This is a genomic window from Streptomyces sp. NPDC048337 (assembly GCF_043201175.1).
GTDB lineage: Bacteria > Actinomycetota > Actinomycetes > Streptomycetales > Streptomycetaceae > Streptomyces.
In genome coordinates, this window is record NZ_JBICYR010000004.1 from 316263 (window position 1) to 370199 (window position 53937).

The 53937-nt window shown below is 70.4% G+C and carries 59 protein-coding genes, 1 tRNA gene, 3 pseudogenes and 1 riboswitch (1 of these 64 cut by a window edge); of the genes and pseudogenes, 32 read left to right on the forward strand and 31 right to left on the reverse strand.

The window, feature by feature from the left end; translation table 11 throughout:
* Positions 1–218: 218 nt before the first annotated feature.
* Entirely contained in the window at positions 219–1211 is a 993-nt protein-coding gene (locus ACGFYU_RS09460; RefSeq protein ID WP_393826681.1) for a hypothetical protein, read from the reverse strand.
* 262 nt (positions 1212–1473) lie between these two features.
* Here ACGFYU_RS09460 and ACGFYU_RS09465 point away from each other — a divergent pair, with 262 nt between their 5' ends.
* Complete coding sequence (locus ACGFYU_RS09465) at positions 1474–2388, forward strand: Yip1 family protein (protein WP_393826682.1); 915 nt, start codon at positions 1474–1476, stop codon at positions 2386–2388.
* Positions 2389–2474: 86 nt separating this feature from the next.
* On the opposite strand, the gene ACGFYU_RS09470 is transcribed toward ACGFYU_RS09465, so the two are convergent.
* Together ACGFYU_RS09470 and dcd are read right to left on the reverse strand one after the other, a co-directional pair.
* A complete protein-coding gene (locus tag ACGFYU_RS09470) occupies positions 2475–2975 on the reverse strand; it encodes a phosphoribosyltransferase (RefSeq protein WP_326588922.1) in 501 nt (166 codons plus the stop codon).
* Positions 2972–3559, reverse strand: a complete 588-nt coding sequence (gene dcd / locus ACGFYU_RS09475; protein WP_030009868.1) for a dCTP deaminase — start codon at positions 3557–3559, stop codon at positions 2972–2974. The genes ACGFYU_RS09470 and dcd overlap by 4 nt, the downstream gene beginning before the upstream one ends.
* A gap of 467 nt (positions 3560–4026) precedes the next feature.
* Here dcd and ACGFYU_RS09480 point away from each other — a divergent pair.
* Positions 4027–4097 (forward strand) — tRNA-Gly (locus tag ACGFYU_RS09480).
* Between the two features lie 334 nt (positions 4098–4431).
* Here ACGFYU_RS09480 and ACGFYU_RS09485 read toward each other — a convergent pair.
* Positions 4432–4937 (reverse strand): annotated as a pseudogene (locus tag ACGFYU_RS09485) (DUF5994 family protein).
* Between the two features lie 314 nt (positions 4938–5251).
* Here ACGFYU_RS09485 and ACGFYU_RS09490 point away from each other — a divergent pair.
* The 3 genes from ACGFYU_RS09490 (at position 5252) to ACGFYU_RS09500 (ending at position 6495) form a co-directional block, all read left to right on the forward strand.
* On the forward strand, positions 5252–5809 hold the full coding sequence (locus ACGFYU_RS09490) for a DUF5994 family protein (RefSeq protein ID WP_393826683.1): 558 nt from the start codon (positions 5252–5254) through the stop codon (positions 5807–5809).
* A gap of 5 nt (positions 5810–5814) precedes the next feature.
* Entirely contained in the window at positions 5815–6045 is a 231-nt protein-coding gene (locus tag ACGFYU_RS09495; RefSeq protein WP_393826684.1) for a hypothetical protein, read from the forward strand.
* Positions 6046–6222: 177 nt separating this feature from the next.
* Positions 6223–6495: a hypothetical protein gene (locus ACGFYU_RS09500; RefSeq protein ID WP_393826685.1), complete on the forward strand. Its 273-nt coding sequence runs from the start codon at positions 6223–6225 to the stop codon at positions 6493–6495.
* A 69-nt stretch (positions 6496–6564) separates the two neighbouring features.
* Here ACGFYU_RS09500 and ACGFYU_RS09505 read toward each other — a convergent pair whose 3' ends face one another.
* Both ACGFYU_RS09505 and ACGFYU_RS09510 read right to left on the reverse strand, forming a co-directional pair.
* Positions 6565–7056 (reverse strand): SixA phosphatase family protein, encoded by a 492-nt coding sequence (locus ACGFYU_RS09505; protein ID WP_393826686.1) that lies wholly within the window; start codon positions 7054–7056, stop codon positions 6565–6567.
* A complete protein-coding gene (locus tag ACGFYU_RS09510) occupies positions 7053–7883 on the reverse strand; it encodes a hypothetical protein (protein WP_393826687.1) in 831 nt (276 codons plus the stop codon). Before ACGFYU_RS09510 ends, ACGFYU_RS09505 begins: the two co-directional genes overlap by 4 nt.
* Before the next feature lie 303 nt (positions 7884–8186).
* Here ACGFYU_RS09510 and ACGFYU_RS09515 point away from each other — a divergent pair, with 303 nt between their 5' ends.
* The 6 genes from ACGFYU_RS09515 to ACGFYU_RS09540 all read left to right on the forward strand — a co-directional run bounded on the left by ACGFYU_RS09515 (position 8187) and on the right by ACGFYU_RS09540 (position 13379).
* A complete protein-coding gene (locus tag ACGFYU_RS09515) occupies positions 8187–8543 on the forward strand; it encodes a PRC-barrel domain-containing protein (RefSeq protein ID WP_393826688.1) in 357 nt (118 codons plus the stop codon).
* Positions 8544–8580: 37 nt separating this feature from the next.
* Positions 8581–8751: a hypothetical protein gene (locus tag ACGFYU_RS09520; protein WP_393826689.1), complete on the forward strand. Its 171-nt coding sequence runs from the start codon at positions 8581–8583 to the stop codon at positions 8749–8751.
* A gap of 502 nt (positions 8752–9253) precedes the next feature.
* Positions 9254–9745: a hypothetical protein gene (locus tag ACGFYU_RS09525; RefSeq protein WP_393826690.1), complete on the forward strand. Its 492-nt coding sequence runs from the start codon at positions 9254–9256 to the stop codon at positions 9743–9745.
* 111 nt (positions 9746–9856) lie between these two features.
* Positions 9857–10786, forward strand: coding sequence for a hypothetical protein (locus ACGFYU_RS09530; RefSeq protein ID WP_393826691.1), 930 nt, complete (start codon positions 9857–9859; stop codon positions 10784–10786).
* Positions 10783–12297 (forward strand): hypothetical protein, encoded by a 1515-nt coding sequence (locus ACGFYU_RS09535; RefSeq protein WP_393826692.1) that lies wholly within the window; start codon positions 10783–10785, stop codon positions 12295–12297. The genes ACGFYU_RS09530 and ACGFYU_RS09535 overlap by 4 nt, the downstream gene beginning before the upstream one ends.
* A gap of 176 nt (positions 12298–12473) precedes the next feature.
* On the forward strand, positions 12474–13379 hold the full coding sequence (locus tag ACGFYU_RS09540) for a DUF6454 family protein (RefSeq protein WP_393826693.1): 906 nt from the start codon (positions 12474–12476) through the stop codon (positions 13377–13379).
* A 40-nt stretch (positions 13380–13419) separates the two neighbouring features.
* Here the strand turns inward: ACGFYU_RS09540 and ACGFYU_RS09545 are convergent, their stop codons facing one another.
* On the reverse strand, positions 13420–13962 hold the full coding sequence (locus tag ACGFYU_RS09545; RefSeq protein ID WP_393826694.1) for a class I SAM-dependent methyltransferase: 543 nt from the start codon (positions 13960–13962) through the stop codon (positions 13420–13422).
* A 368-nt stretch (positions 13963–14330) separates the two neighbouring features.
* On the opposite strand from ACGFYU_RS09545, the gene ACGFYU_RS09550 reads away from it, so the two are divergent.
* Complete coding sequence (locus ACGFYU_RS09550; RefSeq protein ID WP_393826695.1) at positions 14331–15152, forward strand: hypothetical protein; 822 nt, start codon at positions 14331–14333, stop codon at positions 15150–15152.
* A gap of 310 nt (positions 15153–15462) precedes the next feature.
* Here ACGFYU_RS09550 and ACGFYU_RS09555 read toward each other — a convergent pair whose 3' ends face one another.
* Entirely contained in the window at positions 15463–16014 is a 552-nt protein-coding gene (locus ACGFYU_RS09555) for a LysR family transcriptional regulator substrate-binding protein (protein WP_393826696.1), read from the reverse strand.
* On the opposite strand from ACGFYU_RS09555, the gene ACGFYU_RS09560 reads away from it, so the two are divergent.
* The 3 genes from ACGFYU_RS09560 to ACGFYU_RS09570 all read left to right on the forward strand — a co-directional run bounded on the left by ACGFYU_RS09560 (position 15953) and on the right by ACGFYU_RS09570 (position 20113).
* Entirely contained in the window at positions 15953–16873 is a 921-nt protein-coding gene (locus ACGFYU_RS09560; protein WP_393826697.1) for a hypothetical protein, read from the forward strand. The two genes, ACGFYU_RS09555 and ACGFYU_RS09560, sit on opposite strands and share 62 nt — an antisense overlap.
* An 84-nt stretch (positions 16874–16957) precedes the next feature.
* A complete protein-coding gene (locus ACGFYU_RS09565; protein ID WP_393826698.1) occupies positions 16958–18526 on the forward strand; it encodes an alpha/beta fold hydrolase in 1569 nt (522 codons plus the stop codon).
* Between the two features lie 75 nt (positions 18527–18601).
* Positions 18602–20113: an alpha/beta fold hydrolase gene (locus ACGFYU_RS09570; protein ID WP_393826699.1), complete on the forward strand. Its 1512-nt coding sequence runs from the start codon at positions 18602–18604 to the stop codon at positions 20111–20113.
* 6 nt (positions 20114–20119) lie between these two features.
* Here ACGFYU_RS09570 and ACGFYU_RS09575 read toward each other — a convergent pair.
* Positions 20120–20320, reverse strand: a pseudogene (locus ACGFYU_RS09575) (slipin family protein); the annotation flags it as partial.
* Between the two features lie 565 nt (positions 20321–20885).
* Positions 20886–21314: a hypothetical protein gene (locus ACGFYU_RS09580; RefSeq protein WP_365922883.1), complete on the reverse strand. Its 429-nt coding sequence runs from the start codon at positions 21312–21314 to the stop codon at positions 20886–20888.
* Between the two features lie 235 nt (positions 21315–21549).
* A riboswitch (cobalamin riboswitch) is annotated at positions 21550–21735 on the forward strand.
* A gap of 249 nt (positions 21736–21984) precedes the next feature.
* On the opposite strand from ACGFYU_RS09580, the gene ACGFYU_RS09585 reads away from it, so the two are divergent.
* The 9 genes from ACGFYU_RS09585 to ACGFYU_RS09625 all read left to right on the forward strand — a co-directional run bounded on the left by ACGFYU_RS09585 (position 21985) and on the right by ACGFYU_RS09625 (position 29928).
* On the forward strand, positions 21985–23202 hold the full coding sequence (locus ACGFYU_RS09585; protein ID WP_393826700.1) for an ABC transporter substrate-binding protein: 1218 nt from the start codon (positions 21985–21987) through the stop codon (positions 23200–23202).
* Entirely contained in the window at positions 23199–24311 is a 1113-nt protein-coding gene (locus tag ACGFYU_RS09590) for an iron ABC transporter permease (protein ID WP_365922879.1), read from the forward strand. The genes ACGFYU_RS09585 and ACGFYU_RS09590 overlap by 4 nt, the downstream gene beginning before the upstream one ends.
* Positions 24308–25378, forward strand: coding sequence for an ABC transporter ATP-binding protein (locus ACGFYU_RS09595; RefSeq protein WP_393819234.1), 1071 nt, complete (start codon positions 24308–24310; stop codon positions 25376–25378). Before ACGFYU_RS09590 ends, ACGFYU_RS09595 begins: the two co-directional genes overlap by 4 nt.
* A complete protein-coding gene (locus ACGFYU_RS09600; RefSeq protein WP_393819235.1) occupies positions 25372–26091 on the forward strand; it encodes a (2Fe-2S)-binding protein in 720 nt (239 codons plus the stop codon). The genes ACGFYU_RS09595 and ACGFYU_RS09600 overlap by 7 nt, the downstream gene beginning before the upstream one ends.
* Positions 26088–26648, forward strand: a complete 561-nt coding sequence (locus tag ACGFYU_RS09605; RefSeq protein ID WP_393826701.1) for a hypothetical protein — start codon at positions 26088–26090, stop codon at positions 26646–26648. The genes ACGFYU_RS09600 and ACGFYU_RS09605 overlap by 4 nt, the downstream gene beginning before the upstream one ends.
* A gap of 566 nt (positions 26649–27214) precedes the next feature.
* Positions 27215–28744 (forward strand): serine/threonine protein kinase, encoded by a 1530-nt coding sequence (locus ACGFYU_RS09610; protein WP_393826702.1) that lies wholly within the window; start codon positions 27215–27217, stop codon positions 28742–28744.
* A gap of 278 nt (positions 28745–29022) precedes the next feature.
* Positions 29023–29217: a type II toxin-antitoxin system Phd/YefM family antitoxin gene (locus ACGFYU_RS09615; protein WP_393826703.1), complete on the forward strand. Its 195-nt coding sequence runs from the start codon at positions 29023–29025 to the stop codon at positions 29215–29217.
* A gap of 25 nt (positions 29218–29242) precedes the next feature.
* The gene (locus ACGFYU_RS09620) at positions 29243–29608 is read left to right on the forward strand and encodes a DUF6247 family protein (RefSeq protein WP_393645041.1); all 366 of its coding nucleotides are present in this window, start codon (positions 29243–29245) and stop codon (positions 29606–29608) included.
* Positions 29605–29928 carry a hypothetical protein gene (locus ACGFYU_RS09625; protein WP_393826704.1) on the forward strand — a complete coding sequence of 108 codons (324 nt, stop codon included), beginning with the start codon at positions 29605–29607 and terminating at the stop codon, positions 29926–29928. Before ACGFYU_RS09620 ends, ACGFYU_RS09625 begins: the two co-directional genes overlap by 4 nt.
* 274 nt (positions 29929–30202) lie before the next feature.
* Here the strand turns inward: ACGFYU_RS09625 and ACGFYU_RS09630 are convergent, their stop codons facing one another.
* The 8 genes from ACGFYU_RS09630 to ACGFYU_RS09665 form a co-directional block, all read right to left on the reverse strand.
* Positions 30203–30481, reverse strand: a complete 279-nt coding sequence (locus tag ACGFYU_RS09630; RefSeq protein WP_393826705.1) for a hypothetical protein — start codon at positions 30479–30481, stop codon at positions 30203–30205.
* On the reverse strand, positions 30478–30846 hold the full coding sequence (locus ACGFYU_RS09635) for a hypothetical protein (protein ID WP_393826706.1): 369 nt from the start codon (positions 30844–30846) through the stop codon (positions 30478–30480). The genes ACGFYU_RS09630 and ACGFYU_RS09635 overlap by 4 nt, the downstream gene beginning before the upstream one ends.
* A complete protein-coding gene (locus ACGFYU_RS09640) occupies positions 30843–31109 on the reverse strand; it encodes a hypothetical protein (RefSeq protein WP_393826707.1) in 267 nt (88 codons plus the stop codon). The genes ACGFYU_RS09635 and ACGFYU_RS09640 overlap by 4 nt, the downstream gene beginning before the upstream one ends.
* Positions 31110–31497: 388 nt before the next feature.
* Positions 31498–32019, reverse strand: a complete 522-nt coding sequence (locus ACGFYU_RS09645; protein WP_393826708.1) for a GNAT family N-acetyltransferase — start codon at positions 32017–32019, stop codon at positions 31498–31500.
* Positions 32020–32121: 102 nt separating this feature from the next.
* Entirely contained in the window at positions 32122–32541 is a 420-nt protein-coding gene (locus ACGFYU_RS09650; protein WP_393826709.1) for an RNHCP domain-containing protein, read from the reverse strand.
* 26 nt (positions 32542–32567) lie between these two features.
* A complete protein-coding gene (locus tag ACGFYU_RS09655; RefSeq protein WP_393826710.1) occupies positions 32568–32936 on the reverse strand; it encodes an RNHCP domain-containing protein in 369 nt (122 codons plus the stop codon).
* 594 nt (positions 32937–33530) lie between these two features.
* Positions 33531–34169, reverse strand: a complete 639-nt coding sequence (locus tag ACGFYU_RS09660; protein ID WP_393826711.1) for a response regulator — start codon at positions 34167–34169, stop codon at positions 33531–33533.
* Complete coding sequence (locus tag ACGFYU_RS09665) at positions 34166–35365, reverse strand: sensor histidine kinase (RefSeq protein WP_393826712.1); 1200 nt, start codon at positions 35363–35365, stop codon at positions 34166–34168. The genes ACGFYU_RS09660 and ACGFYU_RS09665 overlap by 4 nt, the downstream gene beginning before the upstream one ends.
* A gap of 120 nt (positions 35366–35485) precedes the next feature.
* Here ACGFYU_RS09665 and ACGFYU_RS09670 point away from each other — a divergent pair, with 120 nt between their 5' ends.
* Positions 35486–36067, forward strand: coding sequence for an RICIN domain-containing protein (locus ACGFYU_RS09670; protein WP_393826713.1), 582 nt, complete (start codon positions 35486–35488; stop codon positions 36065–36067).
* A 186-nt stretch (positions 36068–36253) separates the two neighbouring features.
* Here ACGFYU_RS09670 and ACGFYU_RS09675 read toward each other — a convergent pair.
* A pseudogene (locus tag ACGFYU_RS09675) lies at positions 36254–36490 on the reverse strand (dienelactone hydrolase family protein); the annotation flags it as partial.
* Between the two features lie 81 nt (positions 36491–36571).
* On the opposite strand from ACGFYU_RS09675, the gene sigJ reads away from it, so the two are divergent.
* Positions 36572–37516 carry an RNA polymerase sigma factor SigJ gene (gene sigJ, locus ACGFYU_RS09680; RefSeq protein ID WP_393826787.1) on the forward strand — a complete coding sequence of 315 codons (945 nt, stop codon included), beginning with the start codon at positions 36572–36574 and terminating at the stop codon, positions 37514–37516.
* Between the two features lie 112 nt (positions 37517–37628).
* Positions 37629–38831 (forward strand): NAD(P)/FAD-dependent oxidoreductase, encoded by a 1203-nt coding sequence (locus ACGFYU_RS09685; protein WP_393826714.1) that lies wholly within the window; start codon positions 37629–37631, stop codon positions 38829–38831.
* 9 nt (positions 38832–38840) lie between these two features.
* On the opposite strand, the gene ACGFYU_RS09690 is transcribed toward ACGFYU_RS09685, so the two are convergent.
* From ACGFYU_RS09690 to ACGFYU_RS09725, 8 genes are all read right to left on the reverse strand, one after another.
* Positions 38841–39665 carry an alpha/beta fold hydrolase gene (locus ACGFYU_RS09690; RefSeq protein ID WP_393826715.1) on the reverse strand — a complete coding sequence of 275 codons (825 nt, stop codon included), beginning with the start codon at positions 39663–39665 and terminating at the stop codon, positions 38841–38843.
* A gap of 177 nt (positions 39666–39842) precedes the next feature.
* Complete coding sequence (locus tag ACGFYU_RS09695; protein ID WP_393826716.1) at positions 39843–41102, reverse strand: ATP-grasp domain-containing protein; 1260 nt, start codon at positions 41100–41102, stop codon at positions 39843–39845.
* Positions 41095–42327: an MFS transporter gene (locus tag ACGFYU_RS09700; protein ID WP_393826717.1), complete on the reverse strand. Its 1233-nt coding sequence runs from the start codon at positions 42325–42327 to the stop codon at positions 41095–41097. The genes ACGFYU_RS09695 and ACGFYU_RS09700 overlap by 8 nt, the downstream gene beginning before the upstream one ends.
* Entirely contained in the window at positions 42320–42898 is a 579-nt protein-coding gene (locus ACGFYU_RS09705; protein WP_393826718.1) for an RBBP9/YdeN family alpha/beta hydrolase, read from the reverse strand. The genes ACGFYU_RS09700 and ACGFYU_RS09705 overlap by 8 nt, the downstream gene beginning before the upstream one ends.
* A 4-nt stretch (positions 42899–42902) precedes the next feature.
* Complete coding sequence (locus ACGFYU_RS09710; protein ID WP_393826719.1) at positions 42903–43700, reverse strand: arylamine N-acetyltransferase; 798 nt, start codon at positions 43698–43700, stop codon at positions 42903–42905.
* A 61-nt stretch (positions 43701–43761) separates the two neighbouring features.
* Complete coding sequence (locus ACGFYU_RS09715; protein ID WP_393826720.1) at positions 43762–44709, reverse strand: 2Fe-2S iron-sulfur cluster-binding protein; 948 nt, start codon at positions 44707–44709, stop codon at positions 43762–43764.
* Positions 44706–45707 (reverse strand): diiron oxygenase, encoded by a 1002-nt coding sequence (locus ACGFYU_RS09720; protein WP_393826721.1) that lies wholly within the window; start codon positions 45705–45707, stop codon positions 44706–44708. Before ACGFYU_RS09720 ends, ACGFYU_RS09715 begins: the two co-directional genes overlap by 4 nt.
* A 226-nt stretch (positions 45708–45933) precedes the next feature.
* A complete protein-coding gene (locus ACGFYU_RS09725) occupies positions 45934–46536 on the reverse strand; it encodes a hypothetical protein (protein ID WP_393826722.1) in 603 nt (200 codons plus the stop codon).
* Positions 46537–46975: 439 nt separating this feature from the next.
* On the opposite strand from ACGFYU_RS09725, the gene ACGFYU_RS09730 reads away from it, so the two are divergent.
* Positions 46976–48349 carry a beta-ketoacyl-[acyl-carrier-protein] synthase family protein gene (locus ACGFYU_RS09730; RefSeq protein WP_393826723.1) on the forward strand — a complete coding sequence of 458 codons (1374 nt, stop codon included), beginning with the start codon at positions 46976–46978 and terminating at the stop codon, positions 48347–48349.
* A complete protein-coding gene (locus ACGFYU_RS09735; protein WP_393826724.1) occupies positions 48346–48771 on the forward strand; it encodes a MazG nucleotide pyrophosphohydrolase domain-containing protein in 426 nt (141 codons plus the stop codon). Before ACGFYU_RS09730 ends, ACGFYU_RS09735 begins: the two co-directional genes overlap by 4 nt.
* Here ACGFYU_RS09735 and ACGFYU_RS09740 read toward each other — a convergent pair.
* The 4 genes from ACGFYU_RS09740 to ACGFYU_RS09755 form a co-directional block, all read right to left on the reverse strand.
* Complete coding sequence (locus ACGFYU_RS09740) at positions 48683–49216, reverse strand: hypothetical protein (protein ID WP_393826725.1); 534 nt, start codon at positions 49214–49216, stop codon at positions 48683–48685. The two genes, ACGFYU_RS09735 and ACGFYU_RS09740, sit on opposite strands and share 89 nt — an antisense overlap.
* Complete coding sequence (locus tag ACGFYU_RS09745; protein ID WP_393826726.1) at positions 49213–49737, reverse strand: RNA polymerase sigma factor; 525 nt, start codon at positions 49735–49737, stop codon at positions 49213–49215. Before ACGFYU_RS09745 ends, ACGFYU_RS09740 begins: the two co-directional genes overlap by 4 nt.
* Positions 49734–51068, reverse strand: a complete 1335-nt coding sequence (locus ACGFYU_RS09750; RefSeq protein ID WP_393826727.1) for an alpha/beta fold hydrolase — start codon at positions 51066–51068, stop codon at positions 49734–49736. Before ACGFYU_RS09750 ends, ACGFYU_RS09745 begins: the two co-directional genes overlap by 4 nt.
* Positions 51069–51138: 70 nt before the next feature.
* On the reverse strand, positions 51139–51870 hold the full coding sequence (locus ACGFYU_RS09755; RefSeq protein ID WP_393826728.1) for a carbonic anhydrase: 732 nt from the start codon (positions 51868–51870) through the stop codon (positions 51139–51141).
* 178 nt (positions 51871–52048) lie between these two features.
* Here ACGFYU_RS09755 and ACGFYU_RS09760 point away from each other — a divergent pair, with 178 nt between their 5' ends.
* The 3 genes from ACGFYU_RS09760 to ACGFYU_RS09770 all read left to right on the forward strand — a co-directional run.
* Entirely contained in the window at positions 52049–52252 is a 204-nt protein-coding gene (locus tag ACGFYU_RS09760; protein ID WP_030030412.1) for a cold-shock protein, read from the forward strand.
* Positions 52253–52338: 86 nt separating this feature from the next.
* Positions 52339–52698, forward strand: a complete 360-nt coding sequence (locus ACGFYU_RS09765) for a hypothetical protein (RefSeq protein ID WP_393826729.1) — start codon at positions 52339–52341, stop codon at positions 52696–52698.
* A 30-nt stretch (positions 52699–52728) separates the two neighbouring features.
* Positions 52729–53937: the beginning of a BTAD domain-containing putative transcriptional regulator gene (locus ACGFYU_RS09770; protein ID WP_393826730.1), read on the forward strand. 2013 nt of this gene lie beyond the right edge of the window; only the first 1209 of its 3222 coding nucleotides appear in the window; it begins with the start codon at positions 52729–52731; its stop codon lies off the right edge, out of view.

Consider the following 53937-nt stretch of genomic DNA (forward strand, 5'->3'; position numbering starts at 1 on the left):
GCCGCCGCTGAGGCGGAGACCGAAGCAGCGCCGGAGGCGGACGCCGAAACGGCCGACCAGGCCAAGGCCGAGGCGCAGGCCGAGACGGCCGACGACGCCAAGGCGGCGCCGGAGGCCGAGGCCGGCGAGGCTGGGGCCGAGGACGCCAAGTAGTCCGTGCTACGCCGGAACGGCCGGTCCCCCACTCGGGGGACCGGCCGTTCCGGCGTTCACGGCCGTCAGGCCTGGTTACGCCGCAGCACGGCGAAGCCCAGCCCGGCGGCGCCCACCGCGGCCATACCGCCGCCCGCGGCGAGCAGCACCGGGGTGTCGCCCTGCGGCGGGGTCACCCCCTCCGCACCGGCCTTCACGCCGCCCTTCGGAACGACCCGGTCCGCGACCGGCTTCTTCGGCTCCGGCTTGGTGGCCACCTTGTACTCCTCGATCAGCCTGCCCGCGAAGTCGTACGTCCAGCTGTTCCCGCCGGCCTTGCCGTCGATGACGACGAACTTCACGCGCTTGCCGTCCTGGACGAGCCTGTACGTCCAGCCGTCGTTCAGCACGCTCGGCCGCTTCAGGTCGATCGTGCCGAGCGCGTTCCCGTTCGGCATGGAGATCTCGACGCGCTTGCCCTTCGGGCCGTCGACCAGCTTGGCGATCCGCCCGTCGGGCATGGTGATCCGCACCGAGCTCTCCTTCTTGACCTCCGGCTTGACCTCCGGCTTGACCTCCGGCTTGACCGGCGGCTTCGGCTTGTCCGCGCCCTCCATCCACGAGGTCACGGTGCCGTTCGGCTGGAGCACGACGTGCAGGCCGTTGTTCTGCCCGTACGCCGCCGCTCCGCCCTTGCTGACGAGCGTGTCCAGCTTCGTGGAGCCGGCGAAGATGTCGGCCTCGAAGTGGTCGGTGGCGATCTTGTAGACCTTGGCAACGGACCCGTCCGCCAGCTTCACGGTGGTGACGTACGCCCGGACGCCCTGGCCCGGCTTGACCGGCGGCTTGACCGGCGGGGTCGTCGGCGGCACGGACGGGTCGACCTCGGGCTTGACCGGCGGCTCGACGGACGGCTCGACCGACGGGTCCACCGACGGCTGCTCGATGCCGGGCAGCACCTCCGGCTCCGGCACGGTCGGGGAATCCGCGAAGGCCGACCCGACCGGAACGGCCAGGACGGCGGCCGCACCGGCGACGACGACTGCGGTGCGGAGGGTGGTACGGCGGGTGCTGCGCATGACGGGGCTCTTCTCGTGCTCTGCGGTGGGGGGCGGCTACGGATACGAAGCTACGGACCCGATATGTGCGTAATCCGTCGGCAATGTAACGAGAACCCCCAGAATCGAGCGCGACCACGTAAATCGGACTCCCTGCGGCCGCCACCCCGGGGTGGGGACAGCCCCCCGGGGTTCCCCTAGGGGATGTCACAGCTCAGCCGCAAAGGCCACGAATCCGGCCGCCCGGCCACCGGGCCCCGCCGGACCAGGTACTTTCGATCACGTGGCTGGATTCAGGATCGGACGGGGCCGGGACAACAACCGCACCCCGCAACAACCCCCGCGGCAGCAGCCGTACGCCTCGCAGCAACCCCCGCAGGCGCCGTACGGCCGGCAGCCCTACCCTCCCGCGGGCCCGCCCCCGCAGCAGCAGTGGCCGCAGCAGGGCGCCGCGGGCCACGGTGAGCCCGAGTACTTCGACCCGTACGGTCAGCAGCAGCACGCGCCGCAGCCCCCGTACGGCCAGGGAGGCGGCGGAGGCCACGGGGGCTACACGAACGACAACCCGGGGCACACGCAGGTCTTCGCCGTCGGCGAGGACCCGTACGGCCAGGGCGCGACGTACCAGGCGGGCGCCGGCGCGGCCGCCCCGGCGGGCCCGCGGCTGCCGTGGAAGGAACTGCTCAGCGGCATCGTGACGCGGCCGGGGCAGACCTTCCTCCAGATGCGCGACTACGCGGTCTGGGGCCCGGCGCTGATCGTGACCTTCCTCTACGGGCTGCTCGCGGTCTTCGGCCTCGACGAGGCCCGCAAGGACGTGATCAACGCGACCCTCTCGAAGGCCGTCCCGATCGTCCTGTCGGCGGGCGTGGCCTTCCTGATCTGCGGCCTGCTCCTGGGCGCGGTCACGCACACCCTGGCCCGCCAACTGGGCGGCGACGGGGCCTGGCAGCCGACCGTGGGCCTGTCGATGCTGGTCATGTCGCTCACGGACGCCCCGCGCCTGCTCTTCGCCATGTTCCTGGGCGGCGACAACGGACTGGTCCAGGTCCTGGGCTGGGCCACCTGGGTGGCGGCGGGCTTCCTGTTCACCTCGCTGATCTCGAAGTCCCACGACCTGCCGTGGCCGAAGGCGCTGGGCGCCTCCGCGATCCAGCTGATCGCCCTGCTGTCGATCATCAAGCTGGGCACGATCTAGGCGTCTGCGCCGCCCCCCACCACCCACCAGCACGAAGGCCCGCCGCGCAAGAACTGCGCGGCGGGCCTTTCCACGTATCGGTGGGCTCAGGCGTCGAGCACCTGCCCCTCACGCTTCACGACGGGCGGCTCGACGGACCACGGGAAGTTGATCCACTCGTCGGTCTTCTTCCACACGTACTCGCACTTCACGAGCGAGTGGGACTTCTCGTAGATGACGGCGGACCGCACCTCGGCGACATGGCCCAGGCAGAAGTCGTGGACGAGCTTCAGCGTCTTCCCGGTGTCGGCCACGTCATCGGCGATGAGGACCTTCTTGTCGGTGAAGTCGATCGCCTCGGGCACCGGCGCCAGCATGACCGGCATCTCCAGGGTGGTGCCCACACCCGTGTAGAACTCGACGTTCACCAGGTGGATGTTCTTGCAGTCGAGCGCGTACGCCAGCCCGCCCGCGACGAACACCCCGCCGCGGGCGATGCTCAGGATGATGTCGGGCTCGTAGCCGTCGTCGGCGATGGTCTGCGCGAGCTCCCGCACGGCCCGCCCGAACCCCTCGTAGTCGAGGTTCTCTCGTACTCCGTCACTCATGCTTCGTGCCTCACCTGGGTGCGGTGGAAGTTCTGGAAGGAGCGCGAGGCGGTCGGGCCGCGCTGCCCCTGGTACCGGGACCCGTACCGCTCGCTGCCGTACGGGAACTCCGCGGGCGAGCTGAGCCGGAACATGCACAGCTGCCCGATCTTCATGCCCGGCCAGAGCTTGATCGGCAGCGTGGCGAGGTTCGACAGCTCCAGGGTCACGTGCCCGGAGAACCCCGGGTCGATGAACCCTGCGGTCGAATGGGTCACCAGCCCCAGCCGGCCGAGACTGGACTTCCCTTCCAGTCTGGAGGCGATGTCGTCGGGCAGCGAGATGACCTCGTACGTGGAGGCGAGCACGAACTCACCGGGATGCAGGATGAAGGCCTCGTCCCCCTCCGGCTCGACCATCCGCGTCAGATCCGCCTGCTCGATGGCCGGGTCGATGTGGGCGTACCGGTGGTTCTCGAACACCCGGAAGAACCGGTCGAGACGTACATCGATGCTGGAGGGCTGCACCATCGACTCCTCGAACGGGTCGATGCGAACCCGTCCGCTGTCGATCTCGGCCCGGATGTCTTTGTCAGAGAGAAGCACGTCCCGAGGATACGCAGAGCGCGCGGGCCACCCCCAATCGAGAGCGGCGCCCGCGCGCCCGTCCGCTGTCTCCGCTACCGCTTGACCGCTGCCCCCACGGGCACGGCCTGCCTCAGCCGCGCGCACCGCGGACACCGCAGCAGCCGCCCCGGCCCGATCCGGCCGGCACCGAGGTGCTGCAGCGGGAAGGAGGCGGTACTGAATACGTGCCCTTCGGCACAACGGACGACGGTGTGCTCCATCGAGTCCCTTTCCCCAACGAGCGATACTGCGATGAATCGCCACATTAGGGGATGATCGGGACCCACTCCAGCCGCCGCTCCGCACCCACACGGTACGCCCCAACTCCCGCACCCACACGCCCTGGTGCACCCCACACACAACAACGACCCCGCGGCAAATTCACCGGGGGTCGATCATGGGGTAGAGTGGGCGACGATACGGATTCCAGGCATCTGGACCGCCGTGCGGATGTAGTTTAATGGTAGAACATGAGCTTCCCAAGCTTATAGCGCGGGTTCGATTCCCGTCATCCGCTCTTGAGAGAAGGCCCAGGTCAGAGACCTGGGCCTTCTTCGTTGTCCAGACCTCTCAGGGCCTGCCCGCCCTCTGTTTGCCCCAACTCCGCGAAACCCTCGGCGAGTTCCGCGGTATCGGGCCTGTAGGAGGCCACATGACCTGATCGTCGGTGGCCTCCGGCATCCGTACTGCGACCACCTCATGAGCAGGGGAGGCTGTGACAGGACAGGTCATAAAGCGGAAGGGCAACCCGACCCCGGTACGAAGCTTCGGGATCAGCCCGGCTGGGCGGCCGACCGCGTCAGCGGAGCTGTGCCTCGCCCGAGTGGCACCGAGGCGGCCCGTGGTCGCCATCAGCTGGATGTCGCTGCCGGTCCAGGGCGCGCGTCTGCAGGGTCGGGTGCGGTTGCGGTGAGGATCTGAGCTGCCTGGGTGATGTTGTCGGCGCGGACGGCACGGGCCATCGCCTCGCGGGCGGCTTCGGCCGTGGTGTGCGGAGGGACCACCAGCAGCACGAAGTGGTCGTTGTCGCCGCGGGTGATGAGGACGGTGTCATCGCCGACCGGGTCAGAGTCGAGGTGCACGACCTGATCGTCGACGACAAGGCGGGTCGGGATGTCCTGCCAGGCGGCAGCGTCCAGGCCGACCCTGGTGATGGTGCCGAGATGCCCGGTCAGTGCCGTGATCAGGGCGGGCAGCTCGGTTGCGGCGTCACGGGAGAGCGGCCACCACGCGCCGTCGAGGACCCTTCACGGGACTGCGTCGTCTCCAGTCGGACCAAGGCCGTCCCGGGCTTGACCGCTTGGTGGATCTCGTCCGGGAGGCGCTTCGGAGGAGTGGGGCTGTCGGATACGGCCATGGTGACTTCGCCTGTCTGCGAGGTGCGGCGACACGTCGTCCGATGCCGGCAGCGGCGTCGGGATGGCTGTTGACCGGCGAGATGGCGCCACGGATTCACGGTACTCCGTGTGCCTACGGTGATGCTCGTAGCCACACATCCTGGGACTCTTCGCCGATACCGGAAAATAGCTGGTCAGAGGCGGGTTCCGGGGCCGCGGACCGGAGTAGGGTGAAGGAACCGGGAGTATTTCGTACGCCCGCTCCATGCGGACGTCATTTTCGGCGATCAAGGCACCGGGCCGTACTCGGACGGCCTGGGGACAGGTCCGCGCCATGACTGCGCCCATTGAACGCGCGGCGTCCCGCGTACTGGCTCCCGCTCTCCCGGCGCGCCTGTCTCTCACGCCGGAGACCGCACTTGCCTGCCAGTTGGACGGCGCCTGGTGGCCACGCTCCCGTGACCTCGAAGCCGAGCTTCCGGCGCTGGCCGACGCGCTGGACGGACCCTGGGGACGGATGACTCACGTCACGGTGAACCCCACCCGCTGGCCCGTCATCCCGCACAAGGTTCCCGTCGCCGGGCACACGGTGCACGTGGGCTGGTTCACCGAACAGGACCCCGACAAGCTGATTCTGCTCTCCGGCACCGTCGGACGCTGGGACCTGCTGGTGATCCCGCCCGAGACCCAGCCCGCCGCCGCAGCCCGGCTGATGGCCGCCGCCACAATCCCGGGGAGCGTCCTCACCGCTCGCGCGCTGATGGCAGCCGAAGCCGCCATCGGTGGTGGCATGCGGGACGCGCGAAGCCGCGTAGAGGACTGGGAGAGCGAAGGCGGGGCGTGCATGTCACCCTTCGGCGACCTGCCCGGGCGACGGTCCACCTGGAGGTGAGCACCATGGACACCATCGTCCTCATCGCGGCGATCATCGTCGTGACCGCCATCGGAATGCGCCTGATCCACCTGCTCAACACCCAGGACGACGCACGGATCGCGGCCCACCACTTCAATGACGCCCTGCCCGGTGTCCCTCGGCGAAGCAGGAAGCACCACGGGCGGGCGCCAGGATCCCCCGGTCAGCCGGACGACACCGGTCGTCGAGCCCACCGCACGGATGCCGACCGGTGAGAGACATGGCTCCCTCCGACCGGGGCAGCGGGCGGGACGCGAAGGCGTCCCACCCGCCGATTTCTCCCCTCGCCCAGAAGGGAACACGCCGAAGCCGCGCTGCCGTCGGTCGGACACGCCGACGAGGTCTGACGGACCGGAGCCCGGCGCCCACCCCACGCACGAGAGGACCCGGTCATGGCGACATTGGGCGAGCGCAAGACCTACCGCGAGCAGGTTCTGCGGATCCTGTACGAAGCCATCGAAGGCAACCGTCTTCTCGGAATCACCGGGGCCAAGCTGGAACACGACCTCCACATTCCGGAGCAGGACCTCGCCGCCGCCTGCACCTACCTGGCGGGCGAGGGCCTGATCACCGTCGACTGGGAGCCGGGCAACTCACCCGCGATGGTCACCCTCACGCACGAGGGAATCCGGCGCATGGAGGCCGAGGAGGAGGAGCGCGGCTGAGCCCGCTCCTTCGGCACCAGTCGGGACCGCCCCGTCAGGGGTTCGCGCCGCGGGGCACGACCATGTCGGTCAGCCGGGCGGCACCAGGTTCAAGGGACGACCAGGCCCCGGCACGCGCAGCACGGCGATCGCGGATGTCGGGAACTTCGTACGGGTCTGCTCCAGCGCGTAGCCGTCCGTCCCACCGGCAAGCAGCAGGACCAGCTCCTGCACGCCGGGGTTGTGCCCGATCAACATCAGCGTCCGTACGTGCGCGGGGATCTCTCGTACGACCTCGGGCAACTCCCCGGCGCTCGCCCGGTAGATGCGTTCCTCGTGGATCACCGCAGCGCTGGCGCCTAACTCGGCCGTGACGAGGTCCCACGTCTGGCGGGTGCGACGGGCGGGGGAACACACGACGAGGTCGGGAACACAGTCGGCCTCGCGCAGCCAGCGGCCGGCCGCCGGGGCGTCGCGGCAGCCGCGCGGGGCGAGTGGCCGCTCGGAGTCCGCCACGTCCTGCGGCCAGGCGGACTTGGCGTGCCGCAGGACGACCAGGCGCCGCAAGGTGCCTGGAGTCATGGCGTCGCCGGGCGCTGGTGGCCGACCTCGCGCACGAGGTCCAGCCCGAGGACCCGGTCGAGAAAGGCGAACGCCTCGAACTTGGCACCGGCCGGCACCTCGGCGCGCTTCGCCACGCTGACCAGCATGTCCAGGACAGCGGGGACGCCGAGATCATCGGCGAGCACGGCATGGGCCTGTCGCAGCGCGTCGGCGGGGATCGGCCTGGACGGCTCCTGCGCCCAGTCGGCCACCTGCTGCCGCCAGTGCCTCAGCATCCGCCGGGCCTCGGCGAGCGCCGCGCTGGTGACCGTGACCGGCGTGCGGTAGGCGTGGCCGAGCAACAGCATCCTCACAGCCAGCGGGTCGGTCCCCTCTGGGGCGAATGCGTCCGGGAGATCCGAGGCGAGGGGGTGGCCACGGTCTGGGACGCCCCCGTCCGGGGGTGCTGGACTGACCTGGCCCACGTCGATCCGGACCCCGCTGACGGCGTCCTGCACGGCGGTGCCGTACGCGAGCACGTGCACGTCGGCAGCGGCGCACACCGTCTCGGCCACATGGTGAACGCCGGCGGTGGCGGGCGGGTGGATGCCGAGAACGGCCATGGCCCGTTCGAGCGTCTGGGCCGGCTCAGGCGGCAGGTCCGGCGTAGTGAGGACCGTGACGGACTGCAGCCCATGCAGCTCCGCGGTGCGCGCCAGTACGTCACCGACCAGAGACGCCCGCACGTGCACCGTGCCGATCCCGGTCTCGATGACCGGCAAGTGCACGCAGATGCGCAGCAGGTGGCGGTGTGCGGAGGGGATCTCCACGAGGCGGCCGGTGCGAGTGTCGGCGATACGCAACATGATGCGGAGGCTAGTCGTGGAAACCTCCGGTACGGGGGAGGACCTGACCAGGACGCCAACGTTGTGGAATGCCACGCGTCGCACGGTCGTGGGGTCGCAGTCCTGTCGGTCGAGGTGCGCTGAACCATGTCAGCTGTCTGGCCTGTATCGCGGGGACAAGTCACTGGTGCCGGAGAAGCGCCAGGGGCATACCATGATGAATGGGTCGGTGCACTCTCACGTGCAGCGCCCGGAAGGGCGGCCCCGGCGTGTGAATGTGCCGGGGCCGTTGTGTCACCCTCGTCGCGCCGCAGGGAGCGGGGCATGATCCATTCAGCCGATATCCGCGAGTGGCGCGACTGCGACGTCGTAGACCCGAAAGGACACAGGATCGGCTCGCTGGAAGCGATCTACGTGCACACCTCTACCGACGAACCGGCCATGGCCACCGTCCTCACCGGCTTGCCCACCCGCCGGCGCCTGGTCTTCGTTCCTCTCGACGAGGCGATCCTGGGACCGGGCTACGTCAAGGTCGCGCACGCCAAGGCAATCGTGAAGAAGGCCCCGGCCATCGGCACTGATGACATCCTGCCCGCCGAGCAGGAAGAAGCGATCTTCAAGCACTACGAGATGGCCTACCAGCCGGGGGCCAGCGGCGAACGGCAACTCGCTCGCCGCTGACCACCCCGAGCCCCGTGCCAGAGGAGGTGTTCTCCCTATGACGATCCTCCTGTTCCTGCTTCTCGTGGCCGTCATCCTGGGACTCATCGGCGTGGTGGCGGAAGACATGCTCTATCTCCTGGTCATCGCCATCCTGCTCGTCGTGGCCGGCGTGGTCTTCATCGCCACACGATGGTCCCGACGCTCGCATCGCAGCCACCTTCGGTAGTACCGGCAGGAGCGTTCCACCCGTGCCCCATCCGTGCCCTTCAGGACGGTGCACAGCGGTCACCCCCGGTGCAGACAGCCCCTCGTAAGGGGCCCACCCACAGGCCGTATCCGCAGGTCAGGAGACATACGGACGGTCTGAACGGCGTTGATTCCCAAGCCTATAGCGCGGGTTCGATTCCCGTCATCCGCTCTTGAGAGAAGGCCCAGGTCAACGACCTGGGCCTTCTTCGTTGTCTAGACCTGTTTAGTAGGCGCGCGCACCACTTGGGCACCGCTTGTCCCCTTGCCGGGTGTGGTCGACATGAGGGCGCGGTGTCACACATGCGCGGATCCCGCTCCTCAGGTCTGGCTGATCACGCCGCCCAACACACCGCGATTCACTGGGGTCCGGCCGTCATCAGCGGTCCACATGGCGCGCACCGATACCGCCGGTACGGGCGCCTGCTTCAGAATGCAACACAGTGTTGACTCCGTGCCAACTGCCCACGAATGGAGACCACATGGTCCGTGTTCAGACCGTCTGCCCTGACTGCAAGCGATGCACCAACTCGGCGATCAACGAGGGCGGGAGAAAGGCGGGCCGCGTCATGGCCGGACTCATGACGGCCGGCCTCACCGAGGTGGGCCGAGCCGCCACCCGCAACTGCCGGGGCTGCGGACACGCTATGTCACTGCACGGCCGTGCCGACAACGCCCGGTATGACCAGCAGGCCACCCCGCAGCAGGGGGCCGCATGGGGCGCGCAGGCCATGCCGCAGCCGCAGCCGCAGCCCGATCGGTTCGCCCCGCGACCCCACACCCACCGCCCCCCAACGCCGAGGCCTGCGGCTACCCCGCCGGTCCCGGAGGCCGCGGCATGGCGGCCCGACGCAACCACGTCTCCGGCGGTCATTTCTGCCCGCCTCGCCCGCCTGGACGCGCTCCTGGCCATCGAAGCGATCACGGCCGACGAACACGCCCGCCAGCGCGCCGCGATCATCTCTGTCCTGTAGCCGACCGGGCGGGGCCCCTGAGCCCTCCCCTGCGAACAACCAGGGCGAGAAGCCCGCACGCGGAGTAACCAGCAAGCGGCACGGCCGCAGCCTGGGAATGGAGCAGTCCGGATGGGCATAGCCATCTTTGACGCGATCGGTTTGGCCAATAAGAACAAGCATCGGCACAAGGAACTGATCCAGCGGGAAGAGTGCCTCGCGGAGCGCCTGGCGGCGGAGACGGCGGCGCAGGAGAAGGCCCGGCGCAGGGCATACGGGAGCGCGCTCGTGCCGTTCCGTGACGTGTTCTCCCGTCTGAAGAATGTCGACCTGACGGAACTGGTGGCGATCGCCGAGCCGCCGGAGTCAGATGTGACGGACGTAGAGGTACGACGGATCCAATTGGACGCGGTGAACACGATTGCCGCACTGGCCGGTGGTGCGGCCGTCGGGGCCGGTGCGGGAGCGGCCACGTTCGCCGCGGTGGGGGCCTTCGCCGCCGCGTCCACCGGAACCGCCATCTCCGCCCTCTCGGGAGCGGCGGCCACGAGTGCCACGCTCGCCTGGCTGGGCGGCGGCTCGCTGGCGGCGGGCGGCGGCGGAGTCGCGGCCGGTACGGCAGTGCTCGCCGGCATCGTGGCCGTTCCTGTCCTGCTGGCCTTGGGTGGCTTCGTCGAGTGGAAGGGCCGCAATGACCTCCGCGAGCAGCGTGCCTTCGCCGCGGAACTCGACAAGATCACCTCGGAACTCCGTGTCAAGGAGGCCCTTGCCGACGCCTCGTGCAAGCGCAGCCGCCAGGTACGGCAGCTGCTGGACGGCCTCCGCAAAGAGATGCGCGGCCGGCTGCCGGCGTTGCGTGCGCTGGTGGACAGTCAGGACGACTACGCCGCCTACACACACGCTCAGAGAGCCGAGGTCGCCGTACTCGTCGGCCTGGCCGGCGCCACGGTCGCCGTCATGGGAACTCCGATCACCGACGACGAGGGGCATGTCACCGACCTGTCGAAGCGCGTGATGAAGGACACCCGGACTCGCTTTCACGCCCTCACGACCGCCCGGTGAACGACCAGTCGGACGACCAGTCGGACGACCAGTCCAAAGAGACCGGCAGTAACCGCGCCCTGCACGACCACGCCCTACCCGGTGGTGCCGACGCCGCGGCCTGGGCGCTGGCCGACAGGGCGAGTCGACGACTCGCCGTCGCCACTCTGGAGACGCTGCGGGTCAGGGAGACGGCGGCGGCCCTCGCCACCCGCTACGCGAACGACGGCAACGCCCAGCGCGCGGGACACCTCTTCGAGGTGATGCACGCGCTGTCCTTCAACCTGTCCGCCATCAGCAAGGGCTCCTCGGTGCGCGCCGTCGTCACCGATTGGGCTCCGGACGGTTCCCAAACCGCCCCGGCGGATCTGCATCTGGTGGACCGGGGCGGCCTCGTCGGGCAGGCACAGGCGAAACTGTTCCAGAGTGACTCCGCCACCGCACACCAGGTCGCCCGCCCGCACTACGACGGTATGACCCGTCTGGTCGCCTCCGACCGACTTCGGGCCGTCGAGGACCTCCTGGACAGACGGCTCACCATGTCCCCGGAGGGGCTGCGGTATGAGGAGTACCAAGACGCCCGCGCCCATCTGAACGACCGGCTTGAGCACGGCCACGTACGAGGCCAAGGCGTCTCTCTGGATGACGCGCACCGGGCAGCGCGTGACCCTCAGCGCTGGGCGAACCAGCAGACCCTGGCCTCCGGCGCACGGCAGATCGTCGGGGCGGCCCGGTCCGCCGCCTTGCCGGGCCCGATCACCGATGGTGTGATCGCGGCAGCCCGCGAGGCGGCGCGTGCCCGAGCAGGTGAGACCTCGGCCTCCGTCGCCGCCTTCACCGCAGTCGGCGCTGCCGTCCGTGGGGCCGCTCGCTCCGGCGGAATGGCCGCGCTCGGGGAAGGCGTCCGTATCGCCGCCGCAGCCGGTGCCCTTCCCGCCGTGCTGGGTGGTGGAACGCTCCCCGGAGCCACCGCGCAGGCCGCGTTCGCGGTTGCGGAGGCCGGGCTGGACCTCGCCCTGGGGAATTGCAGCGTGAAGCAGTTCGCGGTACGCGCCTCGACCGCCGCCGTGTCAACCAGCCTCGTGTGGGGTTGCGGTGTCGTCGGCCAGACCATCCTGCCCATTCCCGTGGTCGGTGCGCTCGTCGGAGGTGTGGTGGGCCAAGCGGCCGCTGGCCTCATCGTCCAGGGTCTGCAGATCGCCCTGCTCGCCGCGCGTGCGGACGCCGCGGCCGAAGCCCGGATCCGGCTCCTAGAGCAGGAGGCCGCCACAGCCGTCCTCATGGCCGACGCCTTGCGCCGTACGACCGAGCAGCTCGGAAGGGAACGCAACGCCTACGTCGCTCACAAGGTCCTGCCCCGGTTCGGCCGCGTACAGGCCGCGCTCGCCGGTGACCAGCCCACCGAGGCCCTCGCGGACCTCGCCGCGCTGACGAGGGAGTTCGGTGGACAGCCGCTCTACGGCACGCAGGAGGAGTTCGACGTCTGGATGCTCGACGAGACCACCTCGCTCACGCTGAACCCCAACTGGTGAATCGCCGCCCTCCGTCACCCGACCGCCACACGGGGTCCCCTCGCGCGAGCGTCGACCCATGAGGGGCTGTGGCCATCAGCCGAGAGCCTCCCGAGACGCGGGCCTACGTACCAGTCAGGGCTGTGAGGGCTGTCGGATGGCCCGTTACACGGCCGTCGAGGGGTCGTTGACGAGTCATGAGCATTCTTCGTCAATCCCCTGATTCCTTTTCCGCGCGTGATGACTCGAACGACGCCGTGGTCACGGCGGTACGGCAACTCACCCGCGGGACAGCATGGTCCGTGGTGGGACAGGTGCCGTTCGACTTTCCCGCCCACCATCCCCAGGGGATCACCCGCGGCCACGACCACCGCCTGTACGTGTCAACCGCAGAGATCACCGAAGCGACCCGTGCGTACGACAGCCCCGTGGACGGCTACGACCGCACCCCGGGCAAGGGTCGGGGGCACGTGTTCGTCACGGACGGCGAGGGCGCGGAACTCGGCCACGTGGCTGTCGGCGAGGGCGCGATCTATCACCCCGGCGGCATCGACTTCGACGGCGAATCCCTGTGGGTCCCGACTGCCGAATACCGACCCGGTTCACGATCCATCGTCTACCGGCTGGACCCCGACACCCTGGAGGTGCATGAGGCGTTCCGCTTCGACGACCACATCGGCGGCATCGTCCGCGATCGCCAGACCGGCCTGCTGCACGCCGTCACCTGGGGGTCCAGGCGCCTGCTCACCTTCACCACCGACGGGCGGCTCACCCACCAGGTCGACAACAAGAGTCACTTCGTCGACTACCAGACCTGCGTCAGCGCGGGCGGCGGCCACATGGTGTGCACAGGCATCGCCGAATACCCCGTCCCGGGTCCTGGCATCTTCAGCCTCGGCGGTATCGCCGTCGTCGACATCGAGTCCGGCCGGATCGAACACGAGGCACCGATGACCACCCTGTCCCCGGCCGGCCGTGTCGTCACCTACAACGCAGTCCACCTGGAGACCGACGGCGGCGTCCTGCGGATGTTCGCCGCCCCCGACGACGGAGAAGCGGCGGGCGACTCCCAGCTGCTCACCCTGGAGACACGGCTCGCGTGACCGCCCGCCCCGACCCACAGCCCTCCGGGCCGTACCCGTGTTACACCCGTACGGCCATGAAATAGCGCCCGCAGAACATCAGTTCGCCGCTCAGTTCCGAGCTCAGGCTCTCCGGAGTGAAGCGGCGCCGGAAGATCGGATACCTGGTCCCGTCGACGGTCCGCAGTTCCATCCTCTCCTCGTGCTGGTCGCCGTCGCTGCGCAGGTCGATCACGATCAGCTCGCGGGCCGTACGGCGCACCTCGGCAAGGAAGACGGCCCGCTCACGCGGCCGCAGCAGCCCGTAGAAGTTGGCGGTGACGATCCGGTCGAAGGCGCCGGCAGCGAACGGCAGCGGTGGAAACAGCGCACGCACCCGACGCGCCCGCGGCACCCGCACATGCGTCAGACCCAGCATCTCCGCACTCTGGTCCAGAGCGACGACGTCACCGCGGAGGAACTGAGTCCACACCCCCGTCCCGCAGCCGACGTCCAGAACCCGCCCCTCGGGCAGCGCGGCGAGCAGCTTCCCGATCTCGGCCGTCTCCCGGTCCAGCCCTGCGTTCACCACCTCGTCGCCGCGATAGCTTGTCTCGTCGTACACCGGGGCACGATGCCGGTAGTACTGCTCCCGCACTAAGTCACGCATGCCCCGACAGCTACCCCAGACCCAACGGAGAACAAACAGCAGGCTGCCACCCGGCATCGGATCGGCTGGGAATGCTTCTCAACCTGGCCGGCAGCCCGGAGGCGGCCTCACCGGCCCGCTGGGCTGGTACCGCTTGCGGGAGCGATCCCAGGTGCGCGCCACAAGTGCCCTGACATGCGTCAGATTGGGCCCCGGCGGGCCCACCCGAACGGCCACGGGCGGGCAGGTCCACCTGGACCACCCCCATCGCGCCGCACCCCACACCGTGGTGGGCTGAGGTCGGCGGGGGTGTCCGCCAACCCGATCTCCCCTGGGCCATGAACATGACCACGACCACGACCATCACCGTTGCGGCGATCGCCACGGCACTCGCATTCGGCCTGATCGCCAACCACCTCCGCCGTCGGCGCCTCACCAACGACGATGACGACGACGAGGCGTCCGTCAGCGATCTGATCAGCCCCCTGGAGACACTGGCCGTCCTCCTGGTCGCCTTCGTCATCGTCGTGGCGGCCGAGTCGTACGGCGCCGCCGCCACGGCCGTCGAGGCCGAAGCCAGCCGGGTCGACCAGCTCTACGAGGTGGCCGACTACGCCCCGGAGCCACAGCGCGAACGGCTCCAGGCCGCCGCCGTCTGCTACTCGCGGGCCATCCGGGCCGCCGAATGGCCCCTCATGGCCGAGGGCGGCGCGAAGTCCCCGATGGCCTCGGTGTGGTCCACCGACTTCCGCAGGCACTTCAAGGAACTCGCCCACAAGGGCGACGCCACCTTCAGCCTCCTGGTCGAAGCCGATGACGAACGCTCCAAGGCCCGGCAGACCCGGATCTCGGAGGCGAGCCCCGCCATTCCCTCGTTCGTCTACTGGTTCATGGTCGTGGCCCTGGCCGCCACCGTCGGGGCCTTCGCCTTCGGCCTGCCCCGCAAGCGCGGGCCCTCGCACCTCATCCTGTTGTGCGTACTGGCGGCGCTGTTCACCGGATCCCTGCTACTCATCGAGGACATCGACAACCCCTTCTCCGGCCGGATCCGGATCACGAACGAGGCGATGCGAGAAGCAGCCGAGGACATCTCCGAGGACTTCGCCACCGATCACCCCACGAGCACACTGCCGTGCGATGCAGACGGGCAGCGGACCACGACCTGAACCATCAGCCTCCTGCCTGAGGACGCGTGCCACTACGTGCCAGTCAGGGCGGTAAACAGTGGTCAACAGAGGACCATCCGGCGTCCCCGCCAGCATCGCAGGGAGGCACGTTTATACAGGTCAACGACCTATCAAGCTCCCAGAGCCGAGTGATTCCCAAGCTTATAGCGCGGGTTCGATTCCCGTCATCCGCTCTTGAACGAAGGCCCAGGTCAGCGACCTGGGCCTTCTTCGTCGTCTAGACCTCTCAGGGCTCGCGTGTCCTTCGCGTGCCATAACTGCCCTCACGGCGCATCAGGTTGGACCCAGGTCAGCCCGCTGAGGCCTCACGTTCGGCGGTGCGGGTGTCGGCCCCTGGCGCGGTGAGGGTTGTACGCAGCAGGTCCAGGAAGACAGTGGCTGCGGGGCTGGAGGGGCCGTCCGTGCGCCAGGCCAGAGCTACCCGGCCGCGCAGCCGCGGCTCGGTGATCTCCAGCGTCCGCAGCCCGGAGGCCGCTGCCGCGCCGGCGGGGAGGGCCGGAACCACCGCGACGCCGAGACCGCGGGCGGCGAGCTGGGCAAGGAACAGCGGAGCGGCTGCCTCGAAGGCGATGCGGGGCCGGAACCCCGCCTGCGCGCACGCGCGGTCCAGTACCCCGCGCAGCCCTGTGCCACGCGGCAGGCTGATCAGCGGGCGATCGCGGAGCTGGATCGTGATGCGCCCGGGCCACCTGCGCGAGGCCACCGCGAAGGCCGCCGCGAAGGCCCGGCACACCCTCCGCACCCGGCTGTCGACCGGGGAGAAGTCCTGCCGGAAACGGATGGCCACCCTCGCCGTCGTCCACGACGCCGAGCCCGCAATCCGCCGCCCGCACGACATCATCGCCCCGCCCGGCGGCCGCACCGGACACCGCACGGTCCGCAAAGGACCGGTCGCGCGGGCAAAATGGCTCACCGCCTCCGTCCGCGAGGACGCCGAAACGGTCATCGCCGCCGCGTTCGGCCAGGCCGAGGCCCGCGACCCCGAACACCACCGCACCTGGGTAGTGCTGATCGACGGCGCCACCCACCAGCGGGGCGGGTACGCGGCCGCGCTGCGCCGCGAGGTCGAGCAGCGGACCAGCGACAGCAAGGACGGGACGATCCGGACCAAGGTCTTCGGGGTCGGGGCGGACGCGGGCCGACGGGAGAACCGCGAGGTCGTCAGCAGGTACCTGGAAGTCGCCGAGCCCATATCGGTGATCGGCCTGGTCATGGACGTGCTGGAGGAGAAGGACGTGATCGTCCACGTCGATCTCGTCCAGCAGACGGTCCTGCGTAACAAGGCCCTGACGAAGGCCCTCGCCGCCGCGCCCGAGGCCCGGCCGGTGCGCCCCGGCCGGGCGCGCCGGGACATACGGCTGCGGGACGTCGAGGACTTCGTGCTCATCCGTGGCCGGTTCCGCAAGATCGACGACACCCTGTCGGGCACGGTCTTCCTCGCCCCGTACGGGGACCCCGAGGACCCCGCTCGCGGGCCGCGGGTACGGGTCACCTGCGCCACGGAGGGGCTGCGCAACGAGGTGCCCAGGGGCCCCTTCTCCGCGCGCTGCCTGGGCAAGGTCCAGGACTGGAACGCGGAGGAGGGGCGCTGGAGGTGCAGGCCATGGCCATCTTCCGCTGAGCCGGGGGCCGCTGGGACGCCGGTCAGGGGTGCCGCTGTGCCGGGCCGCCGCCGTGCGGGCCGCCGAGCCCCCTGCTAGCGTGGATTGCGTGAGTTCCGCCCTTACCGCCGCGGCACATGGCCCCGGTGAGGCAGCCGTTCATCGGCGAAGGAACGGGATCCTATGGCAGAGCAGGGCTTCAGGATCGGGGCAGCGATCACCGCGGCCGTTCTCGGCCTCCTGACGGCACAGGCCCCGGGTGCGGCGGGCGCGGCACCACCCCGCAGCGCCACCACCGAGATCACCGGGCCCGGCAAGGCCGCCGCCGCACGCTTCGTACCGGGTCCCTGCCCCAAGACCATGCCCGAGCCGATCGAAGCGCTGGCCACCGCGCGGTGCGGTGAGCTGGAGGTCCCCGAGAACCGTGACCGCCCCGATGGCCGGATCATCCGGCTGGCCGTGGCCGTCATCCCGGCCGTCTCGGCGAAACCGGCCCAGGACCCCGTGGTGTTCATGGCGGGCGGCCCCGGTGGCGAGGTCTTCGACGACATCCCGTTCCTGATCTCCTCCGGCCTGAACAAGGACCGCGAGCTGATCGTCATGGCGCAGCGCGGCAACCTCTACGACAAGCCCAACCTCGCCTGCCCGGAGGCGGACCGCTTCAACGAAGCGGCCGTGGGGCTCCCTTCGTACGCACCGCAGACCGAGCGCCTCATGCTCGCCGCGGTCAAACAGTGCCGGGACCGCCTGGCGGCCGACGGAGCCGACCTGAGCGCCTACAACAGCTTCGAGAACGCCGCCGACTTCGCCGACCTGCGCACGGCGCTCGGCATCAAGCAGTGGAACGTCTACGGCCATTCGTACGGCAGCAACCTCGCCCTGACCTACCTGCGCCTGCACCCCCAGGGGATCCGCGCGGTGGCGCTCGACTCCATCGCCCCCGCGCAGTACGTCTCCCTGCCCTTCGCCTGGGCGGGTGCCGCCGAGGGCCTCGACTACCTCTACAAGGCCTGTGCGGCGGAACCCAAGTGCAAGAGCCGCTACCCGGACATCGAGCGCACCCTGAACCAGCAGGTGCGCAAGCTCGAAGCCCGGCCGCTGACGCTGAACGTCCAGCCGCCGCAGGGCGGTGACCCTGTGAAGGTCGTCCTCGACGGCGGGGCACTGGTGAACCTGCTGGTCGCCAAGGCGATCCCGTTCAAGGACGTCCCGGCGGCGATCGACGAACTCGGCCGCGGCAACCCGGAGCGCTTCGCAAAGGCCCGCGCCGCCGGTTCGTCCCAGGTCATCGGCCAGAGCGCCCACGGCCTCACGAACTCGGTGGTGTGCAGCGAATGGACGCCGGACCATTCGGAGTCCGACCTCCTGAAGGCGGGCCGCGAGGCGTTCCCCGACTGGCCGGACCAGGTCCTGACCCAAGCGCCCCAACTGGCCTTCCAGGAACAGGTGTGCCGAATCTGGAACGTCCCGGACCGCACCGCCCTGATACGTGAGGCGCCCGTCAGCTCGGTGCCGACGCTCTTCATCAACGGGACCGGTGACATGAAGAGCGGGGCGAGCTGGGCGCAGAAGACGGCCCGTCAACTGCCCGGGTCGACCACCGTTCAGATCCCCGGCATCGGGCACTGGGTGGTCCCGCAGTCGCCCTGTGGCCAGAAGGTGCTGGAGTCCTTCCTCAGCCGTCCCACCGCGCCCGACACCGGCTGCGTGGCGGACCAGAAGTGGGAACCGTTCACGATCACCCCGAAGTGACCGGGAGGGCAGATGTCACGCCCGCATGTACGACGCTTGCGCTCCAGGTCGGCCGCGGCGGCCACCGGAATACTCGTGACCGGCCTGCTCGCGGGGCCGGCGAGCGCACAGGGGGAGACGCCCGGCGGAGCGAGCGGCACGGTCGCCCGCACCGTGGGCGACGCCCGCTACGAGCCGGGCCCCTGTCCGAGGACGCCGGAAGCGCTCGAGGAGCTGAAAGGGGCCCGGTGCGGCACGCTCACCGTGCCCGAGAACCGCGCCAAGACGGACAGCCGGAAGATCACCCTGGGTGTCGCGATCGTGCCGGCGACCTCGGACAAGCCGAAACCCGACCCGATCGTGGTGCTCGTCGGCGGACCCGGCAACGACGCCGTCGGTCAGGCGAAGATGATCGTCGGCGGCCGCCTGAACACCGACCGGGACGTGATCCTCATGTCCCAGCGCGGCACCTATTCGGCCGACCCGGAGCTCACCTGCCGCAACATAGACGAGTTCGAAGCACGCGCCGTCGGCCTCGTCTACAACGCGCCGTCCACCGAGCGCGAGCACCTCGCGGTCATCCAGGCCTGCCACGACCGACTCGCCGCCCGCGGCGTCGACCTCGGCGCCTACAACGACATCCAGAGCTCCGCCGACTACGCCGACCTGCGCCGCGCGCTGAACCTCCCGCAGTGGAACGTGTACGGCATCTCCTACGGAACCCACCTGGCGCTCGGCTACATGCGCGACCACCCGGAGGGAATCCGCTCGGTCGCACTCGACGGCGTCCTGCCACCGTCCAAGGCGGGATTCGCGCAGGCATGGAGCAGCGCCAAGCAAGGCATCGACAGCATGTTCAAGGCATGCGAGGAGCAGCCGGCGTGCAACAGCCGCTACCCGGACCTGCCCGCCACCTTCGACAGGATGATCCATCAGCTCACGGCCAAACCGATCACCACCACCGTCAAGACCCCCGGCAGCCCCGAACCCGTGAAGGTGGTCCTGGACGGCGGAGCCCTGATGAACTGGATGACCACCGCCACCCACGTGGCCCCCGGCGTCCCCCGCTCGCTCGACGAACTGGCCCACGGCAACCCGCAGCGGGTCGCCGAGCAGTGGGCGGCGAGCAGGGTCACCCCGGAGTACGACGGCCGGATCTCCCACGGCCTCGAGTACGGCGTGTTCTGCAGCTCGATGGTGCCGTACGAGACCGAGGCGCAATCCGTGAAGGGCGCCGAGGCGAACTTCCCCGGCTTCCCCGCCTCGGTACAGGCCCAGGCCCCCCAGTTCACCTTCGTACGCGAGGACTGCGCCGGCTGGAACGTCCCCGCGGTCCCGCCGTCGGCCCGGGAGGTCACCCGCAGTGACATCCCCACCCTCGTCATGTCGGGCGGATTCGACTCCCAGACCGGCGCCGAGAGCGGCACGTACGTGGCCCGCACCCTGCCCCGATCCACCGTCGTCACCATCCCGTACAACCCCCACGTGGTCCTCGCCACGTCGAAGTGCGCGCAGTCCATCGCCGTCTCGTTCTTCAACACCCCCACGGCCCCGAACACGGGCTGCCTCAAGGACGTGGAGCCCCCGAAGTTCGAGATCGGTCCTTGACGCGACCTAAGCCTCGGGTGTGATGCCCGAGGTTCCAGTAGCGGTGTCCGCGGCGTCGAAGTGCTTGGCCGCCCGGTCGAAGTAGCGCAGCAGCTCGACCGGGAACGGCATCACGAGGGTGGAGTTCTTCTCCGCCGCCACCTCGACCACCGTCTGCAGCAAGCGCAACTGCATCGCCTCCGGCGTATCGGCCGTGATCCGTGAGGCCGATGGTTGTACTCTGCGCAGCCCGCCCTTGACCTGCGATGAGCGGCAGGGAGCAGACAAACCGGGAGTTTCCTTACGCTTCGGACCATACCCAAGTCCGACATCTAGCTTTCGGATGTTTCCGCAGGTCAGTCCCCCTGATCCCTTCGGGTGCGTCTTGCCGGCGTGAAAACATGGCTGCGGCGCCTGCCCGCCGATGCCGGTAGCTCGTTGGGACGTTGAGCCCGTAGGTCAGTCTGGTGCCGGGGCCGCAGAGGGGCCACGCACTGTTGCCATCGAGCACGTCGGTCAGATTCTCGCTCCCCCCGCGGCCCCTTGGGCAGGCGTCGGCCCGTACGGACCAATACCGGGGTCAGCCGAGATACGGCCGGAAGGGATAGTAGGGCGATCTCGAGAGGCTGACTTGCCCCGCGTGCATGGCTGTTGCGGAGGTTGCGCGTGGTGGGGCGGGATATGTTGATCTGGGCCAGTTCATAGCCCCGGGTTTCCGTCATTCGCGCACGACAACCTGTACGGGCGCCCGCCCCCGGTACCCCGAGGGGCGGACGCCCTGCCGCTCCGGCCCTCAGGCGAGGGGGTTGCGGGCGGATTTGGAGCCCTCGGAGCAGGGGTCGGTGCCCCACTCCTCGTTGCAGATGATGAGTGCGATGTTGGCGATGTTGTAGCCGTCCGAGAGGCTCAGGCCATTGTGCGGCGTCCCGCTCCCGTTGCAGCCGTTGTAGTCGTAGCGGAGCGTCGAGGTTGTCCAGTACTGACCGTTCGTCCGGTAGACCTTGAACTTCGCGTACACCGGGTTGGCATTGCACTTGGTGTCGCGGACGGTGAGGTTAATGTTGGACAGGCTGCCCGGGCCTGCCCACGTCCACGAGGCGCTCGCCGTGCCGTATCCGCTGGTCACCGAGGCGGATCCGGTAGCGGCGTGGGCGGTGCCTGGAAGCGCGAGGACGACCGCGGCGGCGGCCGCGGCGGTCGGCAGGGCATGACGGATGCGCATCGTTCCCCCTGGTCGGTCGCTGATGACGGGCCGAACCTAGCGCCCCGTCCCGGCAGAACGACAGGCTCCATAGCAAAGCCCCAGGTCAGCGACCTGGGGCTTGTTTGTTGTCTAGACCTATTGGGTGCCATGCGCGCCACGAGCTCGCTGAGGCAGAGCTCCGGGCGGGCTCCCCCGAGCCCGACGACCACGCGCTGTGGCCGGTCGCACAGTTGTGGGTCTGGCGGGGCTGCGGCCGGTTCTGCGATGCTTCCGTCCGACAAGCGACGGCGGAACGAGGAAGCCGGTGAGATTCCGGCACGGTACCGCCACTGTGTAGGGGGAGCGACTCCACCCATGGCCACCGCCCCATCCGGGGGTGGGAAGGCCGGAGAAGCCGTGATCCCGAGTCAGGAGACTCACGCCGTCGCACCTCGATGTACGGGGCGGATTTCCCCAGGAGAGGCGGTGGCACCCGTGTGCCTGCGTATGTGCGGTGGCGGCTTCACGCTGCCCGCGGTTCTTCGGAGCCGGCCTGCCCGGGTTGATTCCTGCGCCCGTTCCCTCAGGTTCTGACGACCCCCTCCCCCAGCGGGTTCCTTCCCGTACGCCCGCATCACGTGCCCTGCGTACCAGTGCTGCGCACTGCCCATGAACGTCACCAGGAGTCACCTTGTCCGTACGATCCGCCATGCCCAGTCGCCGTCAGGCAGCCGTGGTGGCCTTCCTCGCCGCCGCCCTCACGCTCACCGCGTGCGGCAGCGACGCCGGCCCGCCCGCCGACGCCAAGGCCCAGGCCGCCGGGGAGGGTTGCATCAAGGACTTCGACCCGGCCAAGGACTACTTCCCGGTCAAGTCGACGGTGGAGCACGCCAAGAACTTCACGCTCCGGTACGAGAAGAGCTACCAGGTGCTCACCGTCAACGAGCCCTTCCCCAAGGGGAAGCCCGAGTCGTACGTCCTGGTCAAGTGCGGTGCGCCAAAGCCGGAGTTGACCGGTGAGCTGGCGTCCGCGCAGCAGGTCACGGTTCCGGTCAAGAGCCTGTACTCCGCCTCCACCACCCACCTGCCGCTGCTCACCGAGACCGGCGCCCTCGACGTGCTGACGGGGGTGGCGAGCACCGCGACCATCTCCTCCGCCCAGGTGATCGAGCGGGTGAAGGCAGGGAAGGTCACCGAGTACGCCAAGGACCGTACGCTCAACGCCGAGACGGTCATCGGCGCCAAGCCGGATGTACTGATGACCCAGGGCACCGACGACCCGCAGTACCCGAAGCTGCGCCAGGCCGGAATCGCCGTCGTCGCCAACGCCGAGTGGCTGGAGGCCAGTCCGCTCGGCCGCGCCGAGTGGGTCAAGGCGATGGCCGCGCTCACCGGGGCGGAGCAGCGAGCCGGCGAGGTCTTCGACACCATCGAGACCGACTACCGGAAGGTCGCCGAGAAGGGCGCACAGGCGGTAAAGGAGGGCAAGGCCGTCGAAATCCTGCCCGGCACGATGTATCAGGGCACCTGGTACATGCCCGCCGGCGGCAGCTACGCCGCCCAGCTGATCAAGGACGCGGGCGGCACCTACCCCTGGGCCGGCGAGGCGGGCACCGGCAACCTGCAGCTGAACTTCGAGGCCGTGTACGCCAAGGGCGGCGAGGCCCCGGTCTGGATCGCCGACCAGAAGTGGAAGTCCACCGCCGACGCGGTGAAGGCGGACAACCGGTACGGGCAGTTGAAGGCTCTCTCCGGCGGTGCGGTCTGGACGAACACCAAGGCGCTCGGCTCCGGCGGCGGCAACGACTACTTCGAGCGCGGCGTGCTGCGCCCTGACCTGGTCCTCGCCGACCTCTTCGCGCTGATGCACCCGGACCAGGCGAAGGACCACACGTTCACCTTCTACCAGCCGGTGCCGAAGGCGTGACGACGCACACGGCAACCGCGCCGACCGCCGTCCCGGATGCCCCCGACGCCCCGCGGCCGCTGCGGGCGGGGCGGCGGCGCCTCGCCGTCGTCCTCGCCCTCGCGGCCGGTACCGCCACGCTGTTCGTCCTCACCATCGCGACCGGCTCCCACCCGGTGCCGGTCGCGGAGGTGGTGCGGATCCTGTTCGGCGGCACCGCCGAGGACCCGCGATGGACGGTGATCGTCGAGCAGGTGCGGCTGCCGCGCGCGCTGACCGCCGCCGCCGTCGGTGCCGCCCTGGCGGTGGCGGGCGCACAGATGCAGACCTTGTTCCGCAACGCGCTGGCCGACCCGTTCTCCCTCGGGGTGAGTTCGGGCGCGAGCATGGGCGTCGCCGCCGTGGTGGTCGGCACCGGCGGGGTGGCCGGAAGCTTCACCGGAAACCTCGCCGGACTGGGGCGTGGGGGCGTCGTCCTGGCCGCCTCGCTCGGCGCCGCCGCCGTGCTGGCCCTCGTACTGCTGCTCTCGCGATGGGTCCAGTCGGCCGTCACCCTGCTCGTCATCGGTGTCATGATCGGGTCGGCGGCCACCGCCGTGGTCGGCGTGATGCTCGTCTACGCCCGTCCCGAACGCGCCCAGCAGTTCGTCATGTGGGGCCTGGGCAGCTTCAGCGCCACGACCTGGCCCGACCTCCAGGTCATGCTGCCCGTCATCGGTGCCGGCCTGCTGACCGCGCTGCTGACCGCGAAACGCCTCAACGCCCTGCTGCTCGGCGAGGACTACGCCCGCACCATGGGGCTGAACGTGCGGCGCAGCCGCGATCTGGCCCTGCTCGGCACGTCGCTGCTGGCGGGCGCGGCGACCGCGTTCTGCGGCCCCGTCGCCTTCCTGGGCCTCGCGGTGCCGCATCTGACGCGGGTGGCGCTGGGGACCTCGGACCACCGGGCGCTCATCCCGGCGTCCATGCTCGCCGGGGCCTTCCTCGCGCTGGCGTGCGCGCTGCTGAGCCAGCCGCCCGGCACGGATTCCGTGCTGCCGCTCAACGCCATCACCTCACTGTTCGGCGCCCCCGTCGTCATCGCGTTCCTGATCCGCAGCCGTCGCGGCGTACAAGGAGTGGCCTCGTGACCGACACGATGACCGGACCCGTCACGGACACGGCCGACCGACCGGACCGGACCGGCGGCCTGGTCACCCAGGGGCTCGCCGTCGGCTACCGCACCCGGTCGCCGCGCCGCCGCGGCACGGGGCGTGCCGTGCTCTCGGGGCTGGACCTCCAGGCGCGGGCCGGCGAACTGACCGTCCTGCTCGGCCCCAACGGCGCGGGCAAGTCCACTCTCCTGCGCACCCTGTGCGGGCTCCTGCCGCCGCTCGACGGCCGGATACGCATCGGTGGCGCCGACCTCGCACGGCAGCGGCCGGCCGCGCTCGCCCGGCGGCTCGCGGTCGTCCTGACCGACCGGGTGGACCCCGGGCTGCTGTCCGTACGAGAACTGGCCGGGCTCGGCCGCCACCCGCACACCGGCTTCACCGGCCGCCTCACGGCCGCGGACCACGCGGCCGTCGAGTGGTCGCTGGGGGCGGTGGGGGCCGGGCATCTGGCCGACCGGCCGGCCGCCGAGCTCTCCGACGGCGAGCGCCAGCGCGTCCTGACCGCCCGCGCCCTCGCCCAGGAACCCGAGGTCGTCCTCCTCGACGAGCCGACCGCCTTCCTCGACGTCCCCTCACGGGTGGCGCTCACGGTGCTGCTGCGGGACCTCGCCCGGGACAAGGGCCTGACCGTCGTGGTCAGTACGCACGATCTGGAGCTGGCCCTGCGGGTGGCCGATGCGGTCTGGCTCGTCGACCGCGACTCCCGCGTCCACGCCGGCGCGCCCGAGGACCTGATCCGCGGCGGAGCCGTGGGCGCCGCGTTCGACGCCGACCACCTCGCCTTCGACCCGGTCTCCGGCACCTTCGGACTGCGCCGCGCCGAGCGGGCCCGCGTAACGGTGGACGCGCCGCCCGATGTGCTCCCGCTCCTCGAACGCGCCCTCGCCCGGGAAGGACTGGCCGTCGCGGATCCGGGCGACCCAGCCACCGGCCCGAGGGTGAGCTGGGACGGAGCGGACGGGATCGTCCTCACCAGCCCGAACGGGCGGGTCGTCCGCACGCTCAGCTTCCACGAGCTGACGCGGGCGGTACGGACGTGGTGAACGCGGTCGTCACCCCCGACACCCTGGCGCGGATCTCCACGATCGGCCCCTACTTCGCGGTGGCCACCGGCCCCCGTCCCGATGCCGACGGCTTCCGGCCGATAACCGACCTGTACGCCGACCCGGGTGTGCTTGAGGAATGCGTACGGAACGTCTCCGGGCGGCTGGGCACCGACCAGTCCAGGGTGGCCGCGTCCACCCTGCACCTGGGCACCGCCTCCCGACTCTGGTCGATCGCCCTCGCCTGCGCCGCGCTCACCGGCCGCGTCCCGGACCTGGGGCCCGACCGGCTGCGGTGGCGCCTGCCCGCCTCCGGGCCCCTCGATCTGTGGCTTCCCGACGTGCGCGAGGTGGAGCAGGATCCGCTCCCGGCCCTGCACAACACCGTCGCCGTCCAGAACCTGGCCCCGTGGGCCGACGCCGTACGGCGCGTGTCCGGCGTGTCCCCCCACACCCTGCGCGGCAACGCCGCCTCGGCGCTGATCGGAGCGCACCGCGTCCTGCTCGCCAGGCAGCCACGCACCCCGTTGCCCGTCGTACCGCTCGTCCGCGCCCTACTGGACCGGCCTCCACTGGCAGGCGCCGGTACGTACCGCGTCGCCCCCGCCGCACCGCTCGCCTTCCGACGCCGCAGCTGCTGTCTGTACTACCGGGTGCCGGGCGCGGGCACCTGCGGCGACTGCGTCCTCAACCCCAAGGAGAAGACCGCATGACCAACTCCGAGCCGACCGTCGTCGAAACTCCCGGCGGCGGCACCCAACACGTCTGGCCCCTCCCCGTCGACGAGGCCACCCTCCTCGACCTCGTCACCACCGTCTTTACCGACCACTGGCAGCACATCCACTTCGGACCCATCATCGAAGGCGCCGCCTGGGAGGTCGGGGCCCCGGGCGCCCCCACCGCCATCACCATGAACGACGGCTACGCCACCGTCGACTTCGGCGCCTGGCACTTCCACCTGTGCATCGGCGAGCACACCGCCTCCGGCCCCGAACTCGGCCGCATCCGCCGCTGCTCCCGCGCCGAGCTCTACCGCAGCCTCGGCTCCGACGGCGCCCCTGTCAGCTGGGGAGCCCGCCTGTTCAACGGCCGCGACGAGCAGATGATGACCGTCCTGCTGCCCAACCCGTTCCTCACCGACCGCCAAGAGATCCTCGACACCCCCGACTTCACCCGCCTCACCGCGTGGGACAGCCTCCGCGACCGCTTCCTGGGCCTTTCGCCCGACCCACTGGACCGCACGGGCAAGGGGTTTCGGCACAGCGGTTGAGGCAAGAGAGGCGCGCCCGGCGAGTGCTGCGTGCGGGGCCGTGCCACAACGTGCCAGTAGAGGCGGTGCACAGCGGTCAACAAGGGATACACCCGGGACCGGAGGAAGCCCCTTCGTGAAGAACATTTCCGCAGGTCAGATGGCGTTCTCCTGCCGGAGCGCCGGGTGATTCGCAAGCTTATAGCGCGGGTTCGATTCCCGTCATCCGCTCTTGAACGAGGCCCCAGGTCAGCGACCTGGGGCTTCGTCGTTGTTTAGACCGGTTCAGGAGTCCCGCACCACTTGCGCACCACTCGCCTCCGGACCGGCCTTGCCCACGGCCTCCCTCCACACGGCCTTCACCATCGCGTCCAGCCCCTCGGCGGCCTCCTACTGCCGCTCGCGGTCGGAGTGTCGGTGGACCACGGCGGTCCGGGCCGGGCAGCACTTCTCAGTCGGCGACACGGCCCTCCGGCACATGCCGAACTCCACCTGCAGGACGGGGGATTGGTAGTGATCGCAAGTGGTCGCGGAGGCGCATCGAAACGACTACCCTCTGCCTCTGCGCCTCGGGAGGGAGAGCATGCGTGCAGGACCTACAGGATGGCGACCCGAGAGGCATCGGCTCGTTTCAGCTTGCGGCACGGCTGGGCACCGGGGGCATGGGAACCGTCTATCTGGCCAGGCGCGATGGCCAGGGCGAGTACGTGGCCATCAAGACCATTAAGGGTGAGCATGCCCAGGACGAACAGTTCCGGCGCAGATTCGCCCGCGAGGCTGCTGCGGCTAGTGCTGTGCGCAGCCCGTACACGGTTCGCGTCATCGGCTTCGACACCGCAGCCCCCGATCCGTGGCTCGCCACCGAGTACGTCAACGGTCTCTCACTCCGCGCCTACGTGCAGGAAAGAGGCGCCCTGGATCTCTCGGCGACGGTCGACCTGGGATTAGGATTGACGTTCGGGCTGGCAGCGATCCATAAAGCTGATCTCGTGCACCGTGATCTCAAACCAGGCAATGTACTGATGACCCCCGAGGGTCCCAAGATCATCGACTTCGGGCTTGTTTATGCTGCAGACTTCAGTAACGCAACTCGCACCGGTACGGTCCTGGGAACGCCCGGCTATTACTCCCCGGAGCAGGTGCAGGGGCAAGCCATCGACTCTGCATCGGACGTCTATTCACTCGGCGCCGTTCTGGTCTACGCATCCTCTGGAGAGCACGCGTTCAAAGGGGTCGACGCCCTGACTGCCCAATATCACGCCGTCCATGGAAAACCCGACTTGTCGAAGGTTCCGCAAGAGTTACGCGGCTTGATCGATTCATGCATGCGCAAGGACCCCAACAGTAGGCCCAGCGTAAGTCAGCTGCATGCCTATCTGACATCTCTGCGCGACCACGGCGCCGACAAAACAGGAGTCGCCTTTCCGTGGGCACGCGTGGAGGAACCAGAGCCCCTCTTCGCTGCCACCGTCGCTACGGGAGCAAGGAAGCGGCACCACAGGCGGAAGTGGCTACCCGTGGCCGTTGCCGCGGTCTCCGCCTTCCTCGCAGCGGCAGCAACATTCGGGCCGCCCATTCTCCGACGGGACGAGGCCGGCAGGAAAGACGCCGCCACCACCCCGACCGCGTCACAGACACCAGTACAACCCGCCCCATCCCCCTCCTCTTCGGAGAAGGGGGATGACGAGTACACCAGCAGGCTCATCGGGGCACTGGACTACAACCCTGTCAAAGACAAGTGTGTCATGGACCTGGGCGCCCCAGTCGATGCAGCGGACGGATTCGGCGTCACGGTGACCCCCGTAGCGCGCCACGGAGAATATCTATCCAAAGCCGCCATCAAGGTTCGAATAAATCCAAACATACGACTGGATGAGAGAGTGGTCATCCATGTCAAATTCCCGAAAGGCGAGGACGTCCATTTACTCTTTCCCGAAGGGAAGACGGAGTGGTCGTTCAATTGGCCTGACCAGGTAGCTACGCAGCTGCCACGCCCGCTCAATGAGACGGCCCCTGTGGCACTGTTCGGCGCATACACAGTGGTTGTCGTTCAGGGATCGGTTCAGGTTTGCGGCGGCTTCATGGGAGATATCAAGGGGTACAGCACAACCACTTGATGAGCGACACGCCCTGCCGCGCAGCGCCTCCGTGCACGACAGCCGCACTCTGAAGCCGCTCGCACGTCGCCCCATTCCGCCATCCGCTCCACGACAAAGCCCCAGGTCACAGTCCCGGGGCTTGTTTGTTGCCTAGACCTCCCACCCCCTGCCATGCCCTGCACGCACCTCAACTCCCGTTCAGATGCCGCGCACCAGCTCCGCACACCCTCCCGTGTTGAGTCGAGGTCGCCACAGACACATATCTCAACTATGAGAGTTGTCATACACTGGAGCCTATGGAGACGAAGACGTACACGACCATCGACCTTCGTAAGGGGATGGGCGAAATCCTGGACCGGACCCGGATCGCCGGCGAGGCCGCGGCTATCACCCGCAAAGGGAAGACCGTCGCCTACTTGGTTCCAGCCGAGTGGTTCGAGCAGATGACCAGCCGACAGCAGCCGCACGAAGCCCGGCAGGACGCGGCCTGACCCTCCGCCCAAGGAGCCCCGAACTATGCCCGCCCATGCACTCCACTTCGAAGAGTACGAGGGGGAACCCCGGCGGTTGCCGCCCATGCCCGAACGCACCCCCCAAGCGCTCCGGCTGGCGATCCAGGAACACGCCCCACACCTCCTCCCCGACTTCGAAGCCCACTGGAAGCGCGTCATCGGCAACGCCTTCAGCGTCACACCAGTGCCAGCGTTCATGCGCCTGTGGTGGACGCAGTACGCCATAGCGCGAGATCCCGTCCTTGACTCCCACATGCGCGATCTCGAAGCTCGCGCCGCCACGTCCGAAGACCCCGAGGAGTCCATGCGGCTTCTGGAGGAGTACAGCCGTCTTCGGCACGAAGCCGCCGAGAGGGAGCCGGGCGAGTGATCGACGAACCACCCCGGCCACCCTGGCAGATGGACTGGACGAAGCAGGCTCAGGACGACTTCCAGAGCATGCCCGCCGAAGGCCGGGACCTGGTCATCAGCGCCCGCGCCGAGCTGGTCACTGCCGACGACGCCTATTTCCGGGGAATCGACGCCGATGCCTCGCTTCCGCATTGGATGACCGTCCGGCCGTTGGCCTCCACCAACCCCGGCGGCCCCCACATCGTGGACTTGGCCGGCGGACGGGGCTGGCTCGTCTACACCTTCATAGGCCGACACGCCGCGCCCCAGATCGTCGTGACCGAAGCCTTCTGGGCCTGACCCCGGCGCCGCCTCAACCCCGCATCACGGAGGCATCCACTCCGGCGCTCCCGCCGGGAGGAGCGTGCCACAACGTGCCAGTAGGACCGGTATGCAGCGGTCATCAAGGGGGCCGCCGAAGCAATCACGACGAGGCCGTCAGCGCACGTTCCTACAGGTCAGGCGCCATGCACGGGCCCAAGTGCCGTGTGATTCCCAAGCTTATAGCGCGGGTTCGATTCCCGTCATCCGCTCGTGAACGAAGGTCCCGGTCACAGACCGGGGCCTTCGTCGTTCAGAGCAAATGCGGTGGCGGCACGACCAGGACCATTGCGAGGAGGCGTGGCCGCATGCGGGGCAGCGCCTGGGTCTCGAACCATCCTCCGGAAGGAAGCGTGTGGCGGCGAGCCGTACCGGGGGTGGGGTCGCCGAGTTCGGACGGGTCGACACCGAGGTTGGCCAGTTCGACGATCTGGTCGGCAACGGCCTTCACCTCGTCCCGGACGGACTTCGGATAGCCCACCTCGTCCTCGGCATGGAAGGCGTACTCCCACACCCAGCGGTCGTCGGTCACCAGGCAGCCCCGCCGGCGGTACGGAGGCCGGCCTCGATGGCGGCAGCGTTGCGGATGCGGCTGATCTCGCCGGCGATGTCTCGGGCCTCGCCAAGGTCGGTGACCTCTCCGGCGCGGGCTTCCAGGGCGTGGAGCCTGGCGGCGGTCTCCGGGTGCCGGGCAATGGCCACTTCGACGGCCCAAGCCTCCGTGAATGCGCGTAGGGGAACCGCTGAGACCTCGGCGCGGGCACGGGCCGTGCTGGCCGCGCGGTCGCGGTCGAAGTCGGCAAGGAGATGTGGGGCAACCTGAGCGAGCGCCGCGCGGATGGCCTCGGGCTGGGTGGGGGGCTGCGGGACGGCGGACGGCTGGGGCGCGGTGCTCATGCGGCTTCGGTCCTTTCCTCCTGATCCGGTTCGCCTGCCCGGTAGGCGTTGGCGAGGGCGGTGACGTGCTGGCGAGACCAGCCGACGCGGCGGCCTACCGCGGCCTTCTGCCCGTAGCGGTCGGCGGAGCCGATGCGGCCCGCCGTACGGTTGAGGTGCACCTGGGCCCGCGCGAGGGCCTCCTCGGCTCGGCGGACGACCTTGAGGGCGTCGTCCAGGTCGGCCTTCTCGGCGTCAGTGAGGGGGTCGCTCGTAGCTCGCACAGCCCGAGCATAAACCGTCATCTTGATGTGACGCTATGACGCCACCCGGAAGCGCGATCGCGGCGAGAACAGGTACGGCAGGCGGCGATGGGCAAACGACGCCGAGCCGCAGCCCGTCATGTCGGCGACCGCCAGGATGGCCCCGAGTGCGCGACGCCAGCCCACCGGAGGCCGTGCCACAACGTGCCGGTAGGAGCGGTAAACAGCGGTCACGAGAGGAGTCGCCCAGCGGGCCGACGCAAGGTCGCGAGTAACCGTTCTCGCAGGTCAGAGCCACATTCCGCCGCAAGTACCGGGTGATTCCCAAGCTTATAGCGCGGGTTCGATTCCCGTCATCCGCTCCACGACAAAGCCCCAGGTCAGCGACCTGGGGCTTTGCTGCTTCCGGTTATTCCGGCTGGTAGGCGCTGATCGCGTCGGCCATGGGCTTGCCGAAGGTCATGTCACCCGGCGGGACGGGGCGGTCGTCGAGGGACAGGACCATCTTGGCCTCGTCGGGGCCGGCGCTCAGGGAGCAGGTGACACCGTGGGCGTCGGCACGTTCGAAGCCGAACCTCGGGTAGTAGGTGGGGTGTCCGAGGACGGTGACGGTGTGTTCACCCAGGGCGCGGGCGGCGTCGAGGCCGGCGCGGATGAGGGTGCTGCCGATGCCGGTGCCCTGGTGGGCGGGGTCGACGGAGACCGGGGCGAGGGTGAGCCCCGGGGTGCCGCCGATGCCGGCGCGGGTGAACAGGATGTGCGCGATGACGGTTCCGTTCTCGTCCTCGGCGACGAGGGAGAGTTCGGGGATCCAGCACGCGTCGGCGCGCAGGGCGTCCACGAGATCGGCGTCCTCCGGGGAGCCGAAGGCCGCGGTGATCACCTCGCGTACCCGGTCGATGTCGTGCGGGGTCTCGGTCCTGATCTTCACTGCTGGGGTGTTCCGTTTCTGTGGAGGTGATGGTCGTGGGCAGGGGTGCCGTGGGTGGGGCGCGGCTTCGGGTGCGCCCCGCCCGCAGCCGACGCGGCCGGGTCACAGGGTGAGCAGGACGCGGCCGGCGGCTTTGGGGTCGGCGAGGGGTCTGAGGGCGAGGCGGACCAGGGCGAGCGGGTTGTCGTCGCCGGCGATGCGGTTGGCGCTGAGCTCGCCGCAGGAGGCGCACTGGTGGATGATCAGCCACTCGCCGTCGGTGCGGACGGACATGCCCAGCGCCTCCATCCGGCCGCGGCAGTCCGCGTCGCGGTCGCCCGGGATCTTCCGGTCGACGTGCAGGCTCGCCAGGCAGTTCGGGCAGTGGTTGCGGTGCGCGGTGCCGGGCGCGTCCAGGGAGACGTCGAGGCGGCAGGACGTGCACCGGAAGTCGTTCGCCCGGTGTCCGCCCTGGGTGTGCAGGACGTCCTTGTGCCGCTGCGGGCGGCGCCGCCCACGACTGCTCTTGTTGTTGCGTGACATGACGGTGCTCCTTCCTGTCCGGGCGCTCAGAGAGTTCCGAACGCTTCGAGCGGGAAGGGCGGTTGGGCCAGCGGGCGGACCGCCATGCGCATCAGGATCAGCTGGTTGCCGTCCGCGCTGACCGGGTTCGAGGTGAGCTCGGCGCAGCGCGCGCAGCGGTGGATCACCATCCAGTCACCGGTGCGGAGCACGGCGATGGCGATCGGGGACATCCGGCCCTCGCAGTCGCTCGGGCCGCCCTCGATGTGATCGAGGACGTGCCGGGAGTGCAGGCAGGACGGGCAGTGGTTGCGCAGCACGCCGTCGGCGGCGTACGCGGACACGGTCAGCCCGCACCACGCGCAGGCGAAGGTGCTGAGGTTGAGAGTGTTGTTGGTGGTGGTGTGGCTGGACACCCGGGTGCTCCTTGCTGGAAGTGGGTCAAGACAGCAAGAGCAGGCCAAGTGGCCTCGTCAGAAGGCAGCCCGACAACGCCGCAGAACGGCGGACAGGCAGGTCAGAGCACCGGAGGACACGTCCGGCAGCGGCCCGGAGAAACGGGCAGCGAAAAGCAGCGGACGGTTACGCGGTACGGCGAGGCGCACTCGGCGCGGGCCGGGACATCAAACACCCTTTTCCAGGGCACACAGGCCCAGAACGAATCAGAACGACCTTCGAAGGTTAACAGGATGCCTTCCGGGGGTGTCAACGCATTATTCGACCGAGCGGACCCCCGAGTGTCGGCAGTGACGCGCGCACCCCGGAACGGCACGCGGTGAGTTCGGGCCACCCTTGCCACCGATCGCATCGGCGAACCCGGCCTCGCGTACGCGCGAGTCTCCGCCCGTATCCGAGGCTCGGGCCGGAAAGGATCTGTTTCCGCAGGTCAGAGGCCATATGACACCGCTCCGCGCAGTAGATTCCCAAGCTCAGATCAGCGACCTGGGGCTGGTTTGTTCTCCATGACTGCCGTAACGGGGCGTCGGATTGGGCGGCGAATCGCATGGGGGCTAAGGGCGGTCCTGAGGGGTCAGCCCGTCCTCCCGCACCCGCAGGGCCAGGTCGATCTTCGTGTACGTCGGGCGACCCGCCCGCTGGTACTTCTCCTTGACCCGGTCCAGGTAGTACTTGGCGGTGTTCGGACTGACGCCCGCCCGCCGCGCGGTGGCCTTCAGCGTGAGCCCGGAGGCGTAGTCGAGCAGGACCTGGAGCTCGCGCGGCGCCAGCGGCGGCCGGGCCGGGCCGGTGTCGTGCGCCCAGGCGAAGGCCAGCTCGACGGAGTGCGCCGTACCACCCCCGGCCACCGTCTCCACGGCGCCCACGAGCGTCTCCAGGGAGTGGTCCTTGGTGAGGTAGCCGTCCGCCCCGGCAGCCACCGTCCCGTTGATCCGGGCCGGGTCCGCGACCGTACTGATCACCAGCACCCGGCTGCCCTCCGCACACAGCCGCCGGACGTTCTCCTCGGGGACGGAGCCGTCGCGCAGCACCAGGTCGAGCAGCACCACGTCGGCGGCCCGGCCGCCCACCGCGAGCAGCTCGTCCACCGTCTCCACCGCGGCCAGCAGCCGCAACCGCTCCACCCCGGCCAGCCAGGAGCTCAGGCCCTCGCGCAGCATCCGGTCGTCGTCCACCACGGCCACGGTGATCACGCGAGCCACCGCAGCTGCACGCTGGTGCCCTCGCCGGGGGCGCTGTCGACCTCGGACCGTCCGCCCATCTCGGCCAGCCGGGCGTGGATGGAGCGCCTCAGCCCGGTCCCTGAGTCCGGAGTGCCGCCCCCCGGGGCTCCCGGAGAGAAGCCGACGCCCCGGTCCACCACCGTGATGGACACGCCCCCGCCCACCCCGACGGCCGTCAGGAAGGCCTGTCCGGTCGCGGCGTGGCACCGTACGTTGTTCAGCGCCTCGGACACGGCGGCCGCGAGGGCGGTGGCCACGGGGCGGGGCACCGCCGGCAGTTCGTGGTACTGGGCGGTGACCTTCAGGCCCAGGCACTCGGCCGAGTGCACCGCTTCCTCCAGCGCGGTCCCGACGGCCACCTCGGCGGCCTCCGCACCGGCGGGCTCCGGGTCGTCCTCGCGCTGGATCAGCCGCCGCAGGTACGCGGCCTCGCGGGCGCACCGCTCGCGCACCAGGGGCGCGTTGGCGTCCACCCGGCCGGCGGCGATCGTGGTCAGCGTGGCCAGCACGGTGTCGTGCAGGGCCCGGTGGTGCGCGATCCGCTCCGCCTGCCGGGCCCGCTCGGCCTCGGCGGTCAGCGCCCGCTCCTTGGCCTCGTCCAGCTGGGTGCCCTGGCGACGCAGGTACCACCAGAAGACCCTGGCCATCACGGCCGAGGAGACCACCGAGTTGAGGTGCCCGACGAGCGCGGACCCCGGCGCCGCCTCCGGCCCGATCACCCACAGGTACGCGGCCAGCGTGGTGCCGAGCAGGAGCAGTACGGCCCCCACGGCCGGTCGCGGAGCCAGAGCGACGCCCGCCGCCGCGCTCACCGACCCGCCCAGCAGGAACAGCCATCCGTACACGGCCACTTCGGCGCCCCCGGGCACCCAGCCGCCGCCCGACCGCGCACCGGTCGCCAGGCACACCAGCAGCGGCACCGAGCACCCGGTCACCAGCACGTCGGCCCACACCCAGCGCCGGTCGAACCAGCCCCGTGCGTACGCGTTCCCGTACAACCACGCACTGGACGCGAGGATTCCGCCGAACACCGCCCAGGGGAGGAACTCGCCCGGCGCCTTCCGCAGCACGGCCGCGAAGCCCGCCGTCAGGTGGCTGGCCCGGTACAGGCCGGTCGCCAGCATCATGAACCGCTGGGCACGCTGCAGACCCGAGCCCACCCTCACCACAGCCTCCGCAGTGAACACACCCCCCTGAAAGGGTGGGTACCGGAAGCTCAGTGGATCTCGGTAGCTTCTCCGGCGTCAAGCTCCTCCCCGGTCAGTTGTTTCCAGTCAGGAGAGAACATGGCGCAAAAATTCCGCCGGTTCGGCAGCGGGGTCACAGCCGCTCTCACGGCGCTGTTCGTCATGCTGCTGCCCGCCTCCGCGCAGGCCGCCGAGAACCCGACGATCCGCTACAGCACCACCCCGTACAACGCCCCCATCTACGAGGTGCGGGCCGGGTACAGCTGGCAGTGTCTCGACATCCGGGGCGGGACCACCAACGCCGGCGCCATCATCCAGAGGTACGACTGCAAGGGCGCGCTGCACCAGCGGTTCACCTTCCACAGCCTGGGCAACGGCAACTTCGCGATCGGCACCTTCGGCGGCGCGCGCTGCCTCGGCGCGCAGGGCGGATCGGTCTACCAGGGCGTCTCCCTGATCCAGGCGGACGGCTGGGGCTGCGCCACCTTCACGTGGGTCTTCCAGGGTGGTGAGAAGGGCGACCACTGGGAGATCCAGGAGGTGGGCACCGGACTGTGCCTGAACGACACCGGCCGCCGCTCGCCCGTGGTGTTCGGCGCCTGCGGCACCTCCGGTGTGCCCTGGCCCACCATCTGGGTGCCGCGCTTCGACAGGTACTACAACTACGCCCAGATCGGCTAGGAGCGGGGCGGGCTTCGCCCTTGACGCAGGCGCTCCACGACAAGCCCCAGGCCGGCGGCCTGGGGCTTGTTCGTCGCCCGATCCGGATCCGCTTCGGATCCGGTCAGGACGCCGCATCGCGCACGTCGGGGCGGTTCCGTCGTGCTCGGCCAGGCCGAAGAGGAGGTCGGCCTTCAGTCGCGGGGCCGGCAGGTGGGGGCTGTCGGGCGTGTCGGTGACCAGTGGGCCGGGGTGGAAGCACGCCGCGGCGGCCACCTGGCCGGTGCGCGCCGCTGCCGCGCGCACCGCCAGCACGGCGCCCATGCAGTAGCCGACGACTCCCGCCGGGCCGGGGCGGACCTCGGGCTGGGCGGTGAGGAAGTCCAGGTAGGCCCCGGCGTCGCGGACCGCGCGCTCCACGGTGAGTTCGTCCAGCAGCGGCACGAGGCGGGCGAAGAACGCCTGGCGCTCGCACCGTCCAGCAGCATCACGCCCGCGCTCACGGGGGCGCCTAGGATCGCGGGCATGGCGCTGATCATGAGTGACGTGGAGCGGTTCGAGGCGGCCAGGCCCCGGCTGGAGGCCATCGCCTACCGGCTGCTCGGCTCGGTGGGCGAGGCGGAGGACGCCGTGCAGGAGACGTTCCTGCGCTGGCAGGCGGCTGACGTCCGGCGGATCGAGGTGCCCGAGGCCTGGCTGACGAAGGTCCTCACCAACTGGTGTCTCAACATGCTCACTTCGGCACGTGCCCGGCGCGAGACGTACGTGGGGAGGTGGCTGCCCGAGCCGCTGCTCGAAGGGGACCCGATGCTCGGCCCGGCCGACACCGCCGAACAGCGCGAGTCGGTGTCGTACGCCGTCCTCGTCCTGTTGGAGCGGCTGTCGCCGGGCGAGCGCGCGGTGTACGTGCTGCGCGAGGCCTTCGACTACCCGCACCGGGAGATCGCCGGGATCCTGGACATCACCGAGAGCGCCAGCCAGCAGATCTACCACCGGGCCAAGAAGCACGTCAGGGACGGCAGGGCGCGCACCGAGATCGACGACGCCGCCGCCCGGAGGATCGTCGAGGAGTTCCTGGCCGCGGCGACCAGCGGCCGTACCGAACCCCTCGTACGCCTGCTCACCCAGGACGCCTTCGCGGTCGGCGACGGCGGCGGAAAGGTTCCGGCCCGCGCGAAGGCGTTCGAGGGCGCGCTCGCGGTCGCCACGTTCATGCGCGGCCTGTTCAAGCCCGGCGAGGCCAAGCGGGCCCATGTCGGCGGCGCGCCCGACATCTACGCCACGACCGCCAACGGCGGGCCCGCCGTCGTGGCGGTCGTGGACGGCCGGGTCGTCGGGATCATCTGCCTGGAGGTCACCGCGGAGGGCATCGCCTCCTTCAGCAGCCAGGTCAACCCCGACAAGCTCGTCCGCGCGACCGCGCAGTGGGCCGCGGCCGGCCACACGGAGGCCCCGCTCCACACCCTCTGAGGACGTGTGACGCAGGTCACACTCCGATCCTGTCAGGAAACGGGGGCCTGCCCGGTTCAAGGTGCGAAACCACGCCGGACAACGGCGGCCCCGCCCAGACAGGAGCACGGACATGCAGCACCGCATCGTCGTCCTCGGAGCCGGCTACACCGGCGCCCTCGCCGCCGGCCGCCTCGCCAAGCGGCTGCACCGCGAGGACGTCACCATCACCCTCGTCAACCCCGAGCCCGACTTCGTCGAGCGCGTCCGGCTGCACCAGATCGCGGCCGGCCAGGACCTCAGGCCCCGGCCGTTCGCCGAGATGTTCGCGGGCACGGGCGTGGAACTGAAGCTCGCGCGGGTCACCGCCGTGGACGTGGACGGCAAGTCGGTGACGGTCGCCGGCGCGAACGGCTCCGAGCGGGAGGAACTGGAGTACGACACTCTGGTCTACGCCCTCGGCAGCGGCTGGAACGACGGGGGCGTCCCCGGCACCGCCGAACACGCCCACGAGGTCTCCAGCCGCCCCGGCGCCCTCCGCCTCCGCGACCGCCTGGCCGCCCTGGACGCCGGACGGCCCGTGGTCGTGGTCGGCGGCGGCCTGACCGGCCTGGAGGCCGCGACCGAGATCGCCGAGGCCCGCCCGGACCTGGACGTCGCCCTGGCCACCCACGGAGCCCTCGGCGACTGGCTCTCGGAGAAGGGCCGCGCCCACCTGCGGAAGGTGGTCGACGGGCTCGGCATCACGGTCCACGAACACGCCGCGGTCGACACCGTGCGGGCGGACGCCGTGACGACCGCCGACGGCCGGACCGTCCCCGCCGAGGTCACGGTCTGGACCACCGGCTTCGCCGTCCACCCGATCGCCCGGGCCACCACCCTGGAGCTCGCCGACCGCGGCCGGATCGTGGTCGACACCACGATGCGCTCGGTCTCCCACCCGGACGTCTACGCCGTGGGCGACGCGGCGATGGCGATGGGCCCGGGCGACAAGCCCCTGCGCATGTCCTGTGCCTCGGGCGTCCCCATGGCCTGGCAGGCCGCCGACGCCATCGCCGCCCGTCTCACCGGCACCAAGGTCCCCCGCGTCTCCATCCGTTACTCCCAGCAGTGCGTCTCCCTCGGCCGCAAGGAGGGCCTGATCCAGTTCGTCACCGCCGACGACCAGGCGGTCGACAGGGCCCTGACGGGCCGCCTGGCCGCCCGCTACAAGGAGCTGATCTGCAAGGGCGCGGCCTGGGGCGTCGCCAACCCGACCGTGGGCATGCCGTCCCGGCGCCGGCGGGTCGTACGGCAGGAGACCCGGAGCCGCGCACGGGCGGAGGCCGCGGCCTGACCTCCTCGGCTACGCGGTGTCCCGGTTGCCGTCGACGAAAGCGATCAGGCGTTGCACGTAAGCCTCGGGGTGGCTGAGGTGGGGGATGTGGCCGGCTCCCTCGAAGGTGTGGGTCTCGGCCTGGGGCAGGGCCTTCGCGAGCCGGTCCGTGATCGCGGCGAACCACGGGGGGCTCTGCGTGCCCTTCGACAGCAGGGCCGGGCCGGTGTAGTGCGAGAGCCCGTCGAGGTCGAGATCGGCCCATGCCGGGTCGGACTGCTCGTCCAGGACGGTGGGGGCGTTGGCGACGAAGGTGTCGCGGACCCGCTCCGGGAGGTGGTCCCAGGCGCCGGGCTCCAGCACGACCTCCTCCACGAACTGCCGTGCCGCGTCGAGCGGCCGGTCCGCCCGCAGATGCTCCAGTACGGATTCCATCGCCCGGCCGGCCTCGGCGGCCGACGGCAGCAGGTCGGGAGCGTCGGTCACGAGGCCCATGAGCGGGGGGTCGTGGGCGATGATCCCGCGGAAGAGTTCCGGCCGCCGGGACGCCAGGCCCAGTACGGTCGAGGCGCCGAAGGAGTTGCCCACCACGTACGCCGGCGCGAACCCCAGCGTCTCCATGAGCGCGGCGAGGTCCTCTTCGTCCTCGAACCGGGAGCCGGGCCCCGGCGGGCGTTCGCTCTGGCTGTGCCCCCGCCGGTCGTAGATCAGTACCCGGAACCTCAGCGCGAGGGCGCGCACGACCGGGGTCCAGGTCTCGTGGTCGCCCCATGAGCCGTGCACCAGGACCAGCGGATCGCCGTCCCCGCCGGCCTCGTAGAAGAGTTCGACACCGTTCACTTCGACCCGCGACATCCCGGTCTCCTCACCGAAGGGCGGCGCCCTCGGGCGGCTGCCCAGGGCCGGTGCCATTGAGTCACCGCGACCCGGACCGTGACAACACCCCCGGGCCGCACATCACGCGTCCGGGCGACCGGCGGACCGACACGAAGACCCAGGTCGGCGGGTGACCCGGGCCTTCGAGGGTGACGCCTACGCGCGGGGGGCGATCTCCAGGAGAGCGGCCCGGCGGTCGAGGTCGAGGACGTGGTTCATGTCCCGTTCCAGGGTCGCGGGGTCGGCGTGGGCGAGGACCACGCGGCCGTACGAGGTGATCAGGTCCGTCGTCCTCTCCACGTGGTCGCCCGGTGCCTGGGCGCAGGTGTCGAAGAGGTAGCTCTCCAGGTGTCCGCAGGACTCCCGGACGCGGTTCGCGACGATCACGCCCGACGCCGGGGAGGAGAGGAAGCACTCGACGATGCCCTGGCGCAGGGTGGGGCGGACCCGGGTCTCGCGCTCGAAGTCGGCCGGTGCCACGCGCGAGGCGAGGGTCAGGTCGACCAGGGAGTGCGAGGAGGACTCCTCGACCAGCGTCGGGCCCAGTCCGCCGTGCATGCGGGCGCCCGTCTCGATGAGGACCGGGCCGTCCTCGGTAAGGATGAGCTCGCTGTGGGCGGGTCCGTTCTCGATGCCCAGGGCCGACAGGACCTGTTCGACGTACGAGACGATCTCGGGGTGGTCGGCGACGTCCACCGAGGACATCGCGCGGTAGACGGGGTTCCCGTCGACCGTCTCCTTCGTGTAGCGGAACATGTTGACGACGAAGGCCGAGCCGTCCAGGGACACCGAGTCGACGACGAACTCCGGGCCCACGATGCGCTCCTGGACCAGGACCTCGGTGATGAGCTCACCGGCGAGGTCGTCGCGGCCGAACAGCTTCTCGCAGGCGGCCCGCACCTCGTCGAGGGACGAGCAGAAGAACACGCCGTCGGTGGCGAAGGACTTCACCGGCTTGACCACGTACTCGGCCGGTCCGCTCGCGGCACACCACTCCACCGCGGACTCGGTGTCCGCGGCCAGGTGGTGCGGGATGTAGCGGACGCCCGCGTCGCGCAGCCGGCCCTGCATCAGGAACTTGTCGCGGCGGGCCTCGGACGAGCCCGTGTTCGGGCGCATCCCCCAGTGCGCGGCCAGGAGGTCGTACGCCTCCACTCCCGGCTCGGACCCGCAGATGAGGTACGCGGGCCGGCCGCCGCACAGCTCCTCGACCGCCGCGGCCGTCGTGAGGAGGTCCGAGTAGCGCAGCTCCGCCGTGAAGTCCTCGGCCGGGTACGTCGCGACGAGCGCGGGCGGCAGGGTCTCCGAGGTCAGCACGGCGATGGAGTCGAGGCCGTACAGCTCCTTCGCCCGGCGGGCGAGCGCCGAGCCGCTGGAGTACGGGTCCACGATCACCAGCTTGTGCGGATCAGGCATTTTCCAGCACCTTCTCGTCGCTCTCGTCGCTCTTCGCGCTCGGGGCGGGCTCGTTGGTCCGCACCATGGTCATGGCGAGCGACCCGACGAGGGCGCAGGCCGCCGAGACCCACAGGGCCGTCTGCCACTGCCCGCCGTCGAGCAGGTCTCCGTAGACGGCGGCCGCGACCGCTCCGCCCAGGTAGAACGAGGACTGCCGCATGCCGATGGAGACCATCTGGCGGGCCGGCGCGAAGCCGGACATGGCGACCGTGTCCAGGAGCGGCATCAGGCAGTAGTTGAACAGCAGCCGCAGGAGGTAGAGCACGATGAAGACGGCCAGCGGGACCGCCAGCGACTGCAGGAGCAGGCCGAGGACGGCCAGGACGCCGAAGAAGGCGGCGCTCGGACGCAGCGAGAAGCGCTTGACCAGCACGGGCGCGAAGATCGCGCCGAAGATGCTGACGATCTTGTCGGTGCCCAGGATGAGCGAGATGTCGCTCACCGGGATGTCGTAGATCTGCGCGAAGAGGACGTTGGCGAAACGGAAGAACAGGGCGATCGAGGCGCCGAGGAAGCCGGCCGCCAGGAAGAGGGCCACGAAGTTGCGCTTCTCGACCGGCGCCCGGGTCTCCTCCTGCGCGGCCGCCGCGGCGGTCTTCGCGACCGTCCGCGCCGACGGGAGGCGCAGGACGAGCATCAGGCAGGCCGCCAGGAAGGACAGCAGCAGGAAGAAGCGGTACTTCTCCAGGTCGCTGGTGTGCAGCAGGCCGCTCACCGCGGAGACCAGGGCGGAGCCGATGACACCGGCGCCCAGGTAGGAGATGAAGAACGCGCTGAACAGGTGGGTACGGGCGGCCTGCGGGACCTGCGCGCCGGCGATCGCGTTGCCCACCGAGAGCAGGCCGAGCATGCCGGCGAGGATCAGGCTCAGGACGACGGAGGCCGAGGCGACCGAGGCCACGAACGGCAGGCCGGCGAACGGAACGGTGTAGAGCACCGACGCCCCGATGAGCAGGGTCCGCTGCGACATGAACCGGCCGAGGAAGAGGAGCGGGATGACCGCGACCGCCATGGCTCCGGTGGCGATGGCGTAGATGACGCCCGCGTCGCCCTCGCTGATGCCGCGCTCGGCGAGGTAGAAGTTGAACACCACGTCGAAGATGGTGTTGGCGAGCCCCATGAAGAAGGACGCGGCCAGGTAGAAGTAGATGGGCCGCGGGACCGCGGACAGTTTGCTAAGCAAGGGGAGCACGTTCCTGGTTCGATGCGGGGGACGGTACGAGTACGTGTCCTGAGTGGCGCTCGATCAGCGCCGCCCCGTGGCTCCACGGGCCGTAGCCGTCGCTGGTGGCCAGGTGCCCGCCACCGGGGACGGTCTCGACGCTGCTCCCCCAGGTTTTCGCCAGCGCCAGACCCCGCTCCCGCGACAGGTACGGGTCGTTGTCGGTGATGACGAGGTGCGTCGGGATCGACAGCGCGCCGGTGGGCAGTGGTGCCTGCGGGCTGATGGCGGGCAGCGCGTCGGCCGCGTCGACATCGGCCGGGGCCACCAGGAGCGCCCCGACGACCCGGCTGTCCCGGTGCGTCGCCGCCCACTGCGCGACGGTCACCGCTCCGCAGCTGTGGCCGATGAGGAAGACCTCCCCGTCGATGCCGCGCACGGTCTCGTCGAGCCGGGCGACCCAGCCGTCGCGGTCGACGGTCTCCCAGTCGTCCTGGATGACGCGGGTGAACCCGTCGTAGGTGTTCTCCAGGTGCGTCTGCCAGTGGTCAGGGCCGGAACCGGTGTACCCCGGTACGGTCACGTAGTGCATGGAATTACCTTTCGAGCCCGAGGTCCTGGAGGGGAACGCTGAGGCCGAAATGGAGCCCGAGCAGTTCCTGGAGCCGTTCGGCGTCGCCGACGGGGGTGGTGGTGTGGCTGCCGTCCGCCACGACGACGAGATTGCCGTCGCGCACGCTGATCCGGCCGGTGCGGGTGGGGATGCTCGCCACCTTGTGCTGGTTCAGCAGGCTGTTGGGCGAGGCCGTCGTGTAGAAGTGCGCCATGTCGAGATCGGCGTCCTCGACCGGGGCGTCGACGAAGCGGTAGATCTCCTGCCACTCCTCCGCGTTGACGGCGTGTTCGTGGATCGACACCGTCCAGACGGGGGCGCCGGAGCCGCCGTCGAAGCGGACCCTGGTGGAGAGGGCGGGGTGGATCAGCTGCTCCCCGTCCGCCAGCCGGATCGGGCCGCGGGGGCCCCGTGCCCCGTAGCCGATGTCGAAGAGCCAGCGCTCGGCGTCGAGGGTCACGACGAAGACCTGGTGGGTCGCCGGGCCCTTGGGGCTGACGCTGCCGCCCAGCCGGATCTCGTAGTCGAATCCGCACGCGTCGAAGAGCCACTGCATCATCCGCCCCGTTTCGAAGCAGATGCCGCCCCGGCGGCGGTCCACGATCGTCTCGCGGAGGGCCTCTTCGGTCAGGCCCCGCTCCGCGTTGCCGTGCATGCTGAAGTTCTCGAAGGGGACGTTGTACAGGTGTGCTTCGTGGATGCGGCGAAGGCAGTCGAGGGTCGGCTCCAGCGGCACGCTGAGTCCGATCCGGTCGACGTAGTCGGCGATGAACTGGTTCACAGGGGTCTTTCCGGTATGGGTCGTGGGGGGATGGCCGCGCCGGCGTCGGACGTCGAGGACGTCAGACGTTCAGCACGAGCCGCGAGCCGATGGACTTGCTGACGCACGGGAGCATGTAGCTGGACTCGGCCTTCTCCTGGTCGGTGAGCACCTCGTCGCGGTGGTCGATCCGGCCGGTGCGGACCTCGACCTCGCACGTCCCGCAGATGCCCTGGCGGCACGAGGACGGGACGCCCACGCCGTTGCGGTTCAGCGCGTCGAGCAGCGGCTGGTGCTGGGCGGCCTCGAAGGTGATGCCGGTCTTGACGCACTCCACCTCCACGGAGGGGGGCATGTCGCCCGCGGCTCCCGCCGAGGAGCCGTCGGTGATCACCTGCCGCGAGCCGGGAGCGCGCTCGACGGCGTCACGCACCGCCGCGACCATCCCGGCCGGCCCGCACACGCCGACCGTGCTTCCCTCGGGGATGCCGGCGACGACTCCGTCCCAGTCCGGGCGGCCGTGGGCCTCGGTGTCGAAGGTGACGACCGTGCCGTTCTGCTCCCCCGCCAGTTCCCGGACGCGCTCGAGGAACGGGAACTCCTCGGCGCCCCGGTCCACGTAGAAGAGCCGCCAGTCGCGCAGCCGGCCCGCGGACAGGACCGCGAGGATCGGGTTGATCCCCACGCCGCCGGCCACGAAGTGGGTGAAGGGGGTGGCGTCCTCGGCGGTGAAGTTCCCGCCCGGGGCGGAGACCCGGACGGACGCCCCGACGTGCAGGCGGGGCGAGAGGTGGTCGCGCCGGCCGCCCCGGTCGCGGTTGCGGACGGCCAGCTCGTAGCCCTCCTCGCCCGATGCCAGGATCGTGTACGTCTTGTAGCGCGGGCCCACGCGCAGGGTGAGGTGCTGGCCCGGCATCGCGGCCGGCAGCTCCGGGCCGCCGGGCGCGGCGGTGAGCCAGTACTGGGTGACGGTCGGCGTCAGGGCGCGCGCGGCCTGGACGGCCGCGGGCCGGACGGTCTCGGTCCTCATGCGATCAGCCCCGATTCCTGGAAGGCCTCCAGCGTGGCCGCGTGCTCCAGGGCCCCGGCCTCGACGAAGTACTGGAGGGTGGGCGCGGCGCCGCGGCGCACGTCGTCCACCACCTTGTCGCGCGTGTAGCAGTCGCTCATGATCTGTTCCACCTCGTGCCCGGCCAGGCCGGACGCCCTCAGTCCCAGGGCCGCGCTCGAGTAGTCCGGCTCCAGGAACGCGAAGATCAGCCGCGGGATGTACGGGCCCGCCAGCTCCCGTTCCTTCTTCGTCATCGCGGGCCACAGGAACCGCAGCAGCGTCGAGAAGTAGGAGTGGTGCTTGGCCTCGTCGACGGCGTGGTCGGCGACCATCTCGCGGACGCCCTCGGGGAGCCGCTTGTCCTGGGGCAGTTCGTCGAGGATCGAGGAGATCAGCGTCTCGCTGACGATGGCGAAGAGCAGCTCGTCGAGGCCGCGGATCTGGCTCGGGAGCTCTTCGTGGATCCGGGCGAGCTCGGCGGTGAAGGTCGGCGTGTCCGGGAGGGCCGGGGCGATCCCCGTACGGGTGCGGACCTCGCGCAGGATCTCGTACGTGAACTGCGCGTGCCAGGCCTCGTCGGTCACGATCTTGAAGGCGTCCAGCAGCATGGTCTCGGGCAGGTCCAGTCCGGACATGCCGCGGCTGATGTGCCCGGTGACGGGGATGACCGCGCTCTGTTCGAGGTCGATGGTGAACTTCAGGTATTCGTACAGGCGGTGGACCAGGACGGTCTCACGGATACGGGGCTCGGCCTGCTCCAGGATCGGGTGCGAGAGGGCGGGCACGAGCTCGGGGCTGAAGAAGAGTTCACCGTCGCCTTCCAGGACCCGCATCGGGCTGTTTCGGACGGTGGCGACCCGTTCCCAAGTACGGAAGCGGCTGCGGTAGTCGGCTTCTGCGAAAGCCTGGTCGAGGCGATTTTGGTGCCGGCGGGCGAGTACGGTCCGGTTCGCCGTACTCGCGAATTGCAGTGCCATGCTTTAAACCTTCATGTGACTGCTCAGGCCGTCGTGTGACCTGTATGTGGTGGTGTCGTTGGCTGGAGGATGTCCATCGACACAACTGCCCGTCAAGCGGCAGAAGTTTGCCGCTGTACGGAGTTGTCCGATTCGTCGGCACAGATAAAGAGTCGAATCGGACAAAAGAAAGACGACCGGCAAATGTTTGCCGGTCGCCGTTCGGAGAAACTGTGTAGAGTGATGACTATTCCGCTGAACTGCCGTTCTGTTGTACGGGGATGTGGAGACGCGGGGGCAGGACGGGATTCTGCGGAAGCAGCATGACGCAGCGCATTCCGTGCTGGTAGGCGGGGAGGAGCACCTGAGAGGTGACGGTGATCTGTTCGGGTGAGACGTGGGGAAGGCTCAGCCGGTAGCGGTGACCCTGGCGGAAGGCGACGACCTTCGGCCCCTGGGCCCAGAGCTGACGGCACTCGGCGTCCTGCAGGATCCGCTGGACGAGACGGTCGAAGGACGCCTTGACCGCGCCCGTACCCGTGGCCAGGGCGAAGCGGAGCATCGCGAGGTAGATCTCCGCGTGCTGCCGCCAGTCCAGCATCTGCTCGCGGGCCTCTTGCTCGGTCAGCGCCCAGTGCATGAGGTTGGCACCCGGTTCGCGCACCCAGGGGAACCAGGTGGCCATCAGGGTGTTGTAGCCGAGGATGTTCCAGCTGCCGTCCGTGAGATAGGCGGGGAACTGGGTCTGCCCCGTCACCAGGCGCAGGAGGGCGAGCTGGTCCTCGGCCGCACCCTCGTCGTCCGCGAGGGCGACGCCGGCGCCGTCGAGCGCCCGGCTGTACAGCACCATCCGCTCGTCGGGACCCAGAACCAATGCCTCGGAAAGCCGGCCCAATATGTCACTGGAGAGCGATACGGAATCCCCCGATTCCAGGCTTCGATACCAACGCTCGCTCACGCCCATGATTTCTGCGACTTCCTTCTGCGGAATCGCCTTTTCCCGTCGCAGCTTCACACCTGCGTCAACGCGCCAAACGCGGAGGAGCTGCGGCAACTCCATGGACTGAAGGGCGGGACGGTCGGCCACGACAGGGCGATTGTGAACGCCACTTGTCCCCATCGTTAAATCTCCCCCGCGATGGTTCGCTATCGACTCAGGTCTGGGGTTCAGTGTACAGCGTGACGCGCGTCTCAGGGCCTTGCGCAAACAGCGGCGAGACCGCTTTCATGCAACCAACTGCCTATCACCCACGGGCGGTTGAGAGTCTGGAACAGGAAAGCAGATCCCTATGCACCAGCCGACCCCACCCCATGGCCGGCCAGTCGAAGTGACCCGCGCGACAAAGCGGCGGGTCGTCATTACCGGTTTGGGTGCCATCACCCCTCTCGGTGTCGGCGTTCCGGACCTGTGGCACGGGCTCCTCGAAGGGCGCAGCGGTGTGCGGCGCCTGGAGGGTGCGGAGTTCGCCGGTCAGCCCGTGCGCATCGCCGGGACCGTGCCGGAAGACCCCACCGAGCTGCTGTCCCGGCCACAGGCCCGGCGGATGAGCCGCGCCTCCCAGTTCGCCGTGATCGCCGCCCGCGAGGCGTGGCGCGACGCGGGCTTCGACGCGTCCGGGACGGTCGCCAGCGGCATCGACCCGAGCAGGGTCGGCGTGTCCGTCGGCACCATCATCGGCGGCGCCCCCGTCCTGGTCGACGGCGACCGCCGGCTGCGCGACAAGGGGCCGCGGGGCGTGTCCCCGCTCACCGCCCCGATGACCGTGCCCTCCCAGCCGGCCGCCCAGGTCTCCCTCGACCTGCGGATCACCGGCGAGGCGCGCACCGTCGTCAGCGCCTGCGCCTCGGGCACCGAAGCCATCGGGCAGGCCATCGACCGCATCCGCCTCGGGCACCTCGACATGGTCCTGGCCGGGGGCACCGAAGCCGCCATCACCCCGTCCGTGATGGCCTCCTTCGCCGCGATGCGCGCCCTGTCCACCCGTAACGACGAACCGGAGCGGGCCTCCCGCCCCTTCGCCAAGGACCGCGACGGCTTCGTCCACGGGGAGGGCGCCGGAATGCTCGTCCTGGAGGCGGAGGAGCACGCCCTGGCGCGCGGCGCGCGCATCTACTGCGAGGCGGCGGGCTGGGGCCTGTCCGCCGACGCCCACCACCTCGCCGCACCCGACCCCTCGGGCGACGGGATCGTCCTCGCGCTGCGCCGCGCGCTCGCCGACGCCGGTTCCGACGCGGGCGACGTCGTCCACGTCAACGCGCACGCCACCGCCACCGCGGACGGCGACCTCGCCGAGGCCACCGCTCTGCGCCGGCTCCTGGAGGAGCGCGGGGCGCAGGCGCCCGGGGTCCCGGTGACGGCCGTGAAGGGCAACCTGGGCCACCTCCAGGGCGCCGCGGGCGCGGTGGCGGCCGTGGTGGCCGCCCTCACCCTCGACCACGGCCGCATCCCGCCCACCATCGGGTGCGACGACCGCGACGACGCCTGCGGCGTGGACCTGGTCACGCACGCGCCGCGCCCGCTGCCGGCCGCCGGCGACCTCGTCCTGAGCAATTCCTTCGGCTTCGGCGGCCACAACGCGGTCCTCGCCCTGCGCCGCGACCGCTCGGAGCGCTCGGACCGCTCGGACCGCTCGGACCGCGAGAAGGAGACGATGGCCGCATGACCGACAACACCCCCACGCCACAGGAACTGGTCCGCGCGTTCCACCGCGCCTTCGGCCTCGACCTCGCGGACACCCCGGCCGGCGTCACGCCGGAGCTGGCCCGCCACCGCCAGGTCCTCCTGGAGGAGGAGGTGGCCGAGCTCGCCGAGGCGTCGGAGTCCGGCCGCCTGGCCGACATCGCGCACGAGCTGGCCGACGTGGTCTACATCGCGTACGGGACCGCCGCAGTGCACGGGATCGACCTCGACGCCGTCCTCGCCGAGATCCACCGCGCCAACATGTCCAAACTCGGCCCGGACGGCCGCCCTTCGTACCGCGAGGACGGCAAGGTGCTCAAGGGCCCGTCGTACCGTCCGCCCCGGGTGGCCGACGTCCTGCGCGAGCAGACCCGGGCGGCTCCGCCTGCTCCAGCTGATCGGTGAACCGCTTGAGCGCCTTGGCGCCGAGCGGGTCCACCAGCGGGTGCAGGGCCCGGTCGATCAGCCGGAGGCCCGGGATGCGCAGGGCGCCGAAGAAGGCGAAGCGGGTGCCGTCGCCCTCCGGTACGGCGGCCATGCCGCCGAGGACGAACCGGCTCTGCATCAGGCACCAGCCGGGCCGCAGCACGATGTCGAAGCGCGCCCGCATCCCCAGCGGGCTGCGGGCCCGGGCTTCGAGGTGTTCGCCGGCGGCCGAGGTCACCGTGAACGCGCTGATGTCGGTGATCAGCCGGGGCATCTGGGTCTCCAGGTCGGAGGCGAGCGCCCAGACCCGGTCGAAGGGGGCGGCGAGCAGATGGTCCGCGAAGCTCGCGCCCGGGGTGGTGCGGGCGATCACCCGCAGCCTGCGGACGGCGTCGAGTTCGGCGACCGGCCAGGTTTCGTTCAACGTCCCCACGCCTTCCGGAAGTTGCGACGGGCCCGGAAGAGCCGGGTCCGTACGGTGGGCTCGGGCACGCCGAGCAGTGCGCTGACCGCGTGCTCGTCCAGCCCTTCGAGGTCGCGCAGGACCAGGACGGCACGGTGCGCCGGGGAGAGCCGCGCCAGGACGTCCCGTACGTCGGCGGCGAGCTCGGGGTCGTCCCGCGCCGGCACCTCGTCGAGCGGATCCGGGACGGACCGGGCGGCCAGCCGGGCCACCCGCACGGCCTCCCGTACGGCGATCACCCGCACCCACCCGAACAGCGCGGCCGGCTCCCGCAGTCGGCCGATGCCGCGGAAGATGACGATCAGCGCCTCCTGGGTGGCGTCCGGCCCGTCCTGCAGGGCGATCGGACCGCACAGCCGCCCCACGTACGGGGTGAGGAGGTCGAGGAGCTCCGAGGCCGCCATCCGGTCGCCGCGCTGGGCCGCGCGCACGAGGTCCGCCGGATCCGCGGTGACCGGGTGCTCCCGCGTCGCGCCCGTCACCGTTCACCGAGGCGCGCGAGGAAGGGCGTCACCGTCTCCAGCAGGGTGTTCTTCTCCGGCGCCGCGAAGAGCGGGTCCAGGTGCGTCATGGCCGGGTTCTCGGCGTAGGTCGCGGAGCGGATCCGCGACTGCTCCACCACCCACCGGGCGGCCGTGTTGGCGGTGCCGTGGGTCAGCCCGGTCTGGAAGGAGTACAGCGGTACGTCGATCTCCCGCGTGTGCCACAGCCGCAGGCCCAGGCCCCGCGCGACGGGGGTGTCGGCGAAGGGGTCGGCCGCCTGGAGGTCCAGGGTGAGCCGGCTGGGCCAGTACCACTGGTTGACGGAGGGGACGGGGCCGGCGAGCGCGCGGGCCAGGGCCGCGGGCGGGGTGTGGGCCGGGTTGATGCTGATGTCCGGCACCAGCGGGTGGGTCACGTAGAGCCATTCGACCAGGCCGGCGTTGGTCACCTCGGAGGCCGGGCGCAGCCACTCCGGCAGGTGGGCGGCGAGCGTCGAGGGCTGGTCCGGGGCGGCCGCCGCGTACGTCCCGGCGAGCTGCTGGAGGATCGCGAAGGTCTCCGTACGGCCCATGGTGACCGACTCGTCGAAGACCTCGCCGCGCCCGATCCGCTCCCGCCAGGCGTCCGCCTGCTCGGCGGTGAGCCGGTAGGTGATGCCCTCCCCGGCGAACGCGTCGTGCACCCCGCCGTCGATCACGACCAGGCCGGAGAGGTCCCGGTGGCCGGGCCGGCCGGCGAAGTCCCAGCCGGCGTACGCGAGTGCGGTGGTCCCGCCCCAGGAGTGCCCGCCCAGGACCACCTGGCGGCGTCCGCCGTCCCGCGCCGCGAGGACGACCTTCCGCAGGTCCGCAAGCTCGACGGCCAGACCCCACTCGGCGGTGTACGGGACGCTCTGCGGGGTCTGCGCCCGGTAGTGCCCGCCGAGGTAGTACTCGGCCGCGCGGTCCGGTGAGCGGCGGAAGCCGTCCAGATCCGCGAGGTTCTGCTCGCGCCGGTCGACGGCCCACACCTGGGTGTCCGGGCGCCGGGCGGCCAGCTGCCGGGCGAGGGGGGCCAGACTGCCCGCCGCCGCGAACTGCCCCGGCACCAGCACCAGGACCTGCCGGGCGCGGGGGGACCCGACCTTCAGTACGTGCACCCGGTCCCGCTCCGACGGGCCGGGAGCGTCGGCTCCGGCCATCGACACGTACGCCTCGCGCACCTGCCCCGGCGCGACGGGGGCGGCGGTCGCGGGCGCCGCCGTCGCCGCGCCGGCCGTCGCGGCAAGGATCAATCCGGTCGTGACCACGCGGCACATGCGCCTGGCCGGACCGGCCCACGGGATTCTCATCGCTTCCTCCTTGAGGACGTCTCGGGGAGGAAGAGGGCGCGGACCGGCAGAACATTCCCTATGAGCCAGGTCACACCGGGGTGCCGGTCAGGACCTCCACCTCTCCGGTGTCGAGCGAGTAGTAGGCACCGACCACCGCGACCGAACCCTTCTTCACCAGTGGGGCGAGGTCCGCGTTGGCCCGGAGCTCGTCCGCGGTCAGTCTGATCTGGTTGCGGATCATCGTGTCGACCGGGTCGGCCCCGGGGGCCTTGGCCGTCCGCGCGTACGCCGGCTGCAGCGCTTTGTTGATCGCCTCCAGATTGCCCGGCAGCGCCGTGCCGGCGCGCGTCGCCTCGTACGCCGCCTCGATGGCCCCGCAGCGCTGGTGTCCGAGGACGAGGATCAGCGGGGTGCCGCCCGTCACGGGCCCGTACTCGACGGAACCGGTGACGACCGGGCCGACGGCCTGCCCGCCCGTGCGCAGCACGTAGAGGTCGCCGAGTCCGGTGTCGAAGACGAGCTCCGGGGGCACCCGGGAGTCGATGCAGGAGAGGACCACCCCGTACGGGTCCTGCGCCTCGGCCAGCTGCTTGCGCCGGTCGGGGTCCCGGTCGGGGTGTTCGAGCTTCCCGCTCACCCAGCGCCTGTTGCCGTCCATCAGCCGCGCGAAGGCCGCCTTCGGGGTGGCCGGGCGGGGTTCGGGCGCGCCGGACGTCGCCTTCGGCGCGGTGCTCGCCGAGCAGCCCGCGAGGGCCGCCGCGGCCGCCGCGAGCCCACCGGCGAGCAGCGCCCTGCGATGCGGAAGTCCTGTGCTGTCCATGGGTCGTTCCCCTCGTGCGTCGTGGCAGCAGCGACTATTCAGCGCGCGGCGGCCGACGCCGCGGGAGGCGCACACGGGCGCGGGCCCCTTTAGCCCCGACGGCCCATATCCGGTGACAGGGTCCCGATCGTTTTGTTCACAGTGCGATTTCGCGCACTACTCCAAAGGAGAGTCAAAAATGGCATCCGGCACCGTGAAGTGGTTCAACGCGGAAAAGGGCTTCGGCTTCATCGAGCAGGAGGGCGGCGGCGCCGACGTGTTCGCCCACTACTCGAACATCGCCACCTCCGGCTTCCGTGAGCTTCAGGAAGGCCAGAAGGTCACCTTCGACGTCACGCAGGGCCAGAAGGGCCCGCAGGCCGAGAACATCGTTCCCGCCTGATCACCGACGGATACCCGCGATCGGGGCCCACGCCTTCGGGTGCGGGCCCCGACTCCCGGCCCCCGCGCTTGCTAGAGTCCCTGCCCATGTCGATCCCTGACGACCTGCTCATCGATCTCGCCGCCAAGGTCGAGTCGGAGCAGACCAATCAGATGTCCCTCACGGTCGTGGTCCACGGCGCCGTCATCACCGGCCGGCTCGCCCCCGAGAGCGTCTGGCGCCAGCGTGTGGCCGAGGTCCTCCAGGACTCCGATCAACTCGGCCCGTTCGCCGAGGTCTTCCGGGCCACCGGACCGGCCTCCCCGACACCCTCCCATCTGCATTTCCACGTGGCGCGCATCCTCCAGGGCACCCTGGGCATCCCCGAGACGGGCGGGATGTACCGGATCGCCGTCAAGGACGTGGGCGCCTGGACCGTCGGGGACTTCAGCTACTCCGACCGGTAGCCCCGGCGGCCGCACCGCACAATGGGCCTCATGCGGATCTCGATGCTGGGAGCCCTGGAGGTACGGGGCGAGGACGGGGGCGGCGTCGGAGTCGGCGGGGCGCGGCTGCGGACGCTGCTGATCCTGCTGGCGCTCGAACCGGGCCGGGTGGTCGCCTCCGAGCTGCTCATCGACGGGATCTGGGAGCACGATCCGCCGACGGGGGCCGCCAACGCCCTTCAGGCGCTGGTGTCCCGGCTGCGGCGGGCGCTGACCGGCATGGAGGTCGCCTCGCATCCGGCCGGGTACCGGCTCGTCGTCGAACCCGACGACGTGGACGTGGTCCGCTTCGAGCGGCTGGCCTCGGCCGGGCGCGGGGCGCTGGCCGCCGACCCCGGCGAGGCCGCGCGGCTGCTGCGCCGGGCCCTGGCGCTGTGGCGCGGCCCGGCGCTGCTGGACGTGGCGGCCTCCGAGTTCTTCCGGGCGCCGGTGACCCGGCTGACCGAGCTGCGGATGGCGGCCCTCGAAGACCGGATCGAGGCCGATCTGCGGGTCGGGCGCGGCCGGGAGCTGACCGGCGAGCTGACCTCCCTCGTCGCCGAACACCCCCTGCGGGAAGGGCTCGTCGGGGCGCTGATGCGGGCGCTCGTCGCCGCCGGGCGGCCCGCCGAGGCGCTCGCCGCCTACGGGAGGGCGCGCGAGGTCCTCGCCGAGGAGCTCGGCGCCGACCCCTCGCCGGAGCTGTCCGCGCTGCACACCGCCGTACTGCGCGGCGAGCTGCCCGGGCCTCCCCACGCACCCGCACCCACGACCGCGGCCCCGGACACCCCCGACGCACCGCCGCCGACCAACCTCCGCGCCGGGCTGGCCAGTTTCGTCGGCCGGGACGAGGACCTCGCCGAGGTCGCCGACCTGACCGCCCGGTTCCGGCTCACCACGCTCATCGGCCCGGGCGGCGCCGGCAAGACCCGGCTCGCCGTCCAGAGCGCCCGCCCGCTGCTCGGCCGCTTCCCCGACGGCGTCTGGCTCGTGGAGCTGGCGCCGCTGAGCGCCGGCGCCGACGTGGCACAGGCCGTACTGCACGCCATGGGAGTGCGGGAACACGCGTCAGCGGCGGCCGGCGACCCGCTGGAGCGGCTCACCTCGGCGCTGCGCACCCGTACCGCCCTGCTCGTACTGGACAACTGCGAGCACCTGATCGAGGAGGCCGCGGCCACGGCCGACCGGCTGCTCGGCGCATGCCCCGGACTGCACGTCCTG

Bases quoted from the DNA above. Each gene is read 5' to 3' on its own strand.
- ACGFYU_RS09460 (WP_393826681.1), bottom strand. From the start codon at position 1,211: ATGCGCAGCACCCGCCGTACCACCCTCCGCACCGCAGTCGTCGTCGCC.
- ACGFYU_RS09470 (WP_326588922.1), bottom strand. From the start codon at position 2,975: ATGAGTGACGGAGTACGAGAGAACCTCGACTACGAGGGGTTCGGGCGG.
- ACGFYU_RS09490 (WP_393826683.1), top strand. From the start codon at position 5,252: ATGACTGCGCCCATTGAACGCGCGGCGTCCCGCGTACTGGCTCCCGCT.
- ACGFYU_RS09495 (WP_393826684.1), top strand. From the start codon at position 5,815: ATGGACACCATCGTCCTCATCGCGGCGATCATCGTCGTGACCGCCATC.
- ACGFYU_RS09500 (WP_393826685.1), top strand. From the start codon at position 6,223: ATGGCGACATTGGGCGAGCGCAAGACCTACCGCGAGCAGGTTCTGCGG.
- ACGFYU_RS09505 (WP_393826686.1), bottom strand. From the start codon at position 7,056: ATGACTCCAGGCACCTTGCGGCGCCTGGTCGTCCTGCGGCACGCCAAG.
- ACGFYU_RS09510 (WP_393826687.1), bottom strand. From the start codon at position 7,883: ATGTTGCGTATCGCCGACACTCGCACCGGCCGCCTCGTGGAGATCCCC.
- ACGFYU_RS09515 (WP_393826688.1), top strand. From the start codon at position 8,187: ATGATCCATTCAGCCGATATCCGCGAGTGGCGCGACTGCGACGTCGTA.
- ACGFYU_RS09520 (WP_393826689.1), top strand. From the start codon at position 8,581: ATGACGATCCTCCTGTTCCTGCTTCTCGTGGCCGTCATCCTGGGACTC.
- ACGFYU_RS09525 (WP_393826690.1), top strand. From the start codon at position 9,254: ATGGTCCGTGTTCAGACCGTCTGCCCTGACTGCAAGCGATGCACCAAC.
- ACGFYU_RS09530 (WP_393826691.1), top strand. From the start codon at position 9,857: ATGGGCATAGCCATCTTTGACGCGATCGGTTTGGCCAATAAGAACAAG.
- ACGFYU_RS09540 (WP_393826693.1), top strand. From the start codon at position 12,474: ATGAGCATTCTTCGTCAATCCCCTGATTCCTTTTCCGCGCGTGATGAC.
- ACGFYU_RS09550 (WP_393826695.1), top strand. From the start codon at position 14,331: ATGACCACGACCACGACCATCACCGTTGCGGCGATCGCCACGGCACTC.
- ACGFYU_RS09560 (WP_393826697.1), top strand. From the start codon at position 15,953: ATGGCCACCCTCGCCGTCGTCCACGACGCCGAGCCCGCAATCCGCCGC.
- ACGFYU_RS09555 (WP_393826696.1), bottom strand. From the start codon at position 16,014: ATGATGTCGTGCGGGCGGCGGATTGCGGGCTCGGCGTCGTGGACGACG.
- ACGFYU_RS09565 (WP_393826698.1), top strand. From the start codon at position 16,958: ATGGCAGAGCAGGGCTTCAGGATCGGGGCAGCGATCACCGCGGCCGTT.
- ACGFYU_RS09580 (WP_365922883.1), bottom strand. From the start codon at position 21,314: ATGCGCATCCGTCATGCCCTGCCGACCGCCGCGGCCGCCGCCGCGGTC.
- ACGFYU_RS09585 (WP_393826700.1), top strand. From the start codon at position 21,985: ATGCCCAGTCGCCGTCAGGCAGCCGTGGTGGCCTTCCTCGCCGCCGCC.
- ACGFYU_RS09605 (WP_393826701.1), top strand. From the start codon at position 26,088: ATGACCAACTCCGAGCCGACCGTCGTCGAAACTCCCGGCGGCGGCACC.
- ACGFYU_RS09615 (WP_393826703.1), top strand. From the start codon at position 29,023: ATGGAGACGAAGACGTACACGACCATCGACCTTCGTAAGGGGATGGGC.
- ACGFYU_RS09620 (WP_393645041.1), top strand. From the start codon at position 29,243: ATGCCCGCCCATGCACTCCACTTCGAAGAGTACGAGGGGGAACCCCGG.
- ACGFYU_RS09635 (WP_393826706.1), bottom strand. From the start codon at position 30,846: ATGAGCACCGCGCCCCAGCCGTCCGCCGTCCCGCAGCCCCCCACCCAG.
- ACGFYU_RS09650 (WP_393826709.1), bottom strand. From the start codon at position 32,541: ATGTCACGCAACAACAAGAGCAGTCGTGGGCGGCGCCGCCCGCAGCGG.
- ACGFYU_RS09670 (WP_393826713.1), top strand. From the start codon at position 35,486: ATGGCGCAAAAATTCCGCCGGTTCGGCAGCGGGGTCACAGCCGCTCTC.
- sigJ (WP_393826787.1), top strand. From the start codon at position 36,572: ATGGCGCTGATCATGAGTGACGTGGAGCGGTTCGAGGCGGCCAGGCCC.
- ACGFYU_RS09685 (WP_393826714.1), top strand. From the start codon at position 37,629: ATGCAGCACCGCATCGTCGTCCTCGGAGCCGGCTACACCGGCGCCCTC.
- ACGFYU_RS09690 (WP_393826715.1), bottom strand. From the start codon at position 39,665: ATGTCGCGGGTCGAAGTGAACGGTGTCGAACTCTTCTACGAGGCCGGC.
- ACGFYU_RS09695 (WP_393826716.1), bottom strand. From the start codon at position 41,102: ATGCCTGATCCGCACAAGCTGGTGATCGTGGACCCGTACTCCAGCGGC.
- ACGFYU_RS09705 (WP_393826718.1), bottom strand. From the start codon at position 42,898: ATGCACTACGTGACCGTACCGGGGTACACCGGTTCCGGCCCTGACCAC.
- ACGFYU_RS09715 (WP_393826720.1), bottom strand. From the start codon at position 44,709: ATGAGGACCGAGACCGTCCGGCCCGCGGCCGTCCAGGCCGCGCGCGCC.
- ACGFYU_RS09720 (WP_393826721.1), bottom strand. From the start codon at position 45,707: ATGGCACTGCAATTCGCGAGTACGGCGAACCGGACCGTACTCGCCCGC.
- ACGFYU_RS09725 (WP_393826722.1), bottom strand. From the start codon at position 46,536: ATGGTGCTGTACAGCCGGGCGCTCGACGGCGCCGGCGTCGCCCTCGCG.
- ACGFYU_RS09730 (WP_393826723.1), top strand. From the start codon at position 46,976: ATGCACCAGCCGACCCCACCCCATGGCCGGCCAGTCGAAGTGACCCGC.
- ACGFYU_RS09735 (WP_393826724.1), top strand. From the start codon at position 48,346: ATGACCGACAACACCCCCACGCCACAGGAACTGGTCCGCGCGTTCCAC.
- ACGFYU_RS09750 (WP_393826727.1), bottom strand. From the start codon at position 51,068: ATGAGAATCCCGTGGGCCGGTCCGGCCAGGCGCATGTGCCGCGTGGTC.
- ACGFYU_RS09755 (WP_393826728.1), bottom strand. From the start codon at position 51,870: ATGGACAGCACAGGACTTCCGCATCGCAGGGCGCTGCTCGCCGGTGGG.
- ACGFYU_RS09760 (WP_030030412.1), top strand. From the start codon at position 52,049: ATGGCATCCGGCACCGTGAAGTGGTTCAACGCGGAAAAGGGCTTCGGC.
- ACGFYU_RS09765 (WP_393826729.1), top strand. From the start codon at position 52,339: ATGTCGATCCCTGACGACCTGCTCATCGATCTCGCCGCCAAGGTCGAG.